At 60.1% G+C, this 57,671-nt stretch carries 48 protein-coding genes and 1 tRNA gene (2 of these 49 running past the window's edge); 34 read left to right on the top strand and 15 right to left on the bottom strand.

Going from position 1 to position 57,671, the window contains the following annotated elements; genetic code table 11:
- Positions 1–358 carry the 5' portion of a hypothetical protein gene (locus BLU88_RS14640; protein ID WP_092015492.1) on the bottom strand. 32 nt of this gene lie to the left of the window's left edge, so the window shows 358 of its 390 coding nt (coding positions 1–358); it begins with the start codon at positions 356–358; its stop codon lies beyond the left edge, outside the window.
- A 64-nt stretch (positions 359–422) separates the two neighbouring features.
- Here BLU88_RS14640 and BLU88_RS14635 point away from each other — a divergent pair.
- From BLU88_RS14635 to pth, 6 genes are all read left to right on the top strand, one after another.
- Positions 423–494 (top strand) — tRNA-Gln (locus BLU88_RS14635).
- Positions 495–526: 32 nt separating this feature from the next.
- The gene (gene glmU / locus BLU88_RS14630) at positions 527–1,984 is read left to right on the top strand and encodes a bifunctional UDP-N-acetylglucosamine diphosphorylase/glucosamine-1-phosphate N-acetyltransferase GlmU (protein ID WP_092015489.1); all 1,458 of its coding nucleotides are present in this window, start codon (positions 527–529) and stop codon (positions 1,982–1,984) included.
- Positions 1,977–2,948, top strand: a complete 972-nt coding sequence (locus tag BLU88_RS14625) for a ribose-phosphate diphosphokinase (RefSeq protein ID WP_092015486.1) — start codon at positions 1,977–1,979, stop codon at positions 2,946–2,948. The genes glmU and BLU88_RS14625 overlap by 8 nt, the downstream gene beginning before the upstream one ends.
- Positions 2,949–3,190: 242 nt before the next feature.
- Positions 3,191–4,207: an alpha/beta hydrolase gene (locus BLU88_RS14620; protein WP_092015483.1), complete on the top strand. Its 1,017-nt coding sequence runs from the start codon at positions 3,191–3,193 to the stop codon at positions 4,205–4,207.
- A 149-nt stretch (positions 4,208–4,356) separates the two neighbouring features.
- Positions 4,357–4,998 carry a 50S ribosomal protein L25/general stress protein Ctc gene (locus BLU88_RS14615; protein WP_092015481.1) on the top strand — a complete coding sequence of 214 codons (642 nt, stop codon included), beginning with the start codon at positions 4,357–4,359 and terminating at the stop codon, positions 4,996–4,998.
- Positions 4,999–5,178: 180 nt separating this feature from the next.
- Positions 5,179–5,778, top strand: a complete 600-nt coding sequence (gene pth / locus BLU88_RS14610) for an aminoacyl-tRNA hydrolase (protein WP_092015478.1) — start codon at positions 5,179–5,181, stop codon at positions 5,776–5,778.
- A 7-nt stretch (positions 5,779–5,785) separates the two neighbouring features.
- On the opposite strand, the gene BLU88_RS14605 is transcribed toward pth, so the two are convergent.
- On the bottom strand, positions 5,786–6,394 hold the full coding sequence (locus BLU88_RS14605; protein WP_231939448.1) for a rhomboid family intramembrane serine protease: 609 nt from the start codon (positions 6,392–6,394) through the stop codon (positions 5,786–5,788).
- Between the two features lie 232 nt (positions 6,395–6,626).
- Entirely contained in the window at positions 6,627–8,105 is a 1,479-nt protein-coding gene (locus BLU88_RS14600; protein WP_092015472.1) for an arylsulfotransferase family protein, read from the bottom strand.
- Positions 8,106–8,201: 96 nt separating this feature from the next.
- On the opposite strand from BLU88_RS14600, the gene mfd reads away from it, so the two are divergent.
- From mfd to BLU88_RS14550, 10 genes are all read left to right on the top strand, one after another.
- On the top strand, positions 8,202–11,804 hold the full coding sequence (mfd, locus tag BLU88_RS14595) for a transcription-repair coupling factor (protein WP_092015469.1): 3,603 nt from the start codon (positions 8,202–8,204) through the stop codon (positions 11,802–11,804).
- A 120-nt stretch (positions 11,805–11,924) separates the two neighbouring features.
- On the top strand, positions 11,925–12,119 hold the full coding sequence (locus BLU88_RS14590) for a CsbD family protein (RefSeq protein ID WP_092015466.1): 195 nt from the start codon (positions 11,925–11,927) through the stop codon (positions 12,117–12,119).
- A 63-nt stretch (positions 12,120–12,182) separates the two neighbouring features.
- Complete coding sequence (locus tag BLU88_RS14585; protein ID WP_231939447.1) at positions 12,183–12,668, top strand: MazG nucleotide pyrophosphohydrolase domain-containing protein; 486 nt, start codon at positions 12,183–12,185, stop codon at positions 12,666–12,668.
- Positions 12,665–13,516, top strand: coding sequence for a tyrosine-protein phosphatase (locus BLU88_RS14580; RefSeq protein ID WP_092015460.1), 852 nt, complete (start codon positions 12,665–12,667; stop codon positions 13,514–13,516). Before BLU88_RS14585 ends, BLU88_RS14580 begins: the two co-directional genes overlap by 4 nt.
- 54 nt (positions 13,517–13,570) lie before the next feature.
- The gene (gene eno, locus BLU88_RS14575; RefSeq protein WP_092015457.1) at positions 13,571–14,851 is read left to right on the top strand and encodes a phosphopyruvate hydratase; all 1,281 of its coding nucleotides are present in this window, start codon (positions 13,571–13,573) and stop codon (positions 14,849–14,851) included.
- Between the two features lie 294 nt (positions 14,852–15,145).
- On the top strand, positions 15,146–15,640 hold the full coding sequence (locus BLU88_RS14570) for an FtsB family cell division protein (protein ID WP_092015454.1): 495 nt from the start codon (positions 15,146–15,148) through the stop codon (positions 15,638–15,640).
- Complete coding sequence (locus BLU88_RS14565; RefSeq protein ID WP_092015451.1) at positions 15,640–16,167, top strand: DUF501 domain-containing protein; 528 nt, start codon at positions 15,640–15,642, stop codon at positions 16,165–16,167. Before BLU88_RS14570 ends, BLU88_RS14565 begins: the two co-directional genes overlap by 1 nt.
- 8 nt (positions 16,168–16,175) lie before the next feature.
- Positions 16,176–17,123 (top strand): Ppx/GppA phosphatase family protein, encoded by a 948-nt coding sequence (locus BLU88_RS14560; RefSeq protein WP_092015448.1) that lies wholly within the window; start codon positions 16,176–16,178, stop codon positions 17,121–17,123.
- Positions 17,120–18,364, top strand: a complete 1,245-nt coding sequence (locus BLU88_RS14555; RefSeq protein WP_092015445.1) for a S8 family peptidase — start codon at positions 17,120–17,122, stop codon at positions 18,362–18,364. Before BLU88_RS14560 ends, BLU88_RS14555 begins: the two co-directional genes overlap by 4 nt.
- 91 nt (positions 18,365–18,455) lie before the next feature.
- The gene (locus BLU88_RS14550; protein WP_092015441.1) at positions 18,456–19,829 is read left to right on the top strand and encodes an NAD(P)/FAD-dependent oxidoreductase; all 1,374 of its coding nucleotides are present in this window, start codon (positions 18,456–18,458) and stop codon (positions 19,827–19,829) included.
- 118 nt (positions 19,830–19,947) lie between these two features.
- On the opposite strand, the gene BLU88_RS14545 is transcribed toward BLU88_RS14550, so the two are convergent.
- The gene (locus BLU88_RS14545) at positions 19,948–20,553 is read right to left on the bottom strand and encodes an NAD(P)-dependent oxidoreductase (RefSeq protein WP_092015438.1); all 606 of its coding nucleotides are present in this window, start codon (positions 20,551–20,553) and stop codon (positions 19,948–19,950) included.
- Positions 20,554–20,665: 112 nt separating this feature from the next.
- Here BLU88_RS14545 and BLU88_RS14540 point away from each other — a divergent pair, with 112 nt between their 5' ends.
- Positions 20,666–21,055: a winged helix-turn-helix transcriptional regulator gene (locus BLU88_RS14540; RefSeq protein WP_167356900.1), complete on the top strand. Its 390-nt coding sequence runs from the start codon at positions 20,666–20,668 to the stop codon at positions 21,053–21,055.
- Between the two features lie 244 nt (positions 21,056–21,299).
- On the opposite strand, the gene BLU88_RS14535 is transcribed toward BLU88_RS14540, so the two are convergent.
- The 5 genes from BLU88_RS14535 to BLU88_RS14510 all read right to left on the bottom strand — a co-directional run bounded on the left by BLU88_RS14535 (position 21,300) and on the right by BLU88_RS14510 (position 26,635).
- Complete coding sequence (locus tag BLU88_RS14535) at positions 21,300–21,482, bottom strand: hypothetical protein (RefSeq protein ID WP_092015432.1); 183 nt, start codon at positions 21,480–21,482, stop codon at positions 21,300–21,302.
- A gap of 304 nt (positions 21,483–21,786) precedes the next feature.
- The gene (locus BLU88_RS14525) at positions 21,787–22,149 is read right to left on the bottom strand and encodes a hypothetical protein (protein ID WP_157689147.1); all 363 of its coding nucleotides are present in this window, start codon (positions 22,147–22,149) and stop codon (positions 21,787–21,789) included.
- 135 nt (positions 22,150–22,284) lie between these two features.
- Positions 22,285–22,731: a hypothetical protein gene (locus BLU88_RS14520; protein ID WP_092015423.1), complete on the bottom strand. Its 447-nt coding sequence runs from the start codon at positions 22,729–22,731 to the stop codon at positions 22,285–22,287.
- A gap of 541 nt (positions 22,732–23,272) precedes the next feature.
- A complete protein-coding gene (locus BLU88_RS14515; protein ID WP_092015416.1) occupies positions 23,273–24,808 on the bottom strand; it encodes a GMC family oxidoreductase in 1,536 nt (511 codons plus the stop codon).
- Between the two features lie 48 nt (positions 24,809–24,856).
- Positions 24,857–26,635, bottom strand: a complete 1,779-nt coding sequence (locus BLU88_RS14510; RefSeq protein ID WP_092015413.1) for an aldehyde dehydrogenase family protein — start codon at positions 26,633–26,635, stop codon at positions 24,857–24,859.
- A gap of 173 nt (positions 26,636–26,808) precedes the next feature.
- Here BLU88_RS14510 and BLU88_RS14505 point away from each other — a divergent pair, with 173 nt between their 5' ends.
- The 3 genes from BLU88_RS14505 (at position 26,809) to BLU88_RS14495 (ending at position 29,206) form a co-directional block, all read left to right on the top strand.
- Positions 26,809–27,978: a PucR family transcriptional regulator gene (locus BLU88_RS14505; protein ID WP_092015409.1), complete on the top strand. Its 1,170-nt coding sequence runs from the start codon at positions 26,809–26,811 to the stop codon at positions 27,976–27,978.
- A gap of 117 nt (positions 27,979–28,095) precedes the next feature.
- The gene (locus tag BLU88_RS14500) at positions 28,096–28,749 is read left to right on the top strand and encodes an HdeD family acid-resistance protein (RefSeq protein WP_092015406.1); all 654 of its coding nucleotides are present in this window, start codon (positions 28,096–28,098) and stop codon (positions 28,747–28,749) included.
- 91 nt (positions 28,750–28,840) lie between these two features.
- Positions 28,841–29,206 carry a phage holin family protein gene (locus tag BLU88_RS14495; RefSeq protein ID WP_231939446.1) on the top strand — a complete coding sequence of 122 codons (366 nt, stop codon included), beginning with the start codon at positions 28,841–28,843 and terminating at the stop codon, positions 29,204–29,206.
- Positions 29,207–29,508: 302 nt separating this feature from the next.
- On the opposite strand, the gene BLU88_RS14490 is transcribed toward BLU88_RS14495, so the two are convergent.
- Positions 29,509–29,937: a DUF7144 family membrane protein gene (locus BLU88_RS14490; RefSeq protein WP_157689145.1), complete on the bottom strand. Its 429-nt coding sequence runs from the start codon at positions 29,935–29,937 to the stop codon at positions 29,509–29,511.
- Positions 29,938–30,145: 208 nt separating this feature from the next.
- On the opposite strand from BLU88_RS14490, the gene BLU88_RS14485 reads away from it, so the two are divergent.
- The 8 genes from BLU88_RS14485 (at position 30,146) to BLU88_RS14450 (ending at position 39,322) form a co-directional block, all read left to right on the top strand.
- Positions 30,146–31,210: an AI-2E family transporter gene (locus BLU88_RS14485; RefSeq protein WP_092015394.1), complete on the top strand. Its 1,065-nt coding sequence runs from the start codon at positions 30,146–30,148 to the stop codon at positions 31,208–31,210.
- Entirely contained in the window at positions 31,207–31,740 is a 534-nt protein-coding gene (locus tag BLU88_RS14480; RefSeq protein ID WP_092015391.1) for a hypothetical protein, read from the top strand. Before BLU88_RS14485 ends, BLU88_RS14480 begins: the two co-directional genes overlap by 4 nt.
- Positions 31,653–32,567 (top strand): hypothetical protein, encoded by a 915-nt coding sequence (locus BLU88_RS14475; protein ID WP_167356899.1) that lies wholly within the window; start codon positions 31,653–31,655, stop codon positions 32,565–32,567. Before BLU88_RS14480 ends, BLU88_RS14475 begins: the two co-directional genes overlap by 88 nt.
- Entirely contained in the window at positions 32,564–33,250 is a 687-nt protein-coding gene (locus tag BLU88_RS14470; RefSeq protein ID WP_092015385.1) for a GAP family protein, read from the top strand. The genes BLU88_RS14475 and BLU88_RS14470 overlap by 4 nt, the downstream gene beginning before the upstream one ends.
- 93 nt (positions 33,251–33,343) lie before the next feature.
- Positions 33,344–35,077 carry a SulP family inorganic anion transporter gene (locus tag BLU88_RS14465; protein WP_231939445.1) on the top strand — a complete coding sequence of 578 codons (1,734 nt, stop codon included), beginning with the start codon at positions 33,344–33,346 and terminating at the stop codon, positions 35,075–35,077.
- 9 nt (positions 35,078–35,086) lie between these two features.
- Entirely contained in the window at positions 35,087–35,755 is a 669-nt protein-coding gene (locus BLU88_RS14460; RefSeq protein WP_092015383.1) for a GAP family protein, read from the top strand.
- A 153-nt stretch (positions 35,756–35,908) separates the two neighbouring features.
- The gene (locus BLU88_RS14455) at positions 35,909–36,685 is read left to right on the top strand and encodes a mechanosensitive ion channel family protein (protein WP_167356898.1); all 777 of its coding nucleotides are present in this window, start codon (positions 35,909–35,911) and stop codon (positions 36,683–36,685) included.
- Between the two features lie 162 nt (positions 36,686–36,847).
- Positions 36,848–39,322 carry a LuxR C-terminal-related transcriptional regulator gene (locus BLU88_RS14450; RefSeq protein ID WP_157689137.1) on the top strand — a complete coding sequence of 825 codons (2,475 nt, stop codon included), beginning with the start codon at positions 36,848–36,850 and terminating at the stop codon, positions 39,320–39,322.
- Positions 39,323–39,331: 9 nt separating this feature from the next.
- Here BLU88_RS14450 and BLU88_RS14445 read toward each other — a convergent pair whose 3' ends face one another.
- Entirely contained in the window at positions 39,332–39,754 is a 423-nt protein-coding gene (locus BLU88_RS14445) for a DUF6325 family protein (protein ID WP_157689135.1), read from the bottom strand.
- A 39-nt stretch (positions 39,755–39,793) separates the two neighbouring features.
- The gene (locus tag BLU88_RS14440) at positions 39,794–40,180 is read right to left on the bottom strand and encodes an SHOCT domain-containing protein (RefSeq protein ID WP_092015371.1); all 387 of its coding nucleotides are present in this window, start codon (positions 40,178–40,180) and stop codon (positions 39,794–39,796) included.
- Positions 40,181–40,382: 202 nt separating this feature from the next.
- Here BLU88_RS14440 and BLU88_RS14435 point away from each other — a divergent pair, with 202 nt between their 5' ends.
- Genes BLU88_RS14435 through BLU88_RS19055 form a run of 3 tightly spaced genes read left to right on the top strand, consistent with a single transcriptional unit; the run spans position 40,383 to position 42,304 of the window.
- Complete coding sequence (locus BLU88_RS14435; RefSeq protein ID WP_092015368.1) at positions 40,383–41,519, top strand: AI-2E family transporter; 1,137 nt, start codon at positions 40,383–40,385, stop codon at positions 41,517–41,519.
- 22 nt (positions 41,520–41,541) lie between these two features.
- Positions 41,542–41,973 (top strand): DUF6325 family protein, encoded by a 432-nt coding sequence (locus tag BLU88_RS14430; protein WP_092015365.1) that lies wholly within the window; start codon positions 41,542–41,544, stop codon positions 41,971–41,973.
- Complete coding sequence (locus tag BLU88_RS19055) at positions 41,951–42,304, top strand: SHOCT domain-containing protein (RefSeq protein WP_331712441.1); 354 nt, start codon at positions 41,951–41,953, stop codon at positions 42,302–42,304. Before BLU88_RS14430 ends, BLU88_RS19055 begins: the two co-directional genes overlap by 23 nt.
- An 810-nt stretch (positions 42,305–43,114) precedes the next feature.
- Here the strand turns inward: BLU88_RS19055 and BLU88_RS14420 are convergent.
- The 3 genes from BLU88_RS14420 to BLU88_RS14410 all read right to left on the bottom strand — a co-directional run bounded on the left by BLU88_RS14420 (position 43,115) and on the right by BLU88_RS14410 (position 46,395).
- Positions 43,115–43,609 (bottom strand): DUF1269 domain-containing protein, encoded by a 495-nt coding sequence (locus BLU88_RS14420; protein WP_092015359.1) that lies wholly within the window; start codon positions 43,607–43,609, stop codon positions 43,115–43,117.
- A 158-nt stretch (positions 43,610–43,767) separates the two neighbouring features.
- Positions 43,768–45,639 carry an alkyl/aryl-sulfatase gene (locus BLU88_RS14415; protein WP_092015356.1) on the bottom strand — a complete coding sequence of 624 codons (1,872 nt, stop codon included), beginning with the start codon at positions 45,637–45,639 and terminating at the stop codon, positions 43,768–43,770.
- 129 nt (positions 45,640–45,768) lie between these two features.
- Positions 45,769–46,395 carry a hypothetical protein gene (locus tag BLU88_RS14410; protein WP_231939443.1) on the bottom strand — a complete coding sequence of 209 codons (627 nt, stop codon included), beginning with the start codon at positions 46,393–46,395 and terminating at the stop codon, positions 45,769–45,771.
- Positions 46,396–46,833: 438 nt separating this feature from the next.
- Between BLU88_RS14410 and BLU88_RS14405 the strand changes: the two genes are divergently transcribed.
- From BLU88_RS14405 to BLU88_RS14395, 3 genes are all read left to right on the top strand, one after another.
- Positions 46,834–55,575 (top strand): DUF5979 domain-containing protein, encoded by an 8,742-nt coding sequence (locus BLU88_RS14405; RefSeq protein ID WP_092015352.1) that lies wholly within the window; start codon positions 46,834–46,836, stop codon positions 55,573–55,575.
- A 218-nt stretch (positions 55,576–55,793) separates the two neighbouring features.
- Positions 55,794–56,684, top strand: coding sequence for a formylglycine-generating enzyme family protein (locus BLU88_RS14400; protein WP_092017536.1), 891 nt, complete (start codon positions 55,794–55,796; stop codon positions 56,682–56,684).
- A 107-nt stretch (positions 56,685–56,791) separates the two neighbouring features.
- Positions 56,792–57,671, top strand: the beginning of a protein-coding gene (locus tag BLU88_RS14395) for an arylsulfatase (protein WP_092015349.1). Its footprint extends 1,445 nt past the window's final position; the window shows 880 of its 2,325 coding nt (coding positions 1–880); its start codon is at positions 56,792–56,794; its stop codon lies beyond the right edge, outside the window.

The raw sequence follows: 57,671 nt of genomic DNA, 5'->3' as shown, positions 1-57,671 counted from the left end.
TGACGGCGAAGATGACGACGAGGTGCGCCATGGTCGCTGACGGGTTCTTCACCGCCACGGCACCGCCCTCGGCCGGGGCAGAGGCGGTGAAGGCCTTCTGCTTCTTGTTGCCGAGGAAGGCAAAGACAGTGACGAGGATCGCCACGACCAGCTTGATGCCGATCTTCATATGGTTGACATCGCCATCACCCATCTCGGCCAGGCCCACGAGAAGCAGGCCGGTGACCAGCTGCAGATAGGCGCCATGCAGCATTCCGGGCATCACTCTGGGGGAGCGGATGACGGTGAAATAGCCACCGACGATGATGGCCATGCCCAGCAGATGCAGGGTCAGAAGAATCTCGCGTAGAATTTCCATACAGTTAATCGTAGTGGCATGATGGTGTCTCGTGAGCGCGGGCCCCTCTACTGGTGCACGCTGTTCCGCCCTGGTGTAATGGCAGCACGCCGGCCTTTGGAGCCGTGCAGTATAGGTTCGAATCCTATGGGCGGAGCTGGCCCAAACCGACATGCGAAGGATTCAACTATGTCGCAGACTCATCCGACCGCTGTCATCGTTCTGGCAGCGGGCCAAGGCACTCGAATGAAGTCGGCTCTTCCCAAGGTGATGCATCCCATCGGCGGACGCTCCCTGCTCCATCACTCCGTCGCAGCGGCGGCCGGAACCTCTCCCGAACACCTCATCGTCGTCGTCCGCCACGAGCGCGATCAGCTCGTCGCCCACCTCGACTCCCTTCCCGTGTCCTCCCAGCGGACCCTGCTCATCGCCGATCAGGATGAGGTCCCGGGGACCGGGCGCGCCACCGAATGCGCGCTCACCCAGCTGCCCGAGGACCTCAGCGGAACCGTCGTCGTCACCTACGGAGACGTGCCGCTGCTGACCACGGAGACCATCAACGGCCTCGTCGAGGTCCACGAATCCAACGCCAACGCCGTGACCGTCCTGTCCGCCGAGGTGGACGACCCGACCGGGTACGGCCGCATCATCCGCGACGAATCCGGCTCCCTGCTGCGCATCGTCGAACAGAAGGACGCGAACGAGACCGAACGGGCCGTCCGTGAGATCAACTCCGGCATCTACGCCTTCGACGCTTCCTCGCTCAAGGAGGGGCTGGCCGCTCTGACGACCGACAACGCGCAGGGCGAGAAGTACCTCACCGACGTCATCGGCCACTCCCGTGAAGTCGGCCGCGCCGTCGCCGCCACCGCCACCGACGACCTGTGGCAGGTCGAAGGCGCCAACGACCGCGTGCAGCTGGCGAACCTGGGCAAGGAGCTCAACCGCCGACAGTGTGAGAAGTTCATGCGTGCCGGAGTCTCCATCATCGACCCGGACACCACCTGGATCGACGTCGACGTCTCGATCGCCGCCGACGCCACTATCCTGCCGGGCACCCAGCTGCTCGGCGCCACCGACATCGGAGCGGCCGCCGTCGTAGGCCCCGACACCACGCTCAAGGACACCGAGGTCGGAGAGCGCGCACAGGTCGTGCGCACTCACGGCGAACTCGCCGTCGTCGGCCCTGACGCCGCAGTCGGACCGTTCGCCTACCTGCGTCCGGGCACCAAGCTCGGCGAGTCCGGAAAGATCGGCACCTTCGTGGAGACGAAGAACGCCGATATCGGCAAGGGTGCGAAGGTGCCCCACCTCTCCTACGTCGGCGATGCTGAGATCGGGGAGGGCTCGAACATCGGAGCCGCCTCGGTGTTCGTCAACTACGACGGAGTCAACAAACACCGCACCGTCATCGGCAAGCATGCACGCATGGGCTCGGACAATATGTATGTCGCCCCTGTCACCGTGGGCGATGGCGCCTATTCGGGTGCAAGCACGACGGTGCGCAAGGATGTCCCTGCAGGAGCACTGGCCATTTCGGTGGCCCCGCAGCGCAACCTGGAGGGCTGGGTCCAGACAAACCGTCCCGGCACGCCTGCAGCGCAGGCAGCCGAAAACGCATCCGAAGGGGAACGGATCAGTGAATGAGATAACGACGGCGGGCGATAAGAAGCTCGTCCTGGTCAGCGGTCGGGCGAATCCCGAACTCGCCGAACAAGTCGCGGAGAACCTGGGGACCGAACTCCTCCCCACCGACATCTACAACTTCGCGAATGGTGAGATCTACGTCCGCTATTCCGAGTCAGTGCGCGGCAGCGACGTATTCGTCCTGCAGTCGCACTGCGCTCCCATCAACGAATGGCTGATGGAGCAGCTGATCATGGTCGACGCCCTCAAGCGTGCTTCGGCCAAGCGCATCACCGTCATCGCTCCGTTCTTCCCGTACGCCCGGCAGGACAAGAAGCACCGCGGACGCGAGCCCATCTCCGCCCGCCTCGTCGCCGATCTGTACAAGACCGCCGGTGCTGATCGCATCATCACCGTCGACCTGCACACTGCGCAGATCCAGGGCTACTTCGACGGCCCAGTCGACCACCTCATCGCGATGCCGATCCTCGCCGGCTATGTCAAGGACAAGTACCCCGGCGAACTCGCCGTGGTCTCGCCCGATGCCGGACGAATCAAGGTCGCCGAGAACTGGTCGAACTCGCTGGGCGGAGTGCCGCTGGCCTTCATCCACAAGACCCGTGACATCACCCGGCCGAACGAGACCAAGGCCAACCGCGTCGTCGGTGAGGTCGAGGGTCGCACCTGCGTGCTCGTCGACGACATGATCGACACCGGCGGCACTATCGTCCAGGCCGCCGATGCCTGCATGGCCGCCGGCGCCAAGGGCGTCATCGTCGTGTCCACCCACGCCGTGTTCTCCGGCCCGGCCGTCGAACGCCTGTCGAACTCCGTGGCCGAAGAGGTCATCGTCACGAACACCCTGCCGCTGAGCGAAGACAAGATCTTCGACAAGCTCACCGTGCTCTCCATCGCCCCGCTCATCGCCCGCGCCGTGCATGAGGTCTTCGAAGACGGATCGGTCACGAGCCTCTTCGAGGTCTGAGACCACAGGTTTCGAGACCACACGGTCTGTGAGTGCGACCGCCCCTGCGAGGGCGCGGACGCTGACGATCGCGGAACCCCGAGTCGGCCACCGGCTCGGGGTTCCGTCGTATCCGGATCCGGCGCCTCCGACGCAGGCGCACCGGAGGGGCAGACCCACGTGGTCCCGCATCCGGACCCATCGTCCCCGCCGTCGTGAGGTCCTACACTGGAGGCAACGCCTAAGCGAAGGGAACAGGGACGATGTCCTCACACGATTACAACCGGTACCGCGTGGACGTCCCCGGCGGGCAGCTGTCCGTGGGAGTGTGGGAGCCGGTGGCCACCGGTCCCGGACGCGTGCCCACCGTGTGCGTCATCCACGGCATCACCTCAAACCACCTGTTCTTCGCGGGCCTCGTCTCCGCCCTGCCCGGGGTCCGCATCATCGGCCCCGACCTGCGCGGACGCGCCGACTCCCGCACCCTTCCCGGCCCGTTCGGGATGGCCGCCCACGCACAGGACGTCACCGCGGTCCTCGACGCCTTCGCTCCAGAGGGCCCGGTCACCCTGGTCGGTCATTCCATGGGCGGGTTCGTCGCCATGACCCTGGCCGGCATGACGGCTGAGCAGAACAGCGATACCGGCGCCGACGCGGGCAGGCGTTTCCGCGGCCCCGTCCTCATCGACGGGGGACTTCCGCTGCCCCTGGGGCAGCCCCAATCAGACGGCCCCGTCGATGACCTCAACGACGAGGACCTCGACACCGATGATCTCATCGCCGCAGTCCTCGGCCCGGCCGCCGAGAGGCTGTCGATGAGCTTCGGCAGCGTGGAGGAGTATCTGGCGTTCTTCGCCGCTCACCCCGCGTTCGTCGACGGCCTCGACACCGTGGCGACCGAAAGCTTCGTCTACGACCTGGCGGCCAAGGACGATCATTCGTTCCAGCCGTCGACCTCGGTGGAGGCGATGCAGGCCGATTCGGCCGACATGTACACCGGATCCGCCTACCGCGAGGCACTGGAGACGATCATGGGCAACGACGAGTCCCAGGCCGAGGTGGTATTCCTCTTCGCCGAACGCGACCTCGTCGCCGCCGAACCGGGTCTCTACCCGCCGGAGCTGACTGCCGACTTCGCTCAGACATGGCCGCAGATGGACATCGTCGATGTGCAGGGGACGAACCACTACGACATTCTCCTCACCGAGACCGGAATCGACGCGTGTGCCGCGGCCGTGACCTCTCGGATTGGTGCCGAATCGGACGGTGCCGTAGAATAGTCGGGTTGCCTCGGCGAGGGAGACGAATGTCTCCGTGATCGACGCGGTCCTGTCCCACGAACGTGAGCCCACTGGGTTCTTGGTTCGAGTGGGTACTCAGGCTGTTTCGCCGTGGTGCTCGAAGGTAAGTTCACCACGAAGGAGAGAAAATGGCTGACTTCAAACTTCTGGCCGAAGCTCGCAACGAGTTCGGCAAGGGCGCAGCGCGCCGTATCCGCCGCGCGGGACGCATCCCCGCTGTCATCTACGGTCACGGCGGAGACCCCGTGCACGTGTCGCTCGAGGGCCACGCCACCATGCTGGCTCTCAAGCACGCCAACGCACTGCTCGAAATCGAAAGCACCGACGGATCGAAGAACGTCCTCGCCATTGCGCGTGACGTCCAGATCGAACCCGTCCGTCGTGACATCGAGCACCTCGACCTCATCATCGTCAAGCGCGGCGAGAAGATCGAGGTCGACGTTCCGATCCACGTCGTCGGAGAAGCCGCTCCCGGCACCATGGTCTCGCAGGAAGAGTCGACCATCGCCGTCAAGGCCGATGCGACCAAGCTGCCCGAAATCATCGAGGTCTCTATTGAAGGCCGCCCCGCCGGCGAGCACGTTCTGGCCGGTCAGGTCGAGCTTCCTGCAGGCGTCGAGCTCATCGCCGACGAAGAGCAGCTGATCGTCAACGTCTCCGAAGAGATCGAGATGGACACCGAGTCCGACGCCGAGGAAGAGACTGAAGACTCGACCGAGGAAGAGGCTGCTGAGGAGTCCGGTGCAGAAGAGGCCTCCGAAGAGGAGTGATCTTCTCTCCTCATAGCACTCAAGGTGCCGTGAGGAGCACTGACTGACTACGCAGTTCGGTGGGTCGCCTGATGGGCGGCCCACCGAACTCGTTTCACAGCGGAGAATCTCGCCCGCCCCCGGCGAGCTGCAGCATCACCGCCCGGTTCGCGGGCATGGACAGGACGGACAACGACGGCAATGTCGAACGAAGCATGGTTGGTCTTCGGACTGGGCAACCCCGGTCCCAAGTACGAAACGACCCGGCACAACATCGGACAGATGGTCATCGCCGAACTCGCCTCCCGCATCGGAACCACTCTGACGCGGACGAAGCTGCGCGCGAACGTCGGCACCGGGCGGCTGCCTGGCGGCAGCGTTCCGGGACTGCCCGGTCCGCGGGTGGTGCTGGGCACCTCGACGGGATATATGAACGAATCCGGCGCACCGGTGCGCGCACTGGCCGATTTCTACGGAATCGATGCCGATCGGATCATCGCCGTCCATGACGATGTGGACATCCCCTTCGACGCCATCAAGGCCAAGCGCGGCGGGGGAGAGGGCGGGCACAACGGTCTGCGATCAATGACCTCGGTGCTGGGGACGAAGGACTATCTGCGGGTGCGAGCAGGAGTCGGACGCCCTCCGGGACGCCAGGACACCGCCGACTATGTGCTGCGCCCATTCACAAAAGACGAACGCACGACCCTGCCGATGTTCGTCTCCGACCTCGCCGACGCCGTTGAAGAGCTCATCGTCAACGGGCTCACCGACATGCAGCAGAAGTTCCACTCCCGCTGATCGGGGCTCAGTCCGTCTTCTGCTTCTCCGGGCGACGGTGCAGCCACCATGCGGCGAAGACGCCGCCGGCGAATCCGAACAGGTGGCCCTGCCAGGAGATGTCGTTGGTCTGCGGCAGCATCCCGAAGATCATCGATGCGCCGTAGGTGACGAAGAGGAACAGGCCGATGGCGAAGTAGATGATCTTGCGCAGCAGGTCATCGGTGAACCAGGTGCGCAGTGCGAGGTAGCCGAAGAATCCGAAGACGATGCCGGAGGCACCGACGATGTGCTGGCCGGGCAGGGTCGTCAGCCATGCGCCGAGTCCGGAGCTCAGCGCCGTGATGCCCGTGACGGCCCAGAAGCGCCGCCTGCCTTCGAACGCGATGACGATTCCGAGGACGATGAACGGGAAGGTGTTGGCCAGGAGGTGGCCGAATCCCGAATGCAGCAGCGGAGAGGTGACCAGGCCGTAGAGCGAGAGCGGATTCCATGACTGCAAGCTGAAGGCGTCGAGGTCGACGGGGAGGATCGCATCGAGGATCTCGATGACCCACATGACGCCCAGCAGAATCAGCACCGGAGCGAACCGGGAGAGCAGGTGCGGTCGGTCGACCGTAGTGTTCAGGTGTGCCACCGGGGGATTCGCGGAACGGCCGGAGCGGGGGGATCCGGAAGCGGCGGAGTCAGGGCCGAAGAGGAGACGGGATTCCTCGGCGGAGAAACGGGGGAGTGGTCGGTCATGCTCCAATTGTGGGCGATGAAGATTGGAGAACCCCGAACATCCGGGCCCAGCGAGCAATCGTGATCGTTCCGTTAGGCCCGTTATCGCCTCGAAATATTGTCGGCCGGGAGCGAGTTGCCCAGAACTATCTGTTCTGAGGGACTGCTCTGGTCGACCCGAGTGACTTGCCGTCTGCGTCGAGAGCTTCGACGACGATCGTCGACCCGTTCGGCCTGATGTCCGCCGCAGTTTCGAAACCGGTGCGCTCGACTTCGGTGTTCTCGGTCAGATGCTCCTCGTCGTCTCCGCTGAGCACCCTCCACGAAGCCACCTCGGTGGCACCGTTCCAACTCATATGCACGCGAGTGATGTCGGCCTGCGGGTGCGACATCGTCGCGGTCGGCGGAGCGGTCGGCTGGGCATGCCAGTCGAAACGGTACGCCCGGTAGTTCGATCCGCCGATGAAGGTGAGATCGGCGAGCAGCTTCCCGTCCTTGGAGAATTCCGAGACATAGGGTTCCGAACCCCAGCCGAGGACGACATTGCCGTTCGCCAGCTCCTGGAAGTTCCCCTGACTGCCCGAAGAACGGTCGTCGGGGGCGGGGTACTCCGTGACCACCTCGGCGCGTTTCTTCTTCTCATCGACGTCGAGGCGCAGTCCGCGGGTGTCACCGAGACGGGGCGCGGCGTGATTGTCGAACATGGTCAGCGTTCCATCGGGTCGGCGCTGAGCATCGTGCTGCCACGCGAACTGCGCGCCATCGCCCATCTCGAAGTCCGAGGCCTTGCCGCCCAAGACCCAGTTGAGCTCGGCGCTCTTCCGGTCGAGCTGGTAGACCGCATGGGTGTTGCGAGCCGAAACGAGGAGAGCGCTGCCGTCATCGTCCTCGGACACGGAGTTGAGATGGATGTAGTCGAAGGGCTCGTCCTTCGTGCCCTCCCCGTCCTTGAGCGCGGCCTCGGACTGGTCGACGGGGACCGCATCGAGGGAATGCCACTCGAACAGCGGATCGCCGGTGTCGATGTCGACCTCCTGGACGATTCCCTCCCAGGCCCAGCCGTCCTTGTCTCCGCCGACGGAGCTGAGATCCGTCTGCGTCTTCACATAGGAGATGAGGAACATGGTGCCATCGGCAGTGATCGTCGTCTCGTGGAGGTCGGAGGTGTCCTTGGGCAGCTCTCCGCCCATGCCGACACGGGCGATCTCCTGATACGAGTCATCGAGGACGACGACCTCACCGGCGGTGTGCGGCGTATCAGCCAGACCCTCCCACCACGTGAGCACCGGCTTGCCCTGATATTCCTGGACGCGCAGATCCCACAGCTGCTCGGAATCGTCGCGAATCCACATCGGGTCCCCGGTCGAGTCGAGGATGAGGCCGCCGACCCAGGACTTGTCGTCGGCTGCCGTCTGCCCCTTCGGAGCGAGGAACGTCTTGAGGTCTCCGTTGTCGTCGGGGAAGGACCCGGAATCGATATCGACCTTCGGCGGTGCGAGCTCGGGGCGGGAATGGAAGTCCCACCGTTCGGCGACGGCGATGTCCTTATCGGCATCGGCCGTGCACCCTGTGAGCAGGAGCGCCGCTGCGGCCAATCCTGCAAAGACGGTTCCCTTCATGGCCATATGCTCATCCTCACACGTTTTCGTCTCGCACGCCCCTCGACCGATGCGAACAGGACGCGAATGGGTCGTGTCAGCTGCGTGGCCTAGACTGTTCGGGTGCTCAACGGACTTGATCTCACCCGCCGGAATCCCACCATCACCGAACTCGTCGCGGCCTTCAATGACGCGAACACCGACGGTGGCACGATCGACGCGATCAAGGGACTGTGGCCGTCGATCCTGCGCCGGACCGTCACCACCGACGGGGCCGCCTCGGCGCCTCAGCTCATCGTCACCGCCACTACACGTGAAACCGAAGATCTCGCTCAAGCACTCGCCGACTGGGTGCCGTCGGCGTCGATCGCGATCTTCCCCAGCTGGGAGACCCTGCCGCACGAGAAGCTGTCGCCGCGGTCGGACACCGTCGGTCAGCGCCTCGAGGTGCTGCGCCGTCTGGCCCACCCCACTCCCGGTCGGGAACTGACCTTCATCATCGCGCCCGTGCGCGCCTTCCTCCAGCCGTTGGCCAAGGGGCTTGGCGACATCGAACCGGTCGAACTGGCCGTCGGCGACGAATTCGAGATCGATGACCTGGCCGAACGGCTTACCGAACTCGCGTACTCCCGCGTCGACATGGTCTCCAGGCGCGGCGAATTCGCTGTGCGCGGCGGAATCGTCGATATCTTCCCGGCAACGTCCGAGCGGGCGCTGCGTGTGGAGTTCTTCGGCGACGAAGTCGACGAGATCCGCGAATTCTCCGTCAGCGACCAACGGTCCATCCCCGCCGAAGACAGTGAAGAACCCCTGCACCTGGCGGCACCGCCGTGCCGGGAGCTGCTCCTGACCGATTCCGTGCGGAAGCGAGCCGCTGACCTCGCCGAGGATGTGCCCAGCGCCGCCGATATGCTCGACAAGATCGCCGGCGGCGTCGCCGTCGAGGGCATGGAATCGCTCACCGCCGTCCTCGCCGACGGTATGGAGCCGATCATCGCTCTGCTGCCGCCTGAGTCGAAGATCATCATCACCGAACCCGAACGCGTCGAGGCCCGTGCTGCAGACCTCGTGGAGACGACGAACGAATTCCTCGAAGCCGCATGGACCGGAGCCGCCGGTGGGGGAGAGACCCCGATCGACCTGTCGGCCGCAAGCTTCCGCACCGTGTCCGAGATGGAGGAGGGAGCTCGCCTCATCGGCCTGGCCTGGTGGGAAATCGGCGGATTCGCCGCCGACGAGGAGCTCGCCGGGCCCGAGGAGAACATCTTCTCCGTTCCGGCCCGCATCCCGAAGGGCTATGCCGGCGACGTCGAAGCGATCCTCGCCGACGTCAAAGGACTCATCCACGACAAGTGGCGCATCCTCGTGCTCACCGAAGGTCAGGGACCGGGCCGACGCATGGTCGAGGTGTTCTCCGAAGCCGGAGTGCCCGCATCCTTCGTCGATGACCCCACCGATCTGCCCGAAGCCCTGGTGACCGTGACGACGGCCGCCTCCTTCGGAGGGTTCGTCTTCGAGGATCTCAAACTCGCCGTGCTCACCGAGGCCGATGTGCTCGGTCGGGCGGCGGCTACCTCGACGCGGGATATGCGCAAGCTGCCCACCCGACGTCGGCGCAACCAGGTCGACCCGCTCAACCTGGCACCCGGCGACTACGTCGTCCACGACCAGCACGGTGTCGGACGCTTCGTCGAGATGACGCAGCGGACGACGGGCAAGGGTGCGAACAAGCACACCCGCGAATACCTCATCATCGAATACGCGCCAGCCAAACGCGGACAGCCCGGCGACCGCCTCTACGTCCCCAGCGATGCGCTCGACCAGGTCACCCGCTACGTCGGCGGGGAGAGCCCGAGCCTCAATAAGATGGGCGGCGCCGACTGGCAGACGACGAAGGCGAAGGCTCGCAAGGCCGTCAAGGAGATCGCCGGGGAGCTCATCCGCCTGTATTCGGCTCGACAGGCCACCGTCGGCCATGCCTTCGGACCGGACACCCCCTGGCAACGCGAACTCGAAGACGCCTTCCACTATGTGGAGACCGCCGATCAGCTGACCACCATCGACGAGGTCAAATCGGACATGGAGAAGACTGTGCCGATGGACCGTCTGATCTGCGGCGACGTGGGTTACGGGAAGACGGAGATTGCGGTCCGTGCCGCGTTCAAGGCGATCCAGGAGGGCAAACAGGTCGCCGTGCTCGTACCGACGACTCTGCTCGTCCAACAGCACTATGAGACCTTCGCCGAACGCTACTCGGGATTCCCCGTCACCATCGGCGCCCTCTCCCGGTTCCAGACCAAACAGGAATCCGAGAAGGTCAAGGAGGACCTGGCCGACGGCAAGCTCGACCTCGTCATCGGCACCCACCGACTGCTCAGCGGCGAAGTGCGGTTCAAGGAACTCGGACTCGTCATCATCGACGAGGAGCAGCGCTTCGGCGTCGAACACAAGGAGACGCTCAAGGCGCTGCGGACGAACGTCGACGTCCTCGCCATGTCCGCAACCCCGATCCCGCGCACCTTGGAGATGGCCGTGACCGGCATCCGCGAGATGTCGACCCTGGCCACACCGCCGGAAGAGCGCCACCCGGTGCTGACGTATGTGGGCAAGCGCGAAGACAAGCAGATCAAGGCCGCGATCCGACGTGAGCTCATGCGCGAAGGTCAGGTCTTCTACATCCACAACCGGGTTCGCGATATCGAAGCCGTCGCCGGCCATATCGCCGAAATGGTGCCCGAGGCTCGGATCGCCATCGCCCACGGCAAGATGAACGAAACCCGACTCGAACAGGTCATCGTCGACTTCTGGGAGAAGAAGTACGACGTGCTCGTGTGCACGACGATCGTCGAGACCGGAATCGACATCGCCAATGCGAACACCCTCATCATCGACAACGCCGACCGGTACGGACTCTCCCAGCTCCACCAGCTGCGCGGACGCGTGGGACGTGGACGCGAACGCGCCTACGCCTACTTCCTCTACCCGGCGGACACTCAGCTGACCGAGACTGCACACGACCGGCTGACGACCCTGGCCGCGCACACCGAACTGGGTGCCGGAATGCAGGTGGCGATGAAGGACCTCGAGATCCGCGGAGCCGGCAATCTGCTCGGCGGTCAGCAGTCCGGACATATCGAAGGCGTCGGCTTCGACCTCTACGTCCGGCTCGTCGGTGAGGCCGTGGCGAAGTTCCGCGGTGAGGAGACCGAACCCGAGGCGGACATGCGCATCGAACTGCCGGTCGACGCCCACCTGCCTGCCGACTACGTCGACCACGAACGGCTGCGTCTCGAGGCCTACCGGAAGCTTGCCGCGGCGACCGATGAAGCACAGCTGCAGGAAGTCCTCGATGAACTCACCGATCGCTACGGTCCCTATCCGGAACCCGTCGGCGTTCTCGCTGACGTCGCCCGGCTGCGCATCCGCGCCCGTTCCTCCGGGGTCAATGACATCGTCATGCAGGGCAACTTCATCCGGTTCGGACCCGTCGAACTCTCCGACTCCCAGGTGGTCAGGCTCAAACGCCTGTACCCGAAATCGCTGCTCAAACCGGCTCTGCGCTCGGTCCTCGTCCCCAAACCGATGGCAGGCAGCGGATTCGACTCCAAGGAGATGACCGATTCGGACATCCTGCGGTGGGCGCACCAGTTCCTCGACGCCATCCTGCCGGTCATCGAATCCGAAGCCACAGAGGTCAGGGAAGCCGGTGCGGCGACGAACGGTTGAGAACTCTCCGACTGTTCATCGCTGACCGGCCCACGGGCCGAGGCGGTGGCGTAGAGTGCGAAGCGCGGAGACATCCGCAGCAAGTGCATTTCACTCAGCCGACTGCTAAGGAGAATCACCATGGGTGTTGACGACAAGTTCGACAACAAGGCCGAAGACCTCGGCGGTCGTGCCAAGGAGACCATCGGCGATGTGACCGGTGACGAAAAGCTCAAGGCCGAAGGTGCCACCGATCAGCTCAAGGCCAAGACCAAGGATGTCGGCGAGTCAGTCAAGGACGTCGGCTCATCGGTCAAGGACAAATTCTCGAAGTGACCGACGAATCGGCCCTCACCGCTGTGGTGGTGGGGGTGTTTCATGCCGGCAGGAGGATCATTCGTGGGTGAACCTGACGAACACGTGGATGAAGGTGACGAACATGGCGCCGTCGAACCGCGACTGCAACAGGTGATCGAAGCGATGGCGACGTTGCGGCGACGCTGCCCCTGGTCGAGCCGACAAGATCACCAGAGCCTCGAGAAGTACGCCAGTGAAGAGACCGACGAACTCATCGTCGCTCTCGAGGAGTTCACGACAGAACCCAGCGTTGAGAACCGGGCTGCTGTCGTCGAAGAGCTCGGCGATGTGTTCTACCAAGTGCTTTTCCACTCCGCCCTGCTCGATGAGAGCAGCGGGCACGCTTACGGCCACAGCCTCGGCACCATCATCGACGGCCTCGAGGCGAAACTCATCCGCCGTCATCCTCTCGCGTTCACCGACGATTCCGGGGATGAGATGGCGTCTTTGGAAGACGTCGAACGCGAGTACCGCCGGATCAAAGCTGAAGAGAAGGTCGCAGCGCCAGGAGAGGACAGAACCGAATGAGTCTGGACAGGCTCGAGATCGAAGGCACCTTCAACTTCCGCGACCTCGGAGGACCTGCCACCGAGGCGGGTGACCGCAGAGTGCGATCCGGGAAGGTCTTCCGCGCCGACGGTCTGGCGCAGCTGAGCGATCGGGCCCGCGCCGACATCGACGGCCTCGGGATCGGCACCGTCATCGATCTGCGCGATATCGGCGAACGGGCGAAGCTGCCCGATGCGCTCGACGGTCTCGACGTCCGTCATATCGAGCTGCCCGTCTTCGACGACCATTTCTTCCCCAGCCGACCGATGAGCAGGGAGGAGATGAAGGCCGCCGCCGAGGCGACCGGGATGGACCTCAGCGACCGCAGCCTCAGCCGCATCTACGAACTCATGATCACGCACTTCGGCCACCGGCTGGCCGCCGCCGTCGATCTGATCGCCGAACACTGCACCGACGGCGTGGTCTTCCACTGCTCTGCCGGGAAGGATCGCACCGGCGTGATCGGAGCATTCCTGCTCGACCTCCTCGGCGTGGGAAGGCAGGAGATCGTCGACGAATACGCGATCACCTCCACTCATCTGTCCGGTGGATTCCTCGAGGCGATCACCCGGAACTTCTCCGATGCCGGGATCTCCGGCAATCTCGCCCAGACCGCCACCGCCGCCCCTCCCGAACTCATGCACGAGATCCTCGATCGGATCGAGGCCGAGCACGGGGCCGCCTCGGCGAAGGACGACAGGGAACCCGGGGAGTCGAGGCCTACCTGCTCGCCCACGGGATGGATCCGGCGACGCCCGAACGCCTGCGTCAATGCCTCCTTGAATCCGCCTCGGACTGAGGGTGAGCCGGGCCGCGAGGTGCATTAAGCTGTCCTGCAGGCACATGTTCCCCATGTGAAACCAAACGCTAAGGAGTACTCAGTGGCCGAGATCGTTGCCGCAAACGCCCGTGAAATCCTGGATTCCCGGGGAAATCCCACCGTCGAGGTGGAAGTGCTGTTGGCCGATGAGTCCGTCGGTCGTGCCGGAGTTCCCTCCGGCGCCTCCACCGGAGAGTTCGAAGCCGTGGAGCTGCGCGACGGAGATCCGGAGCGCTACCTGGGCAAGGGAGTCACCCAAGCCGTCGACGCTGTCGTCGACGAGATCCACGAAGTCATCGTCGGGCTCGAAAGCGACGATCAGCGTCTCGTCGACCAGGCGCTCATCGAACTCGACGGCACCGACAACAAGTCCCGCCTCGGTGCGAACGCGATGCTCGGCACTTCTCTGGCCGTGGCCCGCGCGGCAGCGGTCTCGGCCGATCTGCCTCTTTACCGCTACCTCGGCGGACCGAACGCGCATGTCATGCCCGTGCCGATGATGAACATCCTCAACGGCGGGTCCCATGCGGACTCGAACGTCGACATCCAGGAATTCATGATCGCTCCGATCGGAGCCGCCAGCTTCCACGAAGCACTGCAGTGGAGCGTCGAGGTCTACCACGCGCTCAAGGGCGTGCTCAAAGAGCGCGGGCTCTCGACCGGCCTCGGCGATGAGGGCGGATTCGCTCCGAACCTCGACTCGAACGCCGCGGCACTCGATCTCATCTGTGAGGCCATCGACATCGCCGGCCACCGTCCCGGACGCGATATCGCCGTTGCCCTCGACGTGGCGTCCTCGGAGTTCTACTCCGACGGAGTCTACGAGTTCGAAGGCGGCAAGAAGACCGCTGAAGAGATGGCCGCCTACTATGAAGAGCTGCTGGCGAAGTACCCGCTCGTGTCGATCGAGGACCCACTCGACGAGAACGACTGGGACGGCTGGGCGACGCTGACCGAGACGATCGGTGCGAAAGTCCAGCTCGTCGGCGACGACCTGTTCGTGACGAACCCCGAGCGTCTGCAGCGCGGAATCGGCAGCGCCACGGCGAACTCGCTGCTGGTCAAGGTCAACCAGATCGGCACCCTGACCGAAACCCTCGACGCTGTGTCGCTGGCGCAGACAAACGGCTACACGACGATGATCTCGCACCGTTCCGGTGAAACCGAGGATACGACCATCGCCGACCTGGCCGTGGCGACCAACGCCGGTCAGATCAAGGCCGGTGCGCCAGCACGATCGGAGCGAGTCGCGAAGTACAACCAGCTGCTGCGCATCGAAGAGCAGCTCGGCGATGCCGCTCGCTACGCGGGCCGCGGCGCCTTCCCGCGCTTCGAAGCCTGAGTCGAGCCGCTAGGCACTGAGCTCCCCGAGGCGGGGCCGGACGATCACTTCGATCGCCCGGCCCCGCCTCGGCTTTTCCGCTCAGACGCATCGACCTTCCGCTGTCAGGTGGGCACTGCGGGGGTGGGACGGAGAATGTGCGCGGGGAGGAGCTGACCGGACGCAACGTGATGGAGGATACGTGAGAATCGAACACGCCACGGGCTCGAAATCCTCGCGCTGAGAATGCGGACACGGCACACTTGGAGATGTTGCGACACTCTTCCCCGATCCCCAGTCGCAGAGGAAAGAAGCATGGTCCCGAGCAAGCCCAGAAGAAGTGCCCCGAAATCGGCTCCTGGCAAAGCCACTCCTCGTCGACGCCCGACACCGGTCATCGAATCCGATGCCGACATGGACGCCGAGGCGCACGGCCGACGCATGTCGATGCGCACGGGCATCTTCCTCCTCGTCATTGCCATCGTCCTCCTCGCATTCCTCTCGCCCCTGAACGCCGCGCTCAAGCAGGCCCAGCAGATCGCGGCTCTCAACGACGAGATCGAGACGACGAAATCCGAGGTCAAGAGCCTCAAGGAGAAGAATGAGAACCTCAGGGACCCCGACTACATCAAGCGCAAGGCCCGCGAAGACCAGTACTACGTAGAGAAGGGCAAGAACGCGGTCATCGTCACGAACCAAGAGGCCGTGGACGAGGAATCCGAGTCCGAACGGCCGGCTCGCAAGCAGGCCTGGTACCTTGAGTTGCTGGAGTCCATTCAGGAGACAGGCAACAACGTGGAGAAGAGCTGATGATCACAGAGTGCACCGAGGCCGATTTCGCTGTCCTCCAAGACCAACTCGGACGCATTCCCCGAGGCGTCTTCGGCATCGCCGCCCGCGGCATCTCCGGTGAACCCCTCGTCGTCGCCACGGCCCCGCGCCTCGAGGACGGCACACCGTTCCCGACGACCTTCTATCTCACCCACCCCGCCTATGTGGCCGAATGCTCACGCCTGGAAGCGTCGGGAATCATGGCCGAATGGACAGTCGAGATCGGTGAGGACGATGAGCTCGCCGCCGCCTACGCCGCCGCACACCGGGCCTACCTCGACGTCCGTTCGGAGATCGGCTCCGCAGCGGGCCTGGCAGAGGTCGAGGAGATCAAGGACTACTCCGCCGGCGGAATGCCGAACCGGGTCAAATGCCTCCATGCCCTCGTCGGACATTCGCTGTCCGCCGGACTCGGCGTCAACCCGATCGGTGACCGTGCGCTGTCGCTCATGAACGATGTGCCGCCCCTCGCCGAGACCGCTGCCACCACCGAACCGACCGACTAGGACCTGCCATGCGAGTTGCTGCCTTCGACTGCGGGACGAACTCCCTGCGCCTGCTCATCGCCGACGTCGACGCCGACAGCACCCTCACGGATCTGCGCCGCGAGACTCGGATCGTCCGCCTCGGCCAAGGTGTCGACGCCACCGGAGAGTTCGCTCCCGAAGCGCTCGAACGCACCTTCGCCGTGGCGAAGGAATTCGCCGAGGTGGCCGCCGAGTACCAGCCGGAGAAGCTGAGATTCGTCGCGACCTCCGCTAGCCGCGACGTGAAGAACCGTGATGAGTTCTTCGCCGGGATCTTCTCGATCCTCGGCGTCGTCCCCGATGTCATCGCCGGTGAGGAAGAGGCCCGACTGTCCTTCCTCGGTGCCACAGCTCGTCTCGAAGATGCCGACGGGCCCTATGCCGTCATGGACCTCGGCGGCGGATCGACTGAACTCGTCCTCGGCCACGACGATGTCCAAGCCGCAGTGAGTATGGACATCGGCTCGGTGCGTCTGACCGAGCGCCATATGCCTGTCGAGACTCCCTCCGAGGACCAGATCCAGGCAGCCCTGACCGATATCGACGGTCAGCTCGACCAGGCTGCGCAGATCGTCGACTTCTCCGCCCCGCGCACCTTCATCGGCGTCGCCGGCACCGTCACCACCGTCACCGCAGGCATCCTCGGACTCGAGAGCTATCAGCGAGAGCGCATCCACGGAGCACATATCAGCGTCGCGGACGTGGCAGCCGAATCCCGCAAGCTCCTGGCCATGGACCGCCAGGCACGCACGGATCTGCCGTATATGCACCCCGGACGCGTCGATGTCATCGGCGCCGGATCGCTGCTATTCGCCCGGATCGTCGCCCGCTTCGACCATGCAGTGACAGCCGCCGGAGGATCACTCGACATTCGGATCTCCGAAACCGACATCCTGGACGGGACCGCGCTCGATCTCGCGCTGACGAGCTCGTGAGAGCCGCCGCCCGACTCCTTGCCGTCACGGCCGTCGTCCTCGGACTCGTCGTCGGCACCACACAGCCGGTCATAGCTGCGCCTAAGGCCGGACCCGGCCAGTGGTTCATCAAGGACTACGGAATCGACAAGGTCTGGAAGAAGTCCACGGGCAAGGGCGTCAAGGTCGCAGTCATCGACTCCGGCGTCAACACCGACCACGAGGACCTCAAAGGCGTGGTGAAGAAGTCCAAGGACTTCAGCGGATTGGGCAAGGACGGAAAGACCCCGATAGGCGGGAAGACCACGATCCACCACGGCACCGCAGTGGCCGGTGTCATCGCCGGCAAGGGAGTCGGGGCCGGACCGACCGGAGTCGCCCCGGATGCAGAGATCCTGTCGGCATCGATGTGGCTTGGCCCCGACCGTCCGAAGGAATCCGGATCGACTCGCGAACAGGCCGACAAGGCCATCCGCTGGGCCGTCGACTCCGGTGCGAAGGTCATCAACATGTCCCTGGGCTGGGACGATCCGGGTTGGCCGGAGAGCTGGGACGAATCCTTCGAATACGCCTACAAGAAAGACGTGGTCATCGTCGCCTGCGTCGGCAACGCCTCACAGGGCGCGACCCAAGCCTGGTCGCCGTCGACGGTCCCCGGCGTCATCGGGGTGGGCGGACTCGGCAAGAACGGAAAGGTCCTCGATGACTCCACTGCGCCCGGCACCGCCGTCGACCTCATGGGCCCGGCCGAAAACATCCCCATTCCGTACTACAGCGGCGGCTACGCCGAAGGTCAGGGTTGCTCCTTCGCCTCACCCGTCGTCTCCGGAGTGGCAGCGCTCATCCGCTCCGAGAACCCGGATCTCAGTGCCGACGAGGTGCGAGCCAAGCTGCAGTCGAGCGCGAAACCGGTGGACGGTCACAAGGGCGTGAGTAAAGAGGACAAGCCCGACCCGATCGTCGGCTGGGGTCGCCTCGACCCGCGGGCCGCTCTCAAGGCGAAAGTGCCCAAGGACGTGTCCTCCGCCGAGGATGAGCTGGCCGATTGGGTGAAGATGCACCGTCGTGGGGAGGCGAGGGCCGAAGAGACCGAAACCGCCGCTCCCGACGAGACCGAGAGCCCGAAGGCTCTCGCGCCGACCGACATCGTCGCCACGCAGTCGACACCGACCCTCGGCTTCGCCGTTCTCGGTGCCGGGGCCCTGATCGTCCTGGTCCTCCTGACCGCTTCGATCGTTTCCTTCGCCCGCCGTCGCCGCTGAGATCAGGCGACGGAACTGTTCTGATCTGGGGCGTTCGAGTCCGTGCGACAAACAATTAGTGAAAGTTTTCACAAGGGTCTAGCATGGGAATATGGCACTCATCAGAAACTCAAAACTGCGTCCACGAATCCTCGTTGTCGGTGGCGGCTCCGTCGGCTTACTCACCGCTCAGAATCTGCTGAAGAACCTCGGTCGGGGCGAAGCCACCGTCACCGTGGTCGACCCCAACCCGTACATGACCTATCTGCCGTTCCTCCCCGAAGTGGCAGCCGGTTCGATCGAGCCACGTCACGCTGTGGTGCCGCTGCGCCGCAACCTGCCGGGTGCCGAGGTCATCACCGCGAAAGTCACCTCGATCAACCATGCCGAGAAGTTCGCCACCATCGAACCCGAGAACGATGAAGCGTTCGAACTCGACTACGACCACATCGTCCTCGCCTCCGGTTCGGTCGCACGTGCGCTGCCGATCCCGGGTCTGAAGGAGAACGCGATCGCGCTCAAACGCATCGAAGAGGCCGTCGCCCTGCGTGACCACCTCCTCTCGCGCCTGGCTGACGCCGCGCTTATGGAAGACGACGAAGAGCGCCGCAAGGCACTGACCTTCGTCTTCGTCGGAGGCGGATTCGCAGGCATCGAGCTCCTCACCGAACTCGAGGACATGGTCCGCTCGGCCGTCGCCCAGTACGAGACGCTGACCGAAGCCGATGTGCGCTTCGTCCTCGTCGAGGCCCTCGGCCGCGTCATGCCCGAGGTCGGCGAGGCTCAGGCTCGCTGGGTCGTCGAGCACATGCGCGAACGCGGAATCGACGTCTACCTCGAGACCTTCCTCCAGGACTGCACCGACAAGCACGTCAAGCTCTCGAACGGCGAAGAGTTCGACGCCGACACCATCGTGTGGTCCGCCGGTGTCAAGGCAAACCCGATGCTCATCGACTCCGACCTGCCGATCAACGAACGCGGCAACGTCACCGTGCGTGCCGACCTGCGGGTCGAAGGCGATGACGGAGTCGTCGAGGGCGCGTGGGCTGCCGGCGACAACGCCGCTGTGCCCGACCTGTCCGGCGGCGGAGTGGCAGGCTTCTGCGTGCCCAACGCTCAGCACGCCGTGCGTCAGGCTCCCGTGCTGGCTGCCAACGTGCTCGCCGCCCTGCGCGGAGAGACCGAGTTCAAGCAGTACTTCCACAAGACCATCGGTACGGTTGCCGGTCTGGGTCTGTACAAGGGCGTTTCGCAGATGGGTGACTTCGAAGCCCGCGGACTCCTTGCCTGGCTCATGCACCGCGCCTATCACGGCTACGCGATCCCGACCGTGGATCGCAAGGTCCGCGTCTTCGGCAACTGGTTCCTCAGCGCCGTCCTCGGCCGCGACGCCATGCCGTTGGCAGACCTTGATGTTCCGCGCAAGAACTTCGTCGAGGCCGCCAACTCGAAGCCGGCTCCGAAGAAGGAGCCTGCTAAGGCCTGATCCGAGGCAGCCGGTGCCATCCGGCGACAAGCCCTGATGAGACGACTGACGCCGGGGATGCAGATGCATCCCCGGCGTCAGTCACATCCAGAGGTGGTGCTGTGCGGGTGCGTCCTGCTCAGTTCGCCACTGTGAAGCGGGCGTCGATGTGCTGGGGCTCGGCGATCTCATCGACCATGGCCACAGCGAAGTCCTCGGCGGAGATGGAGTCACCAGCGGGCACCTCGAGTTCGACTTTGTAGGTGCCGGTGCGTTCTCCCGGAGCGATCTCCGGGGCGGGGGAGATGAGCGTCCATGGAGACGGGTTCGCCGCACGCAGCAGTTCGAGGGCCTTCGTGCCGGTCTCCGCCTCGGCTTTGTAGGCAGGAGGGAATTCAGCGGTATCCTTGAGCATCGTCTCCCCGGCGAACAGGGAGCCGGCGCCGCCGACGACGAAGAGTCGGGTTTCGCCGCTGGCCTTTGCCAGGGTCGACAGCGCGTCGAGCCATTCCTGGTGGTCTCCGCCGGTGCGGCTGGGTCCGGTGGTGGAGACGATGACATCGTGGTCGGCGGCCATGCGCGCGCCGAGTTCCGCATCGGCCATATCGCCGGACAGTGATCGGGTCGCTCCGGCAACCTCGGTGCCGGTGCGAGTGATGGCGGTGACCTCGATCCCGCGGGATGCCGCCTCGGCGACGACGCGGGAGCCGATCATGCCCGATGCTCCAAAGAGTGCGATCTTCATAAGAGTCCCTTCGTTCTTCGTGCTGCGCGGTTGCGATGCACGGTGGAAGTCGTAATCTGACTTCTCAAAGCTATCCTTGAGATATGGAGTACCTCAAGGATACTATTGGGTTATGAGTATGAGAGTTCGTTGGGAAGGCGATGCCTTCGACCCCGGGTGTCCGACCCGAGTGGTTCTCGACCGACTCGGCGACAAGTGGACGGTGCTCATTGTCGACATCCTCGATTCAGGTCCGAAGCGCTTCAACGAGATTCGTCTTGCCATCGGCGGAATCACCCCGAAGGTGCTGACCTCGACCCTGCGGTCACTTGTCGCCGATGGCCTCCTCGAGCGCGAGGTCTTCGCCGAGGTGCCGCCGCGGGTGGAGTATTCGCTCACCGACCTCGGGCGATCGTTGCAGGAGCCCGTCGCTGCGTTGCGCCGTTGGGCCGAGGCCAATGTTGCTGAAATCGTCGACAGCCGGGATCGCCATGACGAAGCACAGGCGTCCGCAGGCGTGTAAAGGCCCCTTCCGCGCGGTGTCGCATGTTCTGCGGTTGAAGGCGAGTCGTGCGCTTTCTCTGCGATCACTCGCAGGGTGCCTTCGCCGAGGCCATAGACGCTCCGCCGCTGAGTGTGAGCTTGGCGGACATCGTCGCGTATGCTGACCGCCTCGTTGACGGAGTTCTTCCCGTCGGCGCTCGTAAGAGTGTCCCCGGAGGTGGAGTAACGCCTCTGCCTGTTGCGATGATCCTTGGGTGTCGTGGTCAATTGAAGTTCTCCAGACACATCCACGGCTGTCCCTGTGGCGGACGGTGGACCTGCATAGTGCCCGCATCGTATTCGATGACGGCTAGTCCTCCCGTGCGATCGGCCAGCAGATAGTGCAGTCCGGGCCCACCTGTACAATCGACATTGTGGTCGTCGAAGAGGTCGAGCGCGTTCCGCATGGCCGAGCACCATGCGCTGGATGCCCAGGCCGCCGATCCACTTCCGCCCGGACGTCTTGCTCTGTTCGGCTTGCTCGCCGGCGGCGAGGCCGATGAAGACACCTGCATCATTGATCCCGTCGAAGGCATAGGCTTCCGCCTGGACGAGGCCCGCAGCCTTACTCGGATCCCCGAGGTCGGATTCCGATTTGAATCCCGAATATCGGAGGTCCGTCACCGCCGGAGTCTGTCGGCCGGTGCTCAACCTCGATTCCATCATCGAGGCGGGACACGGGTCACAGTCGAAGTTCCGTGACACGAGTGGCTATCCGTGCGGTGAGGAGGCGGTGAAGACGGTGCAGGCGATTCCGGTCAGATGCCCGCTGGCTTCGGCGTCGTCGGGCGGAGTGATTGCGGCCGGTTCGCCGTCCCTGGTCGGTGAGTACAGCGGGTGATCGTCGAGCGGTGTCAGGGAGTTGACCGTGACTTTCTGGTGTGCTTGTGTCCGGTCGACCTTAAGTGGGCGGGCCCGTTGTTCGTCTGCGGTCGGTGTGGAATCGACGGTCCCGGAGGACCGTGTGGCGTCGGCGGAGGCGCAGCCAGCGACGCCGACGAGAGTGACCGCCGAACCTCCGACGAGCACTGTCCGTCGGTTCAGGGGAGTCGGGGTCGATCTCTGAAGTGCCATGTGCTGTCCGTCCTTGGACGCAAGGGGCCGAGGGATGATCGGTCCGATGCGGGTCATCGGTGTAGGGTGCCTACTATCAAAGTCGTAACGCCCGGCCCGGGAAGGCAACGAAGGCAGCACACCGAGCGCGGCAGATCAGGGACGGGAGAGCTGTCCGAGCACAGTGACGAAATCACGCAGCTGTCCGGCGACACGATAGATCCGGGGCTGGCCGGAGTAGACCCAGTTGTTCGTGATGATCGAGGCGCTGCCGCCGTTCGTTGCCTGTTTGAACTCGGCGACGTCGAACGTCGCAAGATGATCCTCTGCGAGGCGGATGTGTAGGCCCGGGCCCATCTGCATCCAGTGATCGGCGACTTCGAAGCCGACCTCGGTCCAGTCTCCACCGGCCTCCCGGAATGCAACCGGGCGACCCTCCGGCGGAAAGCCGGTCGCGGTGGAGTCGTCTGTCGAAGTAAGGGAGGCCGCCGCCTCGGTGGCGGTGATGATAACGGCGGGACCGTGCTGCGTACGGACGAGATCATCGTCGACGGAGGCGATCGGCTGCGGTGCCTGACTGGGGCTGAGAAGAAGGAACGGCATAGGACGATCATGCCGCAATCGTCGGAAATCGGCGATCTCGATCGGCACTTGACGCGGCGTGATCTGTGGTTTCCGGTGGGTCTCTCGTTCACTTTGAATTGATGTGGAGTCATAGTTTTCGGGAGTTTCCGTGGGGTTCCACTGAATAGATAGGTAAGTGTGGGGCGAGTTGAATTGAATTTTCGCCTGTGTTGACGTTGTGCTGTTCGAGAACTGAGCGAATACTCCACACTTGCGTTTGAACCAGAGAGGTCTGGCCTTATGTCTTCGATTGTGATGTTTGCACTTCCATCGAAGCTGACACTTCTCCGTGTCAGTCTTTTACGACACACTGGGTGCAGGATACGTACACACCCCGCCTATCCGCGCACCTCTTGCGGCCATTACTGTTCGCCTGATGCGGCGTCTCATGCACCTGAAGAATCTATCTAAAGCCCTTCACCGGAGCCGAATTTTCCGCGTGAAACGTCAATCATCGGACGGAAAGCACTAGTTCTGCGCAAACTTCGATTCAGACGCTTATGACAACCGGTGCATGATCCTACATTTGCAGGAGTCGTGCAGCCTTTTCACCGATGATAACCGAGGGCGCGTGGGTGTGACCACGGATGATCTCCGGCATAACTGAAGCGTCTGCGACGCGTAGCCTATTGACGCCGCGAACTCGCAACATTGGGTCGACGACTGAGGACTCGTCGGTGCCCATTCTGGCTGTAGAAGTTGGATGATAAAGAGTGTGCGAAGTCTTCTCGAGAGTAGCGGTCAATCGTTCTTCCAACGGTAGGCTTTCGGCCCCGAGCGGTGCTAGATAGCGGCCGTTTGTCACCGCGGCTATCGCCGGTGTGGAAATGATGTCGTGGGTCATCCGCAACGCTCGTAACATCGTCGCCCGATCTGCTCCCTCTGGGTCAGAGAGGTAGCCAGCGTCGATGATGACCTTTTCGCCAGGATCTGCCGAGACCAAGGTGATGCTTCCTCGGCTTTGTGGTTGAAGGAGGATCGGTCCCATGGATATCCCGTGTCCAGGAATACCGTTGAGCCCTTCTTGCACGTAGGCGACTGGCGCGAAGATTATTTCGACATCTGGAAGATCGAGCGAGTCTTCCGTGCGCACGAACCCATAGGCCTCGGCGACGTTAGATGTCAGCATTCCCTTTCGCCGAGTGAGGTAGGTGAATACGTTGCGAAGCTTTGTCGCATCCTTCAGAGTGCCACCATCGACTTCGAGACAGGAGAGGCTGACGAGATGGTCTCTCATGTTCTTCCCTACCTCGGGGGCATCAACGCGCACCGGAATTCCATGAGCTCCTAGAAGTGCCGGATCGCCAATTCCTGAGAGCATAAGTAGTTGCGGGGTATTGACGGCACCGGCGCTGAGAACGATTTCCCGCCTGGCGTGTGTCTCGAAACGCGCACCGTCGACGAGGTAGGACACTCCTGTCGCCGTGTGCTCGTCGAAGAGTACTTTCTCCACCAGTGCTTCGGTGCGCACGATGAGGTTCGGGCGCCGTTTGGCTGGTTTCAAGTAGGCCTGTGATGTGTTGTGACGGGCCCCGTTATATTGCGTCACTTGGGTTTGTGTGAAGCCTTTGGGTTGGACAGAGTTTGCTTCCTCAATGCTGTGTCCTGCCTCCGTTATTGCCGTGAGAAACGTGGTCGTCAGTGGGCGTGGGTCGCGTTGGGTTTCGACACTGATCTCCGTGGTATCGAGGATTGGTGCTAGTTCGTCCCAATCCCATTCGGGCCCGGCGAGTTTGCCCCAATTTTCGTAGTCAGCGGCGAATCCTGGCACCCACATCATGGCGTTGAGTGATGACGAGCCGCCTAGAACCTTGCCGCGGGGCCAGTACACGGTACGGCCGTCGAGGCCCGGCTGTGGTGTTGTCTCGTAGTTCCAATCAAACGGAGATTTGAACAGTTGAGAGAACGCGGCAGGGATGGAGATTTTTGAATCCGTGTCGGTAGGACCGGCTTCGAGGAGAAGTACTGAGACGTTGGGGTCCTCGGATAGGCGTGATGCGATCACGGCTCCAGACGAACCGGCGCCAACGATAATGTAGTCGAATTGATCACGCATAGTGATCCTCCTTTACCCATGCTAGGTGGTAGCAGTCGTGATAAGTAGTCAGGCTTGGAAGGCGTGGTAGAAGATGCCGGGAAGCTTGGCCCAGCAGGGGTTGGCAGCAAATTCTGTGAGCGCGCGTCCGGTGCGTGCCGCGCTGCGGGCTGTGACGAACCATGGCGGTTTGGGAAACAGCGAGAACTCTCCGCCGAGTATCGAGCGTGGGAAGGGCCGGAAGGGACCAGAGACAACTGTGCGTTCGGAGTGCGGAATAAGTAGACCGTTATGGACGACGCCGATCCCACTCTGCACGTTGTGGAGTGTGTGTCCGGGGAAAGCGCCCCACGTGGCCGTCGCAGTAAGAAATGCTAAACCGGTCCACACATTGATCCCGATCGAGCCAAAGTGCAACCGTTCGATCGCGGCATCGAATCGTGGCCCCAGCGATCTGCGGGTAGCGGGGGAGACTATGACATTTGCTCCGAGAGTACCCGCAAGTCTGTTATTGGCATAGTCAACGGCGAGGCCGAGGAATGCTGCGACGTGCTCGATCGAAGCAACGGATTTAGGTATTCCACCCACTGGAGAGTCAACCGTAATAGGCTTGACACCAAGCACAGCGGTGAAGTATTCGGTGGTCTCGACCGCCTCGTGCTGGTCAGAATCGAGGGTGATCAGAAGTCGTTGCCCGTGAGAGAATGCCTCGGCCTGACTATGTTCGGCAGCTGCTTGTCGTAGTTTGTCTCGACTGCCGGGATACCAAGGGTCTCTATGATCGATGTCTTCCAATGCGAATGCCAGTTCACGGAGGAACTCTTCACGTTGGCTCCATTTCGCATCGATGATGACCGTTTGCGCAGCAATGCAATTGTGGCCGGCGTTGTGCAGGCGCATAGAAGCGATGTTCTCTGCTTGGAATCTCAGGTCTGCTTTCGACCATTCTCCAGGGACCACGATGACAGGCGATACTCCTCCAAGTTCACTTGTGATGGGTTTCTTGAGAACCGGCTCACCGGAGTGAGTGTTGTCGTTGCCCCACACGATCCGATCATGAGTGGCCGCGCTTCCGGTGATGTGAACATGAGTGATATGTGGATGGTTACTTAGGTATTCTCCGACTGCGGTCCCGCCTTGGACGATTCGCAGAAGGTCGGCGTCGATCAGCGGTTGCAGTGCTTCACGATATACTGACAGGAGTGGAGCCAGTGTGGGATTGATTTTGAGGATACTCGCCCTGTTGTGAGCGACGAGTTCAGTCAGTGCATCCAATGGGCCGATCGACGTGATATTGCCGGCGCCGAGGATGAGGGACACTCCACCGACAGTGCCCAATTCTGTGGCACCAAGGCCCGCACCAGCATGGATTTCGTCGGCAGTCACACCGGGCAGTGTCCAAACCTTTGCAGAGAAACCGTGAAAAAGAACTGCTTCCTGAAGGCCGATGGGTAGTACTTTCCATGTCAGACGCCCCTCCGGTGTCGTAGAGGTCTGAAGTCCCTCGACCGTTGAATGTCCCGACGCAAGCTTATGCAGGGACTTGGCGACGACATAGAATCCAGACAATGCGGCGTAGGGACCAGACATCCATTCCTCGCCGACGAGCTGTGAGCTAGTTGGAAGCTTCTTGAGATCCGATGCGGTACGAGTCCACCGAACCACATTGTCTGCAATCGACTCGTGCGTGCGTTCGAGGAGTCGAGCACGTCGGTGCAACGGCATGTCTGCCCAGGCCTTCACTCCCGACTCCAAGGAGGAAATCGCATCATCCAGACGGTCCGCATCCAGAGGGTAGGAGGGAGGGCCAGCCTCGGTACGCGCTTGCGCAGTGTAATCAGTGGTCATTGCTCATGCTCCTCGTCGAGCCAGGTCGCTCACAGGACTGGTCCCGACCTGAGCGTTTCAGTTCTGTTCGTGAGGCAATCGTATCCGCGCTCTGGGTGTTTGCCCTATGGGCGTGAATCTAGAACTTGAACGAAATGATTGTGCGCGAGCACAAAGACGTCTAATCTGACACTATGACGATCAACGACGAGCACAGCGGCTCCAATTCTGCCTTGGCCGATACTCACTGCGAGTTGGGCGTGGACATTGAATGCCTCGCCCGTGCGATCGTTGATGACATCGTCACTGGAGAGCATGCTTATGCCGAGAAACATATCCCACTGCAAGCTTTGATTGACATCGTCGCGCAGAATCTTCGCTCGCTCTTGGCCTCGTTGAGTGGAGGAGACCTCGACCTCAATCCGGCGCATCATGCCGGACGCATGAAAGCTGAACATGGGGTGGAACTCGCAGGCGTTCTCCATGCATACCGATTGGCCGGTCTCCGGTTGTGGCGAGAGCTGGCGGCCTCGAACGCGGAGACCACTTCTCAGGATCGGCTGTTTTTTCTGGGAGCCAAGCTGTGGGTGGCTGTCGACGGGCTTTCCACCGCGGCTGCTGAAACCCATCGTGAGGTCACTGGTGCCCGAGACCGGTTGGCCGAACAGTCTCGTATGTCTGCCGTAGTTGACCTGTTGTCGCCGTCGCTGACTCTCGAGCGACGAGAGACTGCGGCCCGGTTGCTCGAGTTGGACGCGAATATGCGGTACTACGTCATTGTGACGAGCGAGCATGATTCTGACGTCGAAATTATTGGAGCACGCACGCACTGGGCAGAGCTCAATGGCAATCGGGTGTGCCTGCTCGCACTCAGTAGTAACAGCGCGGAGTTCTATGCCACCCTAGACGGTGCAAAAGCGGGAGTCAGCGAGGAATTCAATTCGTTAGGTGACGCGGCCGAGGCCGAGCGCCAAGCTCGAGTCGCCCTGAACTGTCTGAACGGGCAAGCTGAGGGCATCCACCACTACGGACAATCGCCTCTGGACGCGCTCATTGCCTCTCAGCCAGCAGAAGCCCACCACCTAGCTATAAGAACCTTGGCAGAGATCATCGCCCTGCCACAATCGAATCGCGACATGCTCGTCGGCACATTTGAAGCCTGGGTCGAATGCGGAGGTTCACTTACAGCGACAAGCGCGGAACTCCATTGTCACCGTAATACAGTCAACTATCGTCTTCGCAAACTGGAGACGCTAACATCCCGGTCGCTCGCCAACCCCTCTGACCTCACCGTGCTCACGATGGGGGTGCGGACACTCCGGCTTTTGGATCACTCCAATATTTCAAGAATCTCTGTCCGTTAACGAAGAACAGAAGGCCCTGCACAATAGATAAACACGTCTTGTGATGCAAATGTGACTGTCTGCAATACTAGTTGTCAGTAGGATGGAAGAACTAACTATTCCTAGCGAGGAGAATCAATGTCGACTTCACCCGCGTCTGAGCCAACCAATCCGAAGGCGAATAGTGAACAGTACGACCGCATCCCTGAAGCTCCGTCATCAACGGGGGAGTGGGGCTTGAAAGACTTCAGCAGAGGGACTTTCTGGGTGCTCATCATCAGGGGAATTGTCGCAGTCGTTCTAGGATTACTTTTAATTCTTGCGCCCTCTGCAGTCGTCGTGATCCTAGGAATCAGCATCGGCGCGTGGCTGTGCGGCGACGGTGTTCTGACGATACTCAACTCAATCACTTCGCGAAAGAACGGCGACAGTTGGGGCTGGGAACTTGCGTCGGGTATCGCCTTCGCACTCATCGGCGTTGTCATCGTGTTGCTGCCGAGCATTTTTACAGTTGTCACCGGGAGCGTCATCCTTTGGATGGTTGCTTTTGGGATACTCACCCGTGGGATTCTCGGCCTGTTCTCACAGTCGTTAAGACGGTGGTCGAAGGTGCTGGCAGTTGTGGATATCGTCTTCGCTCTGGCTCTGATGTTCGCCTTGCTCTTCAACCCGACGGCTACTGTTGTAGCCCTTTTGCTAATTGTTGGAGTGTATGCCATAGTTCTTGGGCTTATAATGGTGACAACGGCATTTTCCGTTCGCTCACAGGCTAAGCAAAGGGGCGTGCAATGAGTTGCCCGAGCAACGTCTTCAGTACGGCCGACTGTATTTTCGCCAGGGGTGACCGATGATTCGGTTTTCAATCCACACTGCAATATCTTTCGTGCTTTCAGCGGTTGCCTTTATACTTGCGAGTGTTTTGATCGACGGCGTGGATCTGGAGTTCAGTGGGTTCGTCATCGCGGTAGTGGTTTTCACTGTGGTGCAAGCACTCATGGGACCGTTCGTGTTCAATGTTGCTCGGCAATACGCTTCGGCAATTCTGGGTGGAATCGGCTTGGTCTCCACGTTGATTGCTTTGGCCGTGGCCATGCTGTTTCCTGGCGGGTTGCGAATCTCCGGAGTTTCCACGTGGATCTCAACAACGGTGCTCGTTTGGGTGGTCACAGCTTTGGGGACTTGGATTCTCGGCTACTTCATATTGGAACGATGGTGGGACCACCGCAAAGTTCCACGTCGCGAGAAGTGAGTCTCTTTATGCCTTGACACTAAACCTTCAAACCCGCGCGCTTGGGATCTGTGATTGCAGAAGATCGACAACAGTCGGGCTCAGCCATTGATGGCAATTGCAAAGTCGAGAACGCTGCACGGCTTCAGCTATCAAGTTGTGGACTACGGACAGTCCCGATGAAGGTCGATCACCTGTGCTAGCAAAATTCGATACCACGAACCGTGGCGTGGATGTATTCATGGACCGCAAATCATGACTGCAACCGAGACTTCGCTGAGCACAGGTGCCCCAAATGCACCGTCATCGAACCAATATGGAAGCTATTGGTCGATGAGTCCTGATTTCGCGATCGACCACATTGCAAAAACATCAACAGCGATGATCAGGATCGCCCAGAGGGGGTAAAGGGGGAGGAAGAAGAAGTTGGCACCTGCGCTTAGGCACAAGAAGATCAGAGATACCACGGCGGCAACGCGACTTCCGTTTGCCAAACCGATGCCGGTCACAATCAACAGGACAGCCAGGACGAGATGGATCCAACCCCAAGTAGTGAAATCGAATGCGAAAATGTAGTTTGGCAATGTGAGGAACAACTCGTCATTAATCAGCGCCGTGAGACCTTGAATGCCTTGCATGATGCCGACGAGGACTTGTATGACGACGGCTAATGCGACCCCGCCTTGAGACCAACCGATCACGGCCGTCTGCCGAGTGTTCCTTCGAGTTGGCGTTTCCTTGTTTTCAGTCATTTCTTCCTGCCTTTCTGCCAGCGGCGAGTCGGTCGGCGCTGCATCTCAATTTCGAATGACAATGTTGTGGATATCCAATCGCGATCGGTGCGTTTAGATAACCTACTCGCCTGTATTTAGACGGATTCGACTGATCACCCCTAACAGGTGAATTCCTCGGAGGAGCGGGCGCAGACGAGAAGCAGAAGCATAGGCTGGGGACGTGGATATGCCCAGACACGGAAAAGGGAACCGGCTTCTACCGCGCGAAACCTTAATCATCGTCACGGTGGCCGGCATTTTTGTCGCGGCATTGGGATTGCGTACCTTTGCCGACATCATCGCTCCCGGCCTGCTGGCCCTTATCCTGGTTATCGCCGTCCAGCCGCTGCGAGCCAAGGCACTCGCGCTGAAAGCTCCAGCGTGGCTGGCCACTTTGCTCACACTGATCGCGCTCTATTCCATTGTGGCTGGCTTCACTCTTATGATTGTGCTCGCGGGTGGGCACTTCGTCACGGTGCTGAGCGACTACAAGCCCTACTTGCAGGAGCTTGTTGACGAAGCTGGCTATGCCCTCGCTCGGGCGGGAATTGGTTCAACACCAATCGAGTTTGCGCTGAGTTCAATCGACATCAGTAAGTGGATCGGATTTGCGACCAGCCTCATCGGTGGTGCCGCGGGAATGCTATCCAGTGCCACGTTCATTGTGATCCTCCTGTTCTTCGTTGCTCTTGACGCCGGGTCGTTCGTCGAGAAGCTGCGATGGGTGCCTGCAAGCGGTTCCCGAATGGCAAGCGCATTTGCCATCTTTGCCAAAGGCGCCCGCGACTATTCACAAGTGTCGACGCTGTTCGGCTTGATCATCGCTCTCATCGATGTTGCCGCGCTTTATGCCCTTGACATTCCGGACCCGTGGATGTGGGGGATGCTCGCGTTCCTGACCAACTACATTCCGAACATCGGATTCATCATCGGCGTCATTCCGCCAACCTTGATCGCTCTCATGGAACATGGGCCGGGCACTGCGCTGACAGTGGTGATCGTGTATTCAGTGGTGAACTTCGTCATCCAGACACTCATCCAACCGCGGATTGTTGGGAATCAAGTCGGACTCTCTGGCACTGTCGCGTTCCTCTCGCTCGTTTTCTGGGCAATGATCTTCGGCGGTATCGGAGCGGTGCTGGCAGTGCCGTTGACGCTCCTCGTCCGAGCGATCTTCATCGATGTCGTGCCCGAACGAGCGTGGATCTCACGGTTGATATCGAGTGACGATTCGGGAGGGGGCCAGAAATGACCGATGACGAAGAACTCGTCCGACTGCGCACCGAGGTCGCAACCTTACGTTCTGCACTCGAAGCGCAGAGGTCATCAAGCACGACCGGCACGACTGCTGCCGAATCGAGCAGGACCCGCCTGATCTTCGCCGGTATCCTCATTGCAATGGGCGCGGTGTTAGCGCCGATTTCTGTGGTGGCGATATGGGCACACGATGTAGTCGGTGACACTGACCGCTACGTGGAGACCGTGACACCGTTGAGCTCCAGCCCCGCAGTGAAGGCCGCGATCACCGATCGTGTTGCTGAGGTAATCATCGAGTCGTTGTCGGTTGACGAGCTCGCCGCTTCAGCACTTGGAGCCGTGGCGCAGCAAGATTTCATACCGCCCAAAGCGGCACCGTTGATACCAGGGTTGGAAGCGCCCGTCGCTAACGCCATTGACAATTTGTCCATGGAACGGTGGAGGAGATTGTTGACTCAGAAGGTTTCGAACAGGCCTGGGTGGCGGCGAATCGAGAGGCCCATGAGCAAGCGGTTGCGCTTCTGACGAATGAGAACAGTGAGGATATTGATGTTCCTGATGGCCAGGTGAGCATCAACATCGCGGGGTTCGTCGACGCAGCAAAGAACCTGCTGATCGACCGTGGATTCGAGATTGCCGAGCGGATCCCAGAGATCAACGCCAGTTTTGTTGTGTTCCACTCAGCTTCGTTGTACAAAGCGCAGACTGCGTTCAATTTGCTCGACACTGGTGCCCGTATTCTGCCCCTGCTGGCCTTGGCCCTTCTTTGTGGAGGTATTTTGGTGGCACCAAGTCGCCGAGTTGCGATACTCGGGACCGGAATCGCCGTCGCGGCGATGATGGTTGTCTTAGGTATTCTGCTGAACATCGTCAGGCCGTTCTATCTTCAAGCTGTTCCTGGTGATGTGCTTCCCAACGCAGCTGCAGCGGTCGTCTTCGACCAATTCACTCAGTTCCTCACAACCTCACTACGTGCTGTTGCTGCCATCGCTCTCGTCATTGCCGTGGCAGCGTTTCTCCGCGCTGAACGCGGCGCTGGAAAGACGATCAGAATAGGAGCTGGGCGAGCAATAGTACTCGCCCACGAACGATTCAGCCTGTTTCGCGGCCCTGCTTCCAGGCTCATCACTCGCTACAGAAAGCTCGCTCGCACGGCTGTGATTGCCGCCTGTGCCATGGTCTACATTATTCTTCCGCATCCGTCTGGAGCTAGCGCGCTGGCGATTGCGATTGCCATGGTGATTTGTTTGACAATAATCGAGCTGTTCGTCGCTGGCCCGTCTAGATCTGGCCAATCCAAGAGGTCAGACTGGTTCCGTGGTGGCGAACACATCAAAGGAGGCGCAAGATGACATCTTTGGCGACAGCTCTTGGAGACGTGCTCCCTACGGCTCTCGGGGTAGCACTGAGTCCATTGCCAATCATCGCAATAGTCCTCATATTGATGTCGACGAAAGCCGGACGCACTGGGCCCGCATTTGCCCTAGGGTGGGTGTTTGGTCTCATCGTCGTGGCAACTGTTGTTCTTGTCGTCGTGGGGTCCGGAGATGTTGTCTTCGACGACTCCGCATCGTCATTCCCATCAGCGATCAAGCTGGCACTTGGCGTCGTCTTCGCCTTGTTGGCAGCCAATGTGTGGCGGAAACGCCCACACGCAAATGCTCCTGCAACACAACCAGGATGGATGACCAAGCTCGACACTGCCAAACCATTGTTTGCGTTGTCGATTGGGGCATTGCTTTCAGGAGTCAATCCAAAGAATCTGGCACTGACGGTGACGGCTGCGATGGCGATTGCGACTGCAGCGTTACACCCGACGCAAGAAGTCGCGAGCCTGATCGTCTTTGTCGCTATCGGAAGCATCTCCATCGTTGGTCCAGCGGTCGCGTATCTGTTTGTGGGAGAGCGCATGACTCCTGTCCTGCAGAAGTTGAAGCGGTTTATGGAACAGCACAACACGGCGATCATGTTAGTAGTTCTCTCGTTGCTTGCCCTATCCAATTTGGGCAAGGGCATCGGTGGCCTCATCGGATGATTGCTCGACGACTCCGTCGTGCATGTACCTGTTGCCGTCTCCGGTGGCGGTCGGGCTGAGCTCCTTCCCACCCTTTCCGGGTGAAAACACCTCATGGACGGCGATTTCGGGCGCATAGTGGAGTTTGAAGACAGGGTTCAACTGTCAGTACAGGAGACCGTAGCTGTGCAAGCGCCACTCGTCGGAGTCACTAGAAAGAACATCGTTCGCGAACTGTCTGCGGGCATCACGCTCATTGCGATTGCGATCCCTCTCAACATCGGCTATTCCCAGATAGCGGGCCTGCCCGCAACAGCAGGGCTGTACGCGCTCGTCGTCCCCACTATTGTCTATGCCTTAATCGTCTCCAGCCGACAGCTCGTTGCGTCTCCGGATGCCGCTGCTGCCGCACTGGTGGCATCCAGCATCGGCGGACTCGCAGTCGCGGGCTCCGAGAACTATGCGGCCATGGCATTGGCTCAAGCCATCATCAGTGGCGTCTTGCTCATTGCCATGTCGGTTCTGAAACTCGGATTTCTTGCAAACTTTCTGTCGAAACCAATTCTGGTCGGCTTCGTCGGCGGTCTTGCTCTTGACATACTTGTGTCGCAATGCGCCAAGATGCTCGGAATCAAAATTGACTCTGGAGGCGAGTTCGTCGAGAAGCTCGCCGGGTTGATCACAGGATTGCCGGAAACCAATCTCGTCTCGCTGATGATCTCTGTAGGAGTTGTGCTGGTACTGATCGGCGGGCGTAAACTCCTCCCTCAGGTTCCCTGGGCACTGATCGCTATGATCATCACGACCGTCATCGTCGCACTCACGCACGCAGACAGGGTGGGAGTGTCGGTCCTTGGTCCTGTTCCATCCGGGCCGCCGCCTTTAACGTGGCCACAGTTAGAGTGGCTCGATTGGCTGGCGCTCGTCCCGTCGGCTATCGCGCTGACGATGGTCACGGCTGCTGAAGGGCTACTGGTGTCAAGGTCGTATGGGGAGCGTCGCGGGTACCCGACGCAACCAGACCGAGACCTTCTAGCATTCGGCGTCGGCAATTGTGCAGCAGGATTGAGTGGATCGTTCGTCATGGGGTCGTCGACGAGTCGTACCGCAGCAATGGACCAAGTCGGCTCTCGAACTCAGTTACCCTCGATAGTGCTCGCAGTCGGGACGCTTCTCCTCCTGCTTTTCGGCACCTCGCTTCTGGCAGAGATTCCCTCACCGACAATCGGCGCGATCGTGGGAGTTGCAGTCATTCCTTTGCTAGGTGTGCGGGACTTCATGTCTATCGCCAAGAAGGACCGGTTCGAACTCACCATCGGCGCGGTCTGTTTCCTCGTGACGCTGCTCATCGGCTCGATACCAGGAATTCTGGTCGCGTTCGTCTTGGCATTGATCAATCTCGCCAAACGTAGCGCTTCTCCGGCAATCGATGTTCTGGCCGCCAACGACAACCCGAGTGAATCACTCTTGGAATCGGCTCCGCGCGGACAGGTGACCGCTCCAGGAGTCATCGTCATCCGGATGGCTGCCCCCATCTTCTTCGCCAACAGCAATGAATTCTCCCAGGCAGTAAAAGGTGCGGTCACGGCGGCCAATCAGAACGGTGATCACGTGCATTCAGTCGTCATCGACATGGAAGCAGTTACTGACGTCGACGTCACGGCCGCAGAGTCGATGGAAACTCTGCGTGAGTGGCTTGACCAGAATGATCTCCGTCTGGCTTTCAGCCGAGTTCGAGACAATGCAAAACCACGTCTAAGCCGCATGGGAATCCTGCGTGGAAGCGATGCTGTTTATGACACGAACCGCGCTGCAGTGTCCTCGGTTTCGAACTCTGACCTAGCGTGAGTTGCGACGATGTTTGCCCTCATAGGGTCACTGCTACCGATGGTCTTCGGAATTGTGATCAGTCCGATTCCGATCATGGCGGTTGCCATCATTCTCTTGTCTCCGCAAGCGAAAAGCGCGGGAATCGGTTTCGCATTCGGATGGATCGTCGGAGTCTCAGCGGTTGTCACTGTATTCTGCTCTCTGTCATCCGTTGCTCCAGAGCTTCCAGCAGACACCGGACTCGTTCGAAGCGGCATCGATATTGTCCTCGGAGTCGCATTGGTCGGGGTAGCACTTCGACAATGGCGATTGAGGCCGAGCAAGAACGAGAGCGGCTCCTTACCTGGTTGGTTGGCAAAGGTGACGAGCATGCATTGGGGCGGAGCCGTGTTGTTAGGTGTCGCTCTGTCTGCTTTCAACCCCGAGAATCTCCTCATGGCAGCCAGCGCAGGCGTCTCAATAGGAACGAAAGACCTGGATCTGATGTCGCAGGTGGGCACTATCGCCGTATTCTCAGTGCTTTCAGCGTCCTCAGTCGTGGTCCCGGTCATTGGCTACTTCACAGCAAGGGAGTTTTTGGCACCTCGACTCCAAGCAATACGTGACTGGCTCGCCCGTGAGAATGCAGTGATTATGGCCGTACTATTGGCGACCATTGGACTAGTCGTCTTAGGCAGGGGCCTCGCGTATCTCTAGGGCCGGTACAGAACAGATTGTTCATCACATCTCATTGGCTCAACTGGGAGGTCAGTTAGACATGCATATCGTCGGGCTTGCACCCGAAGAGGAACCACCATGGATCTAACATCGCTCCTTCCGGACTCGATCACGTGGGTACGAATACTTCTCATGATCGTAGTTCTTGTTGTCGGTTGGATACTTTCCCGACTATCGCGCCGCGGAGTCACTCGATTACTGCGACGTTTGAGCGGCATCACGCCCACGATGGTGACGGTGATCGCACGGCTGACCGGATACACGATCATCCTTGTCTCTGTCGGAATCGCCTTGGCGCTTCTAGGAGCTGACATCCAACCGCTGCTTGCTGTCGTCATCGTCGTCGGCGTCGTTCTCATCCTTGTTCTTCGAGGCGCTTCAGAGAACTTCGCGGCTGGGGTCCTCATCCAATCTCGTCGCACGCTCGATGTTGGTGACGAAGTGCAGATAGACAGTCCGGCAGGTGCTGTGGTCGGCCGAGTCCTTGAACTCAACGCACGGGCAGTCGTCGTCCTCAGCAGGGATGGTCGGACGATACATGTACCGAATGCAAAGATTCTCTCCGACTCTGTTGTGAATCACTCCCGGCATGGTTGTCGGCGAAGCAGCGTTCAGATCCGCTTGCAGGTGTCGCGGAACTATCTCGAATCCACGATTCGTTCCATTGGAGCCGCCATTGATTCAGCTCCTGGAGTTGTCACCACGGCTCCATCTCGGATCCTTATCGTGACAATGTCGCCGAGCAAGGTGACGCTTGAGGGACAATTCTGGCACCGCCCAACCGAAGATGTGACTGTTAAATCAGCGGTCGTGAAGTCTGTCTTTGCCGAGCTTGATTCACAGGGTTACATGGCGACAGTCACTAGTGAGCCGGGAGAGCCGCCGCTGGTTCCCCCTGAAGCAATTTAGAGTTCGGTCGGCAAGTATCCTGCTTTCTCTCAAACTATTCACAAAAACCGTTGCGCCAGTTATTGTGAAATTGTGGCTTCATTCAACGTCGATGCACTTCACGCAGGTCGGGGGCAACAAACTGCACCCGGTGAAAATTGTGGAGTTTCGGGACGAGAACGAGTGGCCGAAATCATCGAGAGTTGCGTTCATGCGAGCCGAGTAACGGTAGTCTCTGCTCCCAGCGGGTTTGGGAAAACAACGGAGGTAGAGCATTGGGCTTCAAAATACTCCGCAGACGCTATTTGGCTGACACTCGGGCGATTCGATAGCGACGTAAGATCTCTTGACCGACATTTGCTACGAATATTACAGACCCACTTTCCTCACGATACCTTCCTGAACGACTCTGACCTCCGTGATCCAGCCCGCGCCTACCGTGCGGTCTACCAGTACTTCGAAACGACCCGCCGACCACTGATTCTCATCATCGATGATGCGCATCAGGCGCTCGGGGCAATCAATGATGGCATCGTCGGCGCACTCATCGAGGATGCCCCCGAAGCACTGCGCATGATTGTCATCGGCACGACATACTTGGATTTGGCGTTCTCACGACTACTTCTTTACCAGCCAGAGACCAAAATCGACTCCAGAACCCTGGAATTCACCGAACTTGAAATCCGAGACCTCGTCGCAACGTCGGGTTCGACGTTGACGCCGACTGAAATATACGCACACACTCAGGGCTGGCCGATCGCTGTTCGGCTACTTGCTTTCACTGGTGCACCTCCAGGTGAGGGCGCCACTATCCAGAACGTGGAGATCAGTGAGCAGCTCGGCGACTATATCGAACGTCATGTGTTGGCGACATTGTCATCAGAAACTGCTCTGCATCTCTTAGAGATGACCGTGTGCGAAGAGCTGACGTCACAGATTGCTGAGGCGATCACCGGCAGCCCTGACGCTGGCCGCACACTAGCGGAGTGCGCCCAGCGAGGGCTCTTCCTCACCCAGCGAAATTGCGGATCTACTGTCTACTACCGTTGGAACACTGTGTTCGCCCACCAGTGTCGCCTGATTTTGCAGAGAACTGATCCAGTGAAGTTGGCTGAATTGCATCTCCGGGTAGCTGAAGTCCTCGAAGTCGACCAACCTCTGCACGCAGTGGAGCACGCGCTGTCTGCCGGCTCTGCATCGAGAGCAACCGATATTCTTCTGCGCCACTGGCTTGGCCTGATCGTCGGCAACGATGCTGCGGCGGTCGAGAGAATCTGCGCCATGTTCCCCAACCCTCATTCCGACGATCCCCGAGTGCTATTGGTCCGCGCATGCGCGCACGAAGTGATGGGCGAGCACGCGCTGTCTCGAAGCCTGTTTGCACGCGCGACAAATCTCTTACGATATGATCATAGTTTAGTGGGCAGCAATGAGACGCTCCTGCTTGCCAGACTTCTCTTGCTCGACGGCAGAGAGTCAAGCGCACAGTCGAGCGCCGAGATTCGGCACCTCTTTGAGACTTCGGAGTCCCTGACCACGGTCGATCGTGCCTCTCTTCTCTACTTAGTGGGATGGACTGAACTACGCCATCGTTCGAACCCTGATCTGATCGAAGAGTACTTGGCCATGGCAGCGCGGGAAGCTCAAGCGAGTCACAACCAGCCGCTTCGTCGAAAGGCACTTGGGCAATTAGTTCTGGCTCACGCGTGGGCAGGCCATCATCAGCAAGCCCTCCAGGTTGCGGACGAAGCAGACCAAGACGTTCCGACGTCAGTCACCCCTTGGGACTCTTACGCCGGTGGGGGACTGCTACTCGGGTGTGGGTGGGTAGAGTATTGGTCCGCAGACGCAGATGCCGCCTACGAATCTTTTCTCAGCGTCATCAAAACCGACGAGGCAAGAACGACTTTTGGGAGCTCCGCTCGTATGATGCTCGCGGCTGCTGCCGCCTCATCTCGCAATCCGCGCTACTGCCGACGCGCCGCGTCCGAACTCCACTCCATAGCAACTGAGAAGGGACAAGAGGTGCGGTGGGGCGCGCTGAAGGAGTGCGGCGTTGCGATGCTCGAAGAAGCTGCGGGACACAGGAAACGTGCAATGGCCATCGCCCAGTCTCATGTAGGAACGCCTGAGTTTCCGTTCGTCACCATTCTTTTGGCAGCGATTCTACGCCGTGGCGGCGATCTGAGTGGAGCGATCCGTCTCTTGCGCAGCCAGCCAGAATACGAAGAGACGTCATATCTTTCAGTGACGTCGCGAATATCACTTGCTCTGTTTCAGGCCGGGAATGGGAAATGCGAGCTCGCCCACGAATGGTGTGAGGCCGCGCTCGAGGTGGCAGCCGCGGAGAATATCCGATTGCCTTTCTGCGACGGTGATCTTTCTGTCCGCCAGTTGCTGGCAGCCCACGTACTCCGCTATCCGACTCACGAGACGTTCATTGCGGACTGCCTTGCGTTCGACCGAGATGAACAATCAGGCAGCCGGCTGTCTGAACGCGAACACGATGTATTCGTTCTGATGCAGACGGCAATGACATTAAGCGAAATCGCGGAGGATCTGCAGTTGTCGATCAACACGATCAAGAGCCATCAGCGCTCGATCTATCAGAAGCTCGATGTCACGTCCAGACGGGAAGTTCGTCAAGTGCAGTTGTGATGCTGTCGTTCACGAAGTTTTGTGAAGATCCAGGACAGCATTGAGGACTGGTGCAGGAACCGGCTCGACCGCCGCAACGACTCCACCGGAGTTGAAATTGTCCTGTGAGAGTTTCGTGAGCCAGGGCTGCTCGAACAATGCAACGATCAAATGAGTACTGTCGGCAACTCGCGCAGCAAGTTGACGAACATCGTCGATGCCGATCAGACCGGGGACCAACGGAGACAACCCGGCTAGGCGAACTGCTGTCGATGAGGCTTCTTGACACCACAATTCACCGTCAGGCAACACGTCCACGAAAACGAGATCAAGCAGTCGAACATGGCCTTCAGCGATAGGAGTTCCAAAGGCCTCGAGCACGGCCCCCTCAACGGAGCTCGAACTCACACTGGCCATCACGATTACTGAAGGCCCAAGGCGGAGAGGTTCCATCACTGCCATTTTCACCACGCCCTGACTGAACGGTGAGGGTTATCCCAGAGCCTTCGCCTTGATCTGGTGAAACTCTTCGGAGGTGATTCTGCCCGATTCCAGCAGCGCCGTGGCCTTTTCGATTTCATCGGCAGGAGACTTCCCGGCTGCTTGGCGGATATAGGCATTGGCGGCTTCCGCGGCACGTTGAGCGTCCGCGTCTCGGCGGTCAGCCATGCTGTTGCCACGAAAGATCAGGTAGACGAGCGCCGTGATGAACGGCACCAACAACAGAAAGAGTATCCAGAGTGCTTTGTCCCAGCCGCTGAGTGAGCGATCGCGGAAAACGTCGGTGATGATGCTGAAGAGCGCCATCAAGTACGCGATGAACACAAACGCGAGAATGAACCACCAGATGATTGACCAGAAGTTGCTCCAGAATTCCATCACCTAACTCCTTATAACGGCTCAGCAAAACCCTGTTGGCCCTACTGCAATGCTCATCACATTATCGAGCGGAGATCGGCGACTGCGTCTTGATCGCCCAGAGAAGGTGAGATCAAATTTGATCGTTGTTTCCTTTGCCCGGCATCATCCGTTCCGGGCTACCTGCTGCCGTCATCGCGGTTGGCGACTGTAGATTGCGAGCATGTCACGCAGTCCAGTAGGCCGAACCAACGGAAGACGCCGTCAGGGCGCTCTGGTTCATCCTGTGACGTCCGGGTTCGCCGTAGCTGTTGGGGCGATACTCGCGATTGCGTTGACGGCGGTCTTGTATCTTTTGTCATCCGTCCTCGTCTTGCTGGTATTAGCATTGTTCCTCGGTCTCGGCCTCGACCCGGTGGTACGCCGTTTGCAAGGGTTCGGCCTGAGCCGGGCGTGGGGTGTCTGTGTGGTTGCATTCTTGTTCGTGGTGTTGGTTGCCGGGATCCTCATCTTCATCGTGCCGGCCACGGTTCAACAGATCAAACATCTGATCGACGCAGCACCGGAAACAATAGAGTCGTTCACGCAAACTTCGTGGTTTCGCGCAGTACAGACGACTGTGGGCGGTAACAGTGACGACACGGCAAACCGGATCTGGACCTCGATCTTCGATCTTTCGTCGTTCTTGACCGTTTCAGGTGGGGTACTGAAGGCTGGTTTGAGCACTCTCGGCGCGATTTCGAACGCCGTCATCGTCATCGTCTTGACCTTGTATTTCGTGGTCTCGCTCGATTCTTTCAAGCAAGCGCTCGTCTCGCTGCTTCCGAAATACAAGCGTGCAAGGTTCTCGGCCCTCACTGACGAGGTCACTGCGTCAGTCGGCGGAGTAGTGGCGGGAGGAGTGACTCTCTCAACTATCAACGCATTGGTGGTATTTGCGATCAATATAGTGCTTGGTTCACCCATCGCCGTCCTCATGATGCTCGTCGCATTCTTCGTCACATTGGTGCCGCTGATGGGATCTCTTCTTTTCCTCGTCATCGGCTCAATGGCATCGTTGGTCGTCAGTCCCACTGCATGTCTCGTCTTCGCGGTGACATATCTGATCTACATTCAGATCGAAGCCTATGCCGTGACCCCCAAAATCATGGGCCGGGCGGTAGCCGTTCCTGGAGTTCTCGTCATCATCGGCGCAATCGCCGGAGCCACGCTGATGGGACTACTGGGTGCGCTCGTCGCTATTCCGATTACCGCATCCGTCTTGATTATTCTGCGCAAAGTCGTGATCCCGGCCCAGGACGCCAAATCGTCACCCACAGAAAGCCCAAAGAGACGATGGATGGTCAAAACGTACTCATGAAGGATCAGGAAAGGAAAACACCATGACAGAATTCCGCTACGGCCCCGTCGAGCTGTACCTTGTCGAGCTCGACGGGAATCGACCGGAGTCCGAAACTATCGCCGCTCTCAAACAGATGGTGGCATCTGGAACCGTACGGGTCCTCGATATCCTCCTCGTGTCACGAGACGACGACGGAGAACTCACCACGATCGAGACCGCACATGAGATGACGAAACTTGGACTCACCGACGCAGAGCCGCTTGAACCTGGACTGACCGGAGAAGCAGACGTATCAGCGCTTGCCGAGTACATCCCACTGGGAAGAACGGCATTCGTCATAGCTCTGGAACTGACTTATCAGCGCGAGCTGTCCCAACGACTGGCCGAGTCCGGGAGCCGCGTACTGCGCACGGAACGAATTCCAGCCCCGATCGTGAACGCAATGGTCGATGTACTCATGGATGAAAGTTGAGGAAGAAGAAATGCCAATGATTCGCCGATTCGGCCGCCCTGGACTTCTCGGACTCGCTGCACGTACAGCCGTTGTTGCTGGAACTGCGGGAGCCGTTTCAGGAGCGATGAACAACGCCAGGCAGAGAAGAGCGCAAGCGGACTATGAACGAGAACAATATGAGATAGCCGCACATCACGCTCAACAGAGCATCAATAACCCCGACGCTGTCTCCTCCCATACGCCAGACGATAGCGTTATCGGAAAGATTCAACAGCTCTCATCACTTCACGACTCCGGCGCTCTCACCGACAAGGAGTTCTCTGCGGCTAAAGCCCGCATACTCGGGTAAGCCATTAGAACAAGTCTGGCGGCTCTGCTCTCCCCGCAGAGCTGCCAGACGTGATAGAGAAACGGACGGAGGTTGCTGGTGATTCCGCAGCAGCGGCGGGCGGTTCGTCCTAGGCATCGGTTTCGATGGGCGCTCTTGAACGACTGCTGGTCGCAGTTGGGGAGACAGGCGATGTTTCTTGGACGGGGCGACAATTGAAACTATCTGGGGCCAACCTGATTCGGTTGGAGTGACTCGGGCGGCCTTCGATCTTGTCGTGTGTCATTCAGCGAGGCGTGTGCATTCCACGTACTCGGAACGGGCGAGCTCCGCAACGTACGGCACTTATATCCACCGCTGAGTGTTGAGGGGCCGTCGTCGTTTGTGGCTTCTAGGCATTTGACCCTTTGAAACAACCAGGGTCTCTGCAGCGGACTTCTCGCCCACTGCCCATCGTAGCGCTGAGCTCACTGCCCGCTGGGTAGCCAATTTGGAAGGACAAAATGGGAGACTCGGCGATCAGTTCGTCCGGGAATCTGCGGTGTCGGCTCAGCGGGTGGGGCTTCGTCGCTCAGGAGCGCGACCGTTCTGAATTGTGATTCGGCGTGTGTTCGATAGGGACCGTTCTAGAGAGGCCTCTACAAACGCAGCGATGCGCTATCAGCAGTCGCCTGTCGGCAGTCGTGGAAGTTGATGAGCGAAAAGTCGTGCTGAGTACCAGCCAGCGCTGGTGCTCAGCACGACCTAACGATTGTGGAGCGCTGTGGGTGCTTCCAGATCGGCGTGAAGTGGTCTCATAAATAAGAGCTCCACACCGCGGATCGTGAAAGATCAACGTTCTCCAGCAAGATCGTGAGCGAGTTCTTTCTCCTGGTCATCCGTCAGTGACGTCTGGTCGACTTCTCCGTGGAATGGTGCAATTGCTTCACCGAATTTGTCTTCCGTGAACTTCGTGGCGAACAGGACGACCGTTGGGCGGCCATCCTTGACAGCTGCATTCACTCGAGACCGAAATTCGTGAGTGATTCCCGCTCTGTCCAAGCCCGAGAACAGGGCTCCAAGCGCCCCGCCGAGGACAAAGCCGGCGACAGGGACGAAGCAGAGAATTCCGAGCAGTGTCCCAAACAGAGCACCGTTGGCCGTGCCTATGCCAACTGAAGCGCCCTGGTCCGGTGTCTGGACGTGCGTCTTTCCTTTCTCGTTAACGGTCACTAGTGCAAGGCCTTCGATCTCGACGACCAGATCGTTGTTGAGACGCTGAATTTCTTCATACGCGCCCTCTGCGTTCTGAATGTTGTCGAATGAAATTACGATGAGCTCAGACATGTTCCGATCCTTTCGATTCTTGTTTATACCCCGGGATGCGTCGGCGCTTCCCGGAAGGCTCCCCAAACCTATGATGCGGATCCATGTTCAGGGAGACCGCGTTACTCACCCTGCGTGGGCGATGTGGCATGGTCCGCTCGACTGGCCAGGTTGCGGCCTCAAGGCAACACGATTTCAAAGTTTGGATCTCCTGGAGCCAATACGTTGAAGACCTTCTTCAGTTCTTTCACATCGCCGTCATAGGCAATCTCCACCGAGTCGCTCTCGCCGGCAGCCAGCTTGAGCAACCCTGGCTTGTCCAATGAGATCCGCAACGGTGAGTCCTGTGATGGTGCACGTTCGACGTAGATGAGCACGCCGTTGGACAAAGTGATATGGAAGCTTCGATCCTGATCAGTCAGTGTCACGTCAAAGGACGCATTCACTCCCCAGGCCTTGGGCCCGTCGACAGTGATCGCGATAGCGTCGAAGATCTGCTCGGGAGTCAGCTGAGCCATGATCAACGGTGCGTTCGTCGTTGTCGGTGTACCGAAATTCCCATGCCGCAGTTCTGTCGCCCCCGAAAGGAAGAAGTTCCTCCACGTGCCGTTCTCCGCCCCGTAGCCGAGTTGCTCAAGCGTATCGGCATAGAGAGAGCGCGCCTTCGCATCGTCACGGCTTACGAAGACCGCGTGATCGAGAAGGGTCGCAGCCCATCGGAAATCCCCGGAATCGTAAGCTTGCTCCGCAAGGGCGACCACGGCGTCCATTCCCCCCATCGCGCGCACGTAGCGCTTGGCGAGTTCGGCCGGCGGATGTGGCCAGAGTCGTGCGGGGTTTCCGTCAAACCAGCCCATGTAGCGCTGATAGATCGCTTTCACATTGTGACTGACTGACCCATAGTAGCCATGGGTACTCCACGCATTCTCCAATTCTGGAGGCATAGTGATCTCTTCGGCGATCTCTGCGCCCGTCATGCCTTGGTTGATCATTCGTAATGTCTGATCGTGTAGGTACGCGTAGAGATCGCGTTGCGTGGAGAGGAACTTTCTGATGTTGTCGCTTCCCCAGGTCGGCCAGTGATGAGACGCGAACACGACTTCCGCTTGATCGGCAAATCGTTCAATGGCTTCGGTGAGATAGCGCGACCAGACATGCGGATCTCGGACCAATGCGCCCCGCAAGGTGAGCAGATTGTGGAGTGTATGCGTCGCATTCTCAGCCATGCACAGGGCCTTGTATCGCGGAATATAGAAGTGCATCTCCGATGGTGCTTCAGTTCCGGGCGCCATCTGAAACTCGAACTCGACTCCGTCGAAGGTGTGCTTCTCACCCGTGGTCGTCACCTCAAGAGTGGGTTGTAGAAGCGTCGCCGCGCCTGTGGAGGTTGTCTGTCCTAATCCGGCTCCGACCTGGCCGCGTGGGCCCCGTTCGAGACGCGCGCCGTACATGTAGCCCGCGCGTCGGCCCATGGCGACTCCGGCGTAGACATTCTCTGCTACCGCATGTTCGACGAATCCCTCTGGGGCGACGATCTCGACCTTGCCTGAAGCCACGTCGTCGCTTGAGACCACTCCAAGCACTCCGCCGAAGTGGTCGATGTGACTGTGGGTATGAATCACTGCCACCACTTGTCGCTCTCCGCGATGGTGATGGTAAAGCCTCATCGCTGCTGATGCTGTTTCAACCGATATCAGTGGATCGATGACGATGACGCCCGAGTCGGTTTCGACAAACGACATGACCGACAGATCGAGTCCTCGAATCTGATAGAGGCCCGGCACCACTTCATACAGGCCATGCTTGGCGACCAACTGCGACTGTCGCCACAGGCTCGGATTCACGGACTCAGGGGCTTCGCCGGAAATGAAATCGTAGCTCGTGGCATCCCAGACGACGTCGCCCTCGTCGTTGCGAATGACTGGATCGGCTAGGGTTCCAAGGAATCCGCGGTCCGCATCTTCGAAGTCTTGGACATCGTCGAATGGCAACTTGGCCGCAATTCTGGCTTGAGCGTCCCTGATCGCGGAACTGGGTTCCTTCTGCTGCATGATGGCTCCTCCTTCACTCGTGGTTTCTCCATCCTTGTTCCTCGGCGCTGGATCAATGCAGAAGGTCGCCCGTCTCAGGTGACCAAGGCGGTCCTGAGTCAGAGACCAAGTTGCCGCTGTTGCGCTCAGTTAGATGAGGGCGGGAAAAGTCAGCATGATGACTACGCTGATTACTGCTACGACGACGGCGAGTGCGAGGAGGGCCTTCTTCACCGTCTGTGCCTGCTTACGTTGAGACAGGGCAGTGAGGAAGAGAACAAGAGCGAACGCCACCGTGAGCAATGTGTAGTTGTCGCCCTGCTGATTCTTCTCCAACGCGGACTGAAACTTCTCGTCAGCCAGATGATCCAGACGGGCTGCGTCCGCAGCCCCGGACGGCGAGTACTTCGGATGGGCCAGAGGCCCCGGCTGGGTCCGACCTCCAGCATTCCAGGCCTCGAAAGCTACCTTGAACTCGGGCGTGAAACGATCTTCGATGTAGTTCCTCAATTTTCTGTCTCCATCGGCGAGCACCCATTCGATGTAGATGGAGAGATCATACTGTCGTGCATCTCGCGCACGGCTGTCAGCCGAGGTCGCCTGGATTCTCAAACTAGACGCTTCGCTGAATGCTATCGACATTTCGCCGCCCCACTTAGATGACTGGAAGCCGCACCACGCCGTGAGGACCGCGGTCACTGATAGCAGTAGAAGAGCTACGAAGTCGGTAACGGCACTCTCTGTGTCCGTCGATGAAGTTTCCTGTGGGTCCATCATCAATGTGCTCCTTCCCTGATCAGAGTAGGCAGGCAGTCGAAGTTCGAGCTGGTTGCTCACCTGTTACGGGCGAAGCGGGTCGAAGTTCAGAGCGTCGGCCAGTCGGGATCTCGCCTGGGCCAGAGACGACTGTAGCCTTCTTTGAAACACGAAATCACCTGGGTCTCGGCCAGATGAACACAGTGTTTATCGGTCCACTAGCGACTCGTTCAGTGTCGCAATTCCTTCGATTCTTGTGTCTTTCGGATAGTTTAATTCGTTCTCCAGCTAGCAAGAGATTTTGTTACAACTCTCGTAATGGGCCATATAACCTGCTAGTTTCGTGATAGTTGTCACACAGCGACGTGTACGCGAAAACTGCAGGAGGGCTTGATGTTTCGTCGGAAAACACCAGGGTCGGCGACGAGCGATTGGATCGGAAAGCGATCCAAGAGAATCGTGTCGATTGTCCTCGTCTTGCTCTTGGCTATGGTCGGCGCGGTGCTTCCTTCGGCCTCGGCAATGGCCGCCGAGTGGGGAATCAGCAAGCAGGTCATCTCAGATGGCCCATATGCTCCGGGAGACAACGTCGAGTTCGTCGTGACGATCTCCTGCTCCGACCCGAGCGGTACCGATCAAACCTGTGACAACACAGAAATGTCTGATGTTCTGCCTGACGGGCTGGTCCTCGTCAGCGCGAGTATCAGCAGCGGAGGCGGAGAAGTCGACGCTGATGTCGAGTCCAACACGGTGACGTACACAAACGAAGACGGAGTGGGAACCGGTGATCAGGCGCAGATCGCCATCACCGCCAAAATCGATCCTGACCTGCCCTACAGCGAAAGCGGCAAACCGATAGAGAACACGGCGACGGTCGTCTCCGACAACGCCGAGGAGAAGAGCTCATCGGCCACGGTGACACCGGTTGTCGACCTTGACCTATCTGCGGAGGCTGGGAAGACCATTGACCCCGACGGAGCTCTGGCGGTCCCCGGCACGAACGCCACCATGGCTGTCGAAGGTACGAATACCTCGAACGCTCCAGTCGATACGATGGTCGTTCAAGATCCCGTCGATCCAAGCGCCGACCCCAACCCGTTCACTTACCTGGAATACACTGGCACCGGTGATATCGAAATGCCGGAGAACGCGACCGATGTCACCGAAGAATACTGGGACGGCGATTCTTGGGAGACGCTAGACGACTCCGTCGATCCAGCCGACGTCCAAGGAGTTCGCTACACCTTCTCCGGGGACATCCAGCCCGGTGCCACGGCTACCATTCCTGTTGAGGTTCAGCAGGCAGATGCTGTCGCAGAACTCACTGACCCGACGACGGTCAACAACGACACTTCAACAGTCGTCTCGCTTGACGGCGAAGAGTCTGAGCCAGCGACTGCTGACGACACCTACCTCATCACACCGCCGAACACCTCGGTGACGGCTTCAAAGAGCTTCTCTCCAGCAGAGGTGGAAGCAGGCAAATCGACCACTGTGACCCTTGGTGCGACCAACACCGGCACGGCGGTCGACTCACTGATCATCACCGAACCCGGGCCAGGCACTGACAGTCCTTTTGAGGGAGACGACCCGCTGACATTCACGGGGTGGGGAAGTGACTCGTCGGGTGCCGGAATCGTGTGGCCCGCTGATGCGACCGAGGCAACCGTGGTGTACACCTGCGCCGACGGCACGGAGGTCACTGAATCGACCACCACCGTGGACACGATGCCGGCGACTCCACCGGAGACCTGCATCGTCGTGGGATTCACCGTCGAGTTCACCGGTGACATCGTCAACGGTGCCGAGGCAACGATTCCGTTTACCGCAGACACCGATCCCGACCAGGAACCCGACCGTGTGTCACACCCCAATGAGGTCCAGGCGGAAGTCCCGAACACGGACCCGGCCACGGCGAACGACGAACTCGTCACCCTGCAAGACCGGCTTGCAACGGACATCGAGAAGATCATCACTCCCTCGACGATTCCCGCAGCTGAAGGCCAGAACGTTGTGGTCCAGCTGCCCAGCAGCCTTCTGCCCTTCGGCGAGGACGGATCGACGACTGAGGCCGACACCTTCGTCGTTCAGGACCCAGTGAACACGGACAACCCGGGAGAGTTCTGGGACAATTTCACCGCCACCGGCGTGCGGAGCACCTCAGTCCCGGCCAATGCCACATTGACCGTCGAATACTGGGACGGCCAGTCGTGGCAAACCGCTCCTGATTGCCCTCCGACGCACGGCCCAGCAACCGTCAACTGCGACCTCCCCGAAAACGCGCAAGGGGTGCGGTTCACCTATGACGCCGACGACGGGGAAGGTTTTCCACCCGGTACCGAGTTCCAGCCCAACTTCACCGCAGACTACACCGGACCGGCAGATCGAGACGAGCCGATCGAGAACTGTGCGGCGTCCTCGGCAGCCGCCGAGACGGTGGACCCGACCGAACCCGTCGAAGGATGTGACACTGTCGACCCGTTCCCCACTGACGGATCGGGCACTGTCGACTTCCTCGACAAGACGCTGCTAGGTGACCCAGCAACAGTGCGAGCTCGTACAGACGACCAAGTCACTGGTCGCATCACCTGGTCAACCGGCGGGTTCTCCGGAGTCGATCCGATGGCCATCTCCGATATCGCCGATCCTGAGAGCACTGATATTTCGGATTCGTTCTATGACGCGTTCAATCTCGCGCAGATCGACGCAATCGATTCCTCGGTTGACCCATTAATCGAATACGACGCAATCTCGGGCGTCGAACTCTACAACGGATCGAAATGGGTGCAGGCAACCAACTCACCGTGTACGAACTCGAATCCCTGCGACGGCGGCATGGACGCCGTGCCACTGACCGCGGAAGAGCAATCCTCAACCATCTCAGCGCGTGTCATCTACACCGAGTCACCGACGCGCCCAGACACCAGTGATGATCCCACCGCACCGATCAAGGGTGATGGAGTCGCGCGATCGGTACAGGACGACGGCCGCCATCTGGACTTGACCTTCCAGGTGCGCGACTACAAGCGCAGCAACACTGACGAACCTGTGCTTGGCGCGACCCGCGGAACGATGTACAACACCGACGATGCCGGCGTGGTCAACAACACGGCTCGCGCAACGGCAACGTACCGGGACCGAACCTACACCGACTCGGACGGCGATACTGCCGAGATTCTTGACGAACCGCTCAACGTTGGAGTGAAAAAGGATTGGTCCGGAGGTCCTCTCTCCGTTCCGCCGGATGGAACTCCGCATGAGTACTACCCGACGACCGAGGCCACGATCACCGGCACCAACGAGTCCGGATCGAAGATCGACCGACTTCGGATCGCTGATCCCGGTGCAGAAGACTCCTCCGACGTAATCACAGCAGATGGGACCAAGCCTTTCGACGCCTTCACCCTGCGCGGGTTCACAGCCATCACGCCCCCTGAGGGCACGGAGACCACAACGGTGACGTTGACGTACGACGACGGCTCCACTGCGGACTTCACGCGAGACGAAGCTTTGGCGCTGACGACGTCCGAGCTAGCCGATGTGGTTGGCGTGGAGACCTTATTCGACGGGCTGATCGCGCCCGCAGCCGCCGGAAGTATGGAACTGAACCTGCAATTGCGGCAATTCGATCGATACACCGGTGACCCGATCACGGTCGACGACTACTCGCCGGCAACAAATGGCGCGATCGCGACGATCGACGATCCGGGAGGGACCGACGAGGATAAACGCCAGGCCTATGACGACGCCACGATGGACCTCCAAGACGCCGACATCGATTTAGATGTGACGAAGACTTTCGATCCCGACACCATCACCGAGCCGAACCACGGCGCTGATGCCGATGACACACCGGTGACCATGACGATCACAGGCCAACCCCAAGGCCCGTCGCGCAGCGTTGAAATGGTCCTGACCGACGACGACCCTCAATTCTGGAACCAATACGACTTCGTCGGATTCGACCCGAGCGCGCAATTGGCCGCGCCGATCGACCAGGTCCAGGTTGATGTTCTCACCGGCGGGACCTTCTCCGGCGACCCAGACTCCCCAGATCCAGTCACCGTTGATGGTGCCGACTGGATCGAGGGCACCCCAAGCGACACGTTCACGCTGCCGGACGGAGTCGATCCCGACGACGTCCAGGGGCTGAGGTTCACCTTCACCCGGGCCGACGGACAGATCTGGGAGAACCCGGCCACACCGAAGCAATCGGTGCCTCTTGACGTGCTGCGGCGCGATGACATGCGCTCCGGCGGCCCGGTCCAACACGACCTGGCCTCAAACCCGAATGCTCCGGGCGAATCTGAACCCGGCGTGGCCAGCAACTCGGTGGACGGAACAACGACGGGCGCTGATCTCATCGTTGATCCAGATACCGGTGAACAAGTCCCGGTCTCTGCCTCAGACTCCGCCGACGCGCAGATCCGCTACAAGCACGCCGTCAATGGTGTGAGCGTGAAGAAGGACTTCGACGGAACAGTCACCGACGGATCTCAAGGTCCCACCTCCACCTTCCCGATGAACATTACAATCACCAACACGGGGCAGCGTCCGATTACCGACCCGGTGATTACTGATCCTATGCCCACCGATGACGACGGTGCGCAGCTGAAGCTCGCGGATACAGACATTCCCTATTCGTACTCGCTATCGGGATCCGACCCCGACCCGGACACTCCCAATCTGCCGGAGAACCCCGACGAGGTATCTGTGGACCAGGACGGGGACATCGACAGCCTCGAGTTCACATTCCCCGAAGGATCAGTGCTCGAAGTTGGACAGAGCTACCAGGTCACCGTGATGGTCAACTTCCGATTCGGCCTGCCCCCGCAGACTCCGGTGGACAATACCGTCGGAGTGACAGGAGACCGGCCATGGGACAACTGCGAACCACGATTGAACGACGAAACCGGACAATGTCAGGCCGATGCCGATGTCCACCCAACGGGAACAGCCGTCATCAGCCAGAACAAATTGGTCAAGGCCACCGACGACGATGAACTCGCTGTCATGGTCGATCCGGACTACCCCGACCAACCCGCCGAATGCACTCCGAATGACGATGGGTTCTATGCCTACCCCTGCACCCCGGTCATCGCTCCCGGGCACAACGAGACCTGGCAAATCAACATGGAAAACGTCGGCAACTTGCCGATGGATCAGGCGGTGCTCTACGACCGCCTTCCTACCCCGGGAGATGTGGGTTCCTACGCCACTTCCTCTGCTCGGGGCTCAGAATGGTCGCCCACACTGACCAAGGATCCGCCCCCAGCGATCACCGATGCACCTGAGGGGGCGACGTCCAAGGTCTACTACTCAACCACGCAGGACTACTGCATGGACGACATCGAGGACCCCATCAATCATCCATGCCCGACCGATGACCCTGACAGCGGCTGGGTGGAATTGACCCCAGACACTTCTCCGGACGTGTATGAAGACGTCACAGCAATCAAGGTCGTTATCACCATGGACCCGGAGAACCTCCTCGATCCGGGCGATTCGGTCAGTGTGGAAGGCACCACCACAACTCCCGCTGAGGCCCCGGAGGCAGGGGACCGGTCGATCGCCTGGAACTCGGCGGCAGCCGGCGGAGTGGCCGTCACCGCGGACGGCAAAGAGGTCAACATGCTGCCGACGGAAGGGGCGAAGGTCGGAGTCGCGACCGCGACAGGACCACTGACTGTACACAAGACGGCTGCAGGAGCGGGAGCTGACTACGCACCGGACGAATTCACGCTGCAGGTGCAGTGCACGTCTGCAGCTGATTCGTGGTTGGAGAAAGATCTCGACCCGATCACCATCACTGTGCCCAACGGTGGAGAGACCGAGGTCCCGAACCTTCCCTACGGTGCCGAGTGCACGATTACTGAGGACGACTCGAACGGTCAGACCTCGCTCGACGTCGGCTCCGTGACGATCGGGGAGTCACCGGACGCGGTCACCCTTGATGCTGTGAACAACTACGACCTCGGTGATCTGGAGTTGGCCAAGACAGTTGATTCCGAGGCAGTCGATGAGGACGGCGATCCGGTTGAGTACGGTCCGTTCGAAGCGAGCGTCGATTGTTCCTTCCTCGGCGATCCCGTCTATGCCGAGGGCTATGGCCCCAATGATCCAATGGTCGTCGACCTCCCGGCCGACGGTACTCCAGCCGAGCTCGCTGGTTTGCCGATCAACGCCGAATGCACGGTGACCGAGACGAACACTGGGGGAGCCGCGTCGACGTCGATGACGATTAGCCAACCCGGCGAGGAGCCGGTGGAGACCGACGGGGACACGGCCAAGATGACGGTCGTTGCCAACGACGAAGGAACCGCCGGAACACAGCTGAACGTGGAAAATCACTTCGACGTGGGTTCCATCCACCTCACCAAAGAAGTCACAGGCAATGGTGCCGACGACTACGGGACCGGACCGTTTGTCTTCGACGTCGTGTGCACTTTTGATGTTGACGGAGGCGGTGGCGCAGACGCGAAGGTCGTCTATGACGACTCGGTCAGCCTCGGCGGTGATGATCCGCTTGAAGCCACGATCGACGATCTGCCCGTCGGCGCGTCATGTGATTTCACTGAGACTGACAACGGGGGTGCTACCAGCTCTGAGATCACCCCGAACCCAGTGACAGTAGGGGCAGACGAGACTGCAGAAGTCGCCGCGACCAATGAGTTCGACCTGGGATCGTTCTCTGTCGACAAGGTCGTCGAGAACAACACCGGGCTACCCGACGACGCCTTGGGTCCGTTCGAGGTCAACGCAGACTGCACGTATCAGGGCGCAGACGTCGAGATTCCCGACGGGGCCCAACGTGAACTGACTCCCGGGGAACCTGTCACTTATGAGGGCCTGCCGATCGGTTCCGACTGCGTCGTAACCGAAACTGATGACGGCGGTGCGACATCGACGACCATCTCCGCGCAAGCAACGGACGGCGATCCCGGTACGTTGACCGTCGGACCCGACCCAGCCGAGATTACAGTGACCAACGTCTTTGATCCCGGGTCGGTCAAGGTCGACAAGGTCATCGACGGGGAGGGAGCCGACTTCGCCGAAGGACCCTATGAAGTCACTCTGGAATGTACCTTCAACGGAACCGAGGTAGACATACCGGGTGGAGCGAGTCGTGAACTCACGCCGGGGGAGCCGGTGAACTACGAGGAGCTGCCGATCGGGGCCGAATGCACAACGACCGAAACTGAACAGGGACAGGCGACTTCCGTCTCGGTCGATCCCGAAACTGTGATCATCGGTGGCGACGACGGTTCGCAGCAGCAGGTGAATGTCTCCATCACCAACACGTACGAGGTCGGAAAGTTCTCCGTACAGAAGGTAGTCGAGGGTGACGGAGCCGATTTTGGTGCCGGACCGTTTGAAGTAAGCACTCAATGCAGTTTCGAAGGCAGTGAGATCGACGTTCCTGGCGGGGCGACACGGGAGATCGAGCCGGGAGACACGGTCACCTATGACGGTCTTCCGGTCGGGGCGGACTGTATTGTCACTGAGACCGATGACTTCGGAGCCACCGACGTCGAAATCTCCTCGAGCGTCGACGGCGGCGAACCCGGAGAGGTCATCGTTCCGGCAGACGATGTTGCGGCCGCCGAAGTAACGGTGACGAATTCCTACGATGTCGGCACCATCGAGGTCGACAAGAAGCTAACGGGAATCGGTTCGGGCATCTATAACGCAGGACCGTTCGAGGCCACAGTCGATTGCACGTTCCCCGACAGTGAAACCGCAATCGACATCCCTGGCGGAGCCACGCAGGAGTTCATGCCCGGAGACCCAGCGGTCTACGAAGGATTGCCCGTCGGTGCGGAGTGCACCGTGACCGAGACGGACACCGCTGGAGCCACAGAGACCACGATGACCGTCGATGACGGCGACCCGATTGATGGAACCTCTGCCAAGGTCGTCGTCCCACCGAACGACGACGGCGACACCACTTCGGTCGAAGTCCTGGCGACCAACACCTTCAAGACCAGTCCACTGGTCGTGAAGAAGACTGTCGACGGTGACGGCGCGGACTTCGCACCGGATATGCCGGACTCGATTGACGACATCGACTCGCTCGCTGATCTTCCCTACGAAGCGACTCTGAACTGCACATTCGAAGGCGAAGACGTGCCGATCCCCGGCGGTGAGACTCGCCGGTTCGGCTCCGGCGTCCCGGCAGTGTATCTCGGGCTGCCCGACGGCGCTGAGTGCACCATCGCTGAGACGGACGACGGCGGCGCGACGACGACCACGGTCGTACCAGACTCCGGCACCATCAGCGAAGGCACTGAACCCATCGCAGTCGAGGTGACCAACACCTACGATCTCGGCGAATTCGACGTTGAGAAACTCGTTGAGGGGGACGGTGCCGAGTTCGCCGGCACCGACTTCGAAGTCACCGCCGAGTGCACCTTCGAAGGTGGGGACATTGACATGTCTGCCGAGGGTATCGGTGGGGCGACCCGGACGGTGAGCCCGGGTGAACCGGCAGTCTACTCCGGACTTCCTGTTGGTGCAGACTGCATCGTCACAGAAACTGACACCGGTGGCGCTACCACAGCGAGCGTATCGACCACGGTCGACGGCGGAGATCCGGGCCAAGTCAAAGTCCCTCCGGCCGACGACGATTCGGCAACTGTGACCGTGACGAACACCTTCGACGTCGGCTCGATCGAGGTGGACAAGGTGGTCAATGGCGACGCGCACGATGTTGGCCCCTTCGAAGTGAGCTTGGACTGCACGTTCGATGGTCAGACCGTCAAGATCCCCGGCGGAGCCGATCGAAAGATCACTCCAGACGACCCAGTGACCTACAGTGGATTGCCGATCGGTGCTGAATGCACTGTAACCGAGACCGACGACGGCGGTGCCGAGTCCAAGACGATCTCGACGATCGGCGAAGGTGAACCAGGTGAAGTGACAATTGGCGGAGATCCCGCGACAATCACTGTGACGAACACATTCGCAGATGACGACAACACAGCGGATGACAGTTCCGACGGTGGTGGAACCGACGGCAGTGCCGACAGCGGAGGCTCAGACGATAGTAATGCTGACGGTGGTGGGGCCGATGGCGACGCTGATGGTGGCAGCGGAGACCTCCCCCGAACTGGAGCAGTGATCGTGACCTGGCTCATCGTCGGCCTGCTCCTGATCGCTGCCGGTGCCAGTATTATCAGGACCGTTCGTCGACGCGAGTGACTGACTTGCTGGGTTGGACGAATACTTGTGCTCGTCCAACCCAGTCGGTGCTTTGTGCACTATCAGTATCCAGATCTGAGACAGCAACAAATACGCAAACACCGTATCCAGCGACTGTGTCAAGTATCGACAAGGATGTGTTGGAATTCTTGAGTTCAGAGGCTGGTGATGAGCCAAGCCATAACTAGAATGATGCCATGGCAGATGGTGAACGCGAGATGATCTTGATCCCAGGCGGCACCTTCCTCATGGGTTCCGATGAGTTCTATCCGGACGAACAACCCGTGCACCGACGAGAAGTCAGACCTTTCCACCTGGACAAGTATGCGGTGACGAATGCCGCTTACGCTCAATTCGTCGACTCCACCGGCTACATCACAGTGGCCGAGCGGCCATTGGACCCTGATGACTTTCCTGGTGCAGCGCGTGAGGATCTCGTGCCTGGAGCGTTGGTGTTCACTCCCACTCTCGGTCCGGTGGATCTTCGTGATTGGCGACAGTGGTGGCGTTGGCAACCAGGAGCGTACTGGCGCGAGCCGTTTGGGCCCGGTTCGACGACTCGCGATCGGGAAGATCATCCTGTCGTCCATATTGCTTACGAAGATGCACTGGCCTACGCCATATGGGCAGGGAAACGCCTACCGTCCGAAGCCGAGTACGAATACGCAGCTCGTGGAGGCATGACGGAGACACGTTTTGCCTGGGGTGACGAGCCATACCCCGGTGGTGTCGCCAAAGCGAACTCCTGGCTCGGGCGCTTTCCCTATGACAACCGCGGGGTCGGCGATACGGCACCTGTCGGTTCGTATGCCGCCAACGGCTATGGGCTCTTCGACATGATCGGCAACACATGGGAATGGACGTCTGAATACTACTCGCCGCGTCATGTTCCTCCGTCGGCGAAGCCAGTGAACGCTGGAGAACGGCTGAACCTGCTGGCCGCTACGAGCTCGACCGGCGGGGAAGTCGGCCCGCGCCGGGTACTCAAAGGTGGTTCTTTCCTGTGCTCTCCCGACTACTGCCTGCGGTTCCGACCCGCAGCACGCTCGCCACAGTCCGAAGACACGGGAATGTCACACGTGGGCTTCAGGTGCGCGAAGGACGCTTAAGGCATCACCCAGGGCGGGTGATCCGATGCCGGAGTTCGATGCAACCTCGATAGAGTCGCAACCACGCATGCGCGACGTTGTGCGTGCGCCAGGTTAGGAGTGCACCAATGTCCGACGAATTCCAGGGCAGAATTGAGCTCGACGTTCGCGATTCCGTTGCGGACTGGAAACCGTACGAGCCAACTAAAGCGCCAGACGACGCGCCAAACGTGCTTGTCATTCTCTATGATGATACTGGCATGGCTTCATGGTCCCCATACGGAGGCCGCATCAACATGCCCACGATGGATCGGCTTGCCGAGAACGGCCTCACATATACCCAATGGCACACGACCGCGTTATGCTCGCCGACACGGTCGACCTTCCTCACGGGACGTAACCATCACCTCAACGGTATGGGGAACATCATGGAGGGTACTAACGGCTTTCCTGGCCTGTCAGGACACATTCCCGCAGAATGCGCCACAATCGGTCAAGTCCTCCAGCAAAACGGCTACTCAACGTTTTGGGTCGGCAAAGACCACAATGTCCCAGAAGAGGATATTTCGGCTGGCGGGAGTAAAGAACAATGGCCCCTATCGCAAGGGTTCGACCGTTTCTACGGGTTCCTGGGCGGCGAGACGAACAACTGGTACCCCGACCTCGTCGAAGACAACCACTTCATCGAACAGCCTTATCTGCCCGAAGACGGATATCATCTGTCAAGAGACCTCGCCGACCAGACGATCCGTCTACTCCGCGATCAGAACGCCTCGAATCCGTCTAAACCCTGGTACACATGGTTTTGCCCCGGTGCCAATCACGCGCCACATCATGCACCACAGGAATACATCGATAAGTACAAGGGTGCATTCGACGATGGTTATGACGCGTATCGATCGTGGGTGCTCGAGAGAATGATCGAACGCGGTATCCTTCCGTCTGACACTGCGCTCACGCCCCTCAACCCGATGCCCGAGGACCAGGCAAATGCCGCCGACTTCGTCA

The organism is Brevibacterium siliguriense, assembly GCF_900105315.1.
In the GTDB taxonomy this organism is placed as follows: Bacteria; Actinomycetota; Actinomycetes; order Actinomycetales; family Brevibacteriaceae; genus Brevibacterium; species Brevibacterium siliguriense.
This window is presented reverse-complemented; position numbering and strand designations above follow the sequence as displayed.

Coding starts and splice junctions, on each gene's coding strand:
- BLU88_RS14535 (WP_092015432.1), bottom strand. CDS start 21,482: ATGCGGAACGCGCTCGACCTCTTCGACGACCACAATGTCGATTGTACA.
- BLU88_RS19055 (WP_331712441.1), top strand. CDS start 41,951: ATGTACTCATGGATGAAAGTTGAGGAAGAAGAAATGCCAATGATTCGC.
- BLU88_RS14600 (WP_092015472.1), bottom strand. CDS start 8,105: ATGGCCATGAAGGGAACCGTCTTTGCAGGATTGGCCGCAGCGGCGCTC.
- BLU88_RS14420 (WP_092015359.1), bottom strand. CDS start 43,609: ATGTCTGAGCTCATCGTAATTTCATTCGACAACATTCAGAACGCAGAG.
- BLU88_RS14615 (WP_092015481.1), top strand. CDS start 4,357: ATGGCTGACTTCAAACTTCTGGCCGAAGCTCGCAACGAGTTCGGCAAG.
- BLU88_RS14455 (WP_167356898.1), top strand. CDS start 35,909: ATGATCGTAGTTCTTGTTGTCGGTTGGATACTTTCCCGACTATCGCGC.
- BLU88_RS14560 (WP_092015448.1), top strand. CDS start 16,176: ATGCGAGTTGCTGCCTTCGACTGCGGGACGAACTCCCTGCGCCTGCTC.
- BLU88_RS14515 (WP_092015416.1), bottom strand. CDS start 24,808: ATGCGTGATCAATTCGACTACATTATCGTTGGCGCCGGTTCGTCTGGA.
- BLU88_RS14525 (WP_157689147.1), bottom strand. CDS start 22,149: ATGGCACTTCAGAGATCGACCCCGACTCCCCTGAACCGACGGACAGTG.
- BLU88_RS14485 (WP_092015394.1), top strand. CDS start 30,146: ATGCCCAGACACGGAAAAGGGAACCGGCTTCTACCGCGCGAAACCTTA.
- BLU88_RS14545 (WP_092015438.1), bottom strand. CDS start 20,553: ATGAAGATCGCACTCTTTGGAGCATCGGGCATGATCGGCTCCCGCGTC.
- BLU88_RS14510 (WP_092015413.1), bottom strand. CDS start 26,635: ATGACCACTGATTACACTGCGCAAGCGCGTACCGAGGCTGGCCCTCCC.
- BLU88_RS14465 (WP_231939445.1), top strand. CDS start 33,344: ATGGACGGCGATTTCGGGCGCATAGTGGAGTTTGAAGACAGGGTTCAA.
- BLU88_RS14490 (WP_157689145.1), bottom strand. CDS start 29,937: ATGACTGAAAACAAGGAAACGCCAACTCGAAGGAACACTCGGCAGACG.
- BLU88_RS14445 (WP_157689135.1), bottom strand. CDS start 39,754: ATGGAACCTCTCCGCCTTGGGCCTTCAGTAATCGTGATGGCCAGTGTG.
- BLU88_RS14570 (WP_092015454.1), top strand. CDS start 15,146: ATGGTCCCGAGCAAGCCCAGAAGAAGTGCCCCGAAATCGGCTCCTGGC.
- BLU88_RS14540 (WP_167356900.1), top strand. CDS start 20,666: ATGAGTATGAGAGTTCGTTGGGAAGGCGATGCCTTCGACCCCGGGTGT.
- BLU88_RS14400 (WP_092017536.1), top strand. CDS start 55,794: ATGATCTTGATCCCAGGCGGCACCTTCCTCATGGGTTCCGATGAGTTC.
- BLU88_RS14505 (WP_092015409.1), top strand. CDS start 26,809: ATGACGATCAACGACGAGCACAGCGGCTCCAATTCTGCCTTGGCCGAT.
- BLU88_RS14415 (WP_092015356.1), bottom strand. CDS start 45,639: ATGCAGCAGAAGGAACCCAGTTCCGCGATCAGGGACGCTCAAGCCAGA.
- BLU88_RS14470 (WP_092015385.1), top strand. CDS start 32,564: ATGACATCTTTGGCGACAGCTCTTGGAGACGTGCTCCCTACGGCTCTC.
- BLU88_RS14480 (WP_092015391.1), top strand. CDS start 31,207: ATGACCGATGACGAAGAACTCGTCCGACTGCGCACCGAGGTCGCAACC.
- BLU88_RS14430 (WP_092015365.1), top strand. CDS start 41,542: ATGACAGAATTCCGCTACGGCCCCGTCGAGCTGTACCTTGTCGAGCTC.
- BLU88_RS14440 (WP_092015371.1), bottom strand. CDS start 40,180: ATGGAATTCTGGAGCAACTTCTGGTCAATCATCTGGTGGTTCATTCTC.
- pth (WP_092015478.1), top strand. CDS start 5,179: ATGTCGAACGAAGCATGGTTGGTCTTCGGACTGGGCAACCCCGGTCCC.
- BLU88_RS14565 (WP_092015451.1), top strand. CDS start 15,640: ATGATCACAGAGTGCACCGAGGCCGATTTCGCTGTCCTCCAAGACCAA.
- BLU88_RS14410 (WP_231939443.1), bottom strand. CDS start 46,395: ATGATGGACCCACAGGAAACTTCATCGACGGACACAGAGAGTGCCGTT.
- BLU88_RS14500 (WP_092015406.1), top strand. CDS start 28,096: ATGTCGACTTCACCCGCGTCTGAGCCAACCAATCCGAAGGCGAATAGT.
- BLU88_RS14460 (WP_092015383.1), top strand. CDS start 35,087: ATGTTTGCCCTCATAGGGTCACTGCTACCGATGGTCTTCGGAATTGTG.
- BLU88_RS14590 (WP_092015466.1), top strand. CDS start 11,925: ATGGGTGTTGACGACAAGTTCGACAACAAGGCCGAAGACCTCGGCGGT.
- BLU88_RS14550 (WP_092015441.1), top strand. CDS start 18,456: ATGGCACTCATCAGAAACTCAAAACTGCGTCCACGAATCCTCGTTGTC.
- BLU88_RS14435 (WP_092015368.1), top strand. CDS start 40,383: ATGTCACGCAGTCCAGTAGGCCGAACCAACGGAAGACGCCGTCAGGGC.
- BLU88_RS14520 (WP_092015423.1), bottom strand. CDS start 22,731: ATGCCGTTCCTTCTTCTCAGCCCCAGTCAGGCACCGCAGCCGATCGCC.
- BLU88_RS14620 (WP_092015483.1), top strand. CDS start 3,191: ATGTCCTCACACGATTACAACCGGTACCGCGTGGACGTCCCCGGCGGG.
- BLU88_RS14580 (WP_092015460.1), top strand. CDS start 12,665: ATGAGTCTGGACAGGCTCGAGATCGAAGGCACCTTCAACTTCCGCGAC.
- glmU (WP_092015489.1), top strand. CDS start 527: ATGTCGCAGACTCATCCGACCGCTGTCATCGTTCTGGCAGCGGGCCAA.